The 57,671-nt window shown below is 68.0% G+C and carries 54 protein-coding genes (2 of these 54 running past the window's edge); 28 read left to right on the forward strand and 26 right to left on the reverse strand.

All coding sequences use genetic code 11. The annotated features are described in order from the left end of the window. The 6 genes from ACM9NP_RS05165 to ACM9NP_RS05190 all read right to left on the reverse strand — a co-directional run. Positions 1-78, reverse strand: the start of a protein-coding gene (locus tag ACM9NP_RS05165; protein WP_415645420.1) for a ferrochelatase. The gene continues 954 nt to the left of window position 1, outside the view; only the first 78 of its 1,032 coding nucleotides appear in the window; its start codon is at positions 76-78; the stop codon falls past the left edge of the window. A 56-nt stretch (positions 79-134) separates the two neighbouring features. After that, positions 135-917, reverse strand: a complete 783-nt coding sequence (gene fabI / locus ACM9NP_RS05170; protein WP_415645421.1) for an enoyl-ACP reductase FabI — start codon at positions 915-917, stop codon at positions 135-137. Between the two features lie 50 nt (positions 918-967). Next, positions 968-1,672 carry a beta-ketoacyl-ACP reductase gene (locus ACM9NP_RS05175; RefSeq protein ID WP_415645422.1) on the reverse strand — a complete coding sequence of 235 codons (705 nt, stop codon included), beginning with the start codon at positions 1,670-1,672 and terminating at the stop codon, positions 968-970. 95 nt (positions 1,673-1,767) lie between these two features. Beyond that, positions 1,768-2,718, reverse strand: coding sequence for a VWA domain-containing protein (locus tag ACM9NP_RS05180; protein ID WP_415645423.1), 951 nt, complete (start codon positions 2,716-2,718; stop codon positions 1,768-1,770). Continuing rightward, a complete protein-coding gene (locus ACM9NP_RS05185) occupies positions 2,715-3,695 on the reverse strand; it encodes a DUF58 domain-containing protein (RefSeq protein ID WP_415645424.1) in 981 nt (326 codons plus the stop codon). The genes ACM9NP_RS05180 and ACM9NP_RS05185 overlap by 4 nt, the downstream gene beginning before the upstream one ends. Positions 3,696-3,698: 3 nt before the next feature. Beyond that, a complete protein-coding gene (locus tag ACM9NP_RS05190) occupies positions 3,699-4,823 on the reverse strand; it encodes an AAA family ATPase (protein ID WP_415645425.1) in 1,125 nt (374 codons plus the stop codon). 1,030 nt (positions 4,824-5,853) lie between these two features. Between ACM9NP_RS05190 and ACM9NP_RS05195 the strand changes: the two genes are divergently transcribed. Genes ACM9NP_RS05195 through ACM9NP_RS05215 form a run of 5 tightly spaced genes read left to right on the forward strand, consistent with a single transcriptional unit; the run spans position 5,854 to position 9,656 of the window. Next, positions 5,854-6,048, forward strand: coding sequence for a hypothetical protein (locus ACM9NP_RS05195; RefSeq protein ID WP_415645426.1), 195 nt, complete (start codon positions 5,854-5,856; stop codon positions 6,046-6,048). Then, complete coding sequence (locus ACM9NP_RS05200) at positions 6,045-6,557, forward strand: PH domain-containing protein (protein WP_415645427.1); 513 nt, start codon at positions 6,045-6,047, stop codon at positions 6,555-6,557. Before ACM9NP_RS05195 ends, ACM9NP_RS05200 begins: the two co-directional genes overlap by 4 nt. Positions 6,558-6,562: 5 nt before the next feature. Next, the gene (locus ACM9NP_RS05205; RefSeq protein ID WP_415645492.1) at positions 6,563-8,035 is read left to right on the forward strand and encodes a PH domain-containing protein; all 1,473 of its coding nucleotides are present in this window, start codon (positions 6,563-6,565) and stop codon (positions 8,033-8,035) included. A 51-nt stretch (positions 8,036-8,086) separates the two neighbouring features. Next, the gene (locus tag ACM9NP_RS05210; RefSeq protein ID WP_415645428.1) at positions 8,087-8,932 is read left to right on the forward strand and encodes an alpha/beta hydrolase family protein; all 846 of its coding nucleotides are present in this window, start codon (positions 8,087-8,089) and stop codon (positions 8,930-8,932) included. A gap of 52 nt (positions 8,933-8,984) precedes the next feature. Further along, entirely contained in the window at positions 8,985-9,656 is a 672-nt protein-coding gene (locus tag ACM9NP_RS05215; protein WP_415645429.1) for a hypothetical protein, read from the forward strand. A 4-nt stretch (positions 9,657-9,660) separates the two neighbouring features. Here ACM9NP_RS05215 and ACM9NP_RS05220 read toward each other — a convergent pair whose 3' ends face one another. Next, positions 9,661-10,422, reverse strand: coding sequence for a class I SAM-dependent methyltransferase (locus ACM9NP_RS05220; RefSeq protein WP_415645430.1), 762 nt, complete (start codon positions 10,420-10,422; stop codon positions 9,661-9,663). Between the two features lie 79 nt (positions 10,423-10,501). Then, on the reverse strand, positions 10,502-13,684 hold the full coding sequence (locus ACM9NP_RS05225; protein WP_415645431.1) for an efflux RND transporter permease subunit: 3,183 nt from the start codon (positions 13,682-13,684) through the stop codon (positions 10,502-10,504). A 274-nt stretch (positions 13,685-13,958) separates the two neighbouring features. On the opposite strand from ACM9NP_RS05225, the gene ACM9NP_RS05230 reads away from it, so the two are divergent. The 3 genes from ACM9NP_RS05230 (at position 13,959) to ACM9NP_RS05240 (ending at position 17,864) form a co-directional block, all read left to right on the forward strand. Continuing rightward, positions 13,959-14,432 (forward strand): MarR family transcriptional regulator, encoded by a 474-nt coding sequence (locus ACM9NP_RS05230; protein ID WP_415645432.1) that lies wholly within the window; start codon positions 13,959-13,961, stop codon positions 14,430-14,432. Positions 14,433-14,524: 92 nt separating this feature from the next. Then, entirely contained in the window at positions 14,525-15,250 is a 726-nt protein-coding gene (locus ACM9NP_RS05235) for a TetR/AcrR family transcriptional regulator (RefSeq protein WP_415645433.1), read from the forward strand. Positions 15,251-15,299: 49 nt separating this feature from the next. Continuing rightward, positions 15,300-17,864 (forward strand): PEP/pyruvate-binding domain-containing protein, encoded by a 2,565-nt coding sequence (locus ACM9NP_RS05240; protein ID WP_415645434.1) that lies wholly within the window; start codon positions 15,300-15,302, stop codon positions 17,862-17,864. 153 nt (positions 17,865-18,017) lie between these two features. Here ACM9NP_RS05240 and ACM9NP_RS05245 read toward each other — a convergent pair whose 3' ends face one another. Continuing rightward, positions 18,018-18,836 carry an NAD(P)H-binding protein gene (locus tag ACM9NP_RS05245; protein WP_415645435.1) on the reverse strand — a complete coding sequence of 273 codons (819 nt, stop codon included), beginning with the start codon at positions 18,834-18,836 and terminating at the stop codon, positions 18,018-18,020. A gap of 318 nt (positions 18,837-19,154) precedes the next feature. Here ACM9NP_RS05245 and ACM9NP_RS05250 point away from each other — a divergent pair, with 318 nt between their 5' ends. The 4 genes from ACM9NP_RS05250 (at position 19,155) to ACM9NP_RS05265 (ending at position 24,004) form a co-directional block, all read left to right on the forward strand. Further along, positions 19,155-19,580, forward strand: coding sequence for a winged helix-turn-helix transcriptional regulator (locus ACM9NP_RS05250; protein ID WP_415645436.1), 426 nt, complete (start codon positions 19,155-19,157; stop codon positions 19,578-19,580). Between the two features lie 98 nt (positions 19,581-19,678). Beyond that, entirely contained in the window at positions 19,679-22,225 is a 2,547-nt protein-coding gene (locus tag ACM9NP_RS05255; RefSeq protein WP_415645437.1) for a PEP/pyruvate-binding domain-containing protein, read from the forward strand. Positions 22,226-22,458: 233 nt separating this feature from the next. Further along, positions 22,459-23,142 carry an alpha/beta fold hydrolase gene (locus tag ACM9NP_RS05260; protein WP_415645438.1) on the forward strand — a complete coding sequence of 228 codons (684 nt, stop codon included), beginning with the start codon at positions 22,459-22,461 and terminating at the stop codon, positions 23,140-23,142. Positions 23,143-23,185: 43 nt separating this feature from the next. Next, on the forward strand, positions 23,186-24,004 hold the full coding sequence (locus ACM9NP_RS05265; protein ID WP_415645439.1) for a hypothetical protein: 819 nt from the start codon (positions 23,186-23,188) through the stop codon (positions 24,002-24,004). Positions 24,005-24,008: 4 nt separating this feature from the next. Here the strand turns inward: ACM9NP_RS05265 and ACM9NP_RS05270 are convergent, their stop codons facing one another. From ACM9NP_RS05270 to ACM9NP_RS05280, 3 genes are read right to left on the reverse strand one after another with little or no spacing between them, the layout of a single operon-like run. Beyond that, on the reverse strand, positions 24,009-24,902 hold the full coding sequence (locus tag ACM9NP_RS05270) for a 1-aminocyclopropane-1-carboxylate deaminase/D-cysteine desulfhydrase (protein ID WP_415645440.1): 894 nt from the start codon (positions 24,900-24,902) through the stop codon (positions 24,009-24,011). 11 nt (positions 24,903-24,913) lie between these two features. Next, positions 24,914-25,348: a GNAT family N-acetyltransferase gene (locus ACM9NP_RS05275; protein WP_415645441.1), complete on the reverse strand. Its 435-nt coding sequence runs from the start codon at positions 25,346-25,348 to the stop codon at positions 24,914-24,916. Positions 25,349-25,389: 41 nt separating this feature from the next. After that, a complete protein-coding gene (locus ACM9NP_RS05280) occupies positions 25,390-28,131 on the reverse strand; it encodes a DEAD/DEAH box helicase (protein ID WP_415645442.1) in 2,742 nt (913 codons plus the stop codon). Between the two features lie 148 nt (positions 28,132-28,279). Between ACM9NP_RS05280 and ACM9NP_RS05285 the strand changes: the two genes are divergently transcribed. Further along, positions 28,280-29,023, forward strand: a complete 744-nt coding sequence (locus ACM9NP_RS05285; RefSeq protein ID WP_415645443.1) for an HAD family hydrolase — start codon at positions 28,280-28,282, stop codon at positions 29,021-29,023. Positions 29,024-29,065: 42 nt separating this feature from the next. On the opposite strand, the gene ACM9NP_RS05290 is transcribed toward ACM9NP_RS05285, so the two are convergent. Next, on the reverse strand, positions 29,066-29,458 hold the full coding sequence (locus ACM9NP_RS05290) for a YccF domain-containing protein (protein ID WP_415645444.1): 393 nt from the start codon (positions 29,456-29,458) through the stop codon (positions 29,066-29,068). A gap of 230 nt (positions 29,459-29,688) precedes the next feature. Next, positions 29,689-30,684, reverse strand: a complete 996-nt coding sequence (locus ACM9NP_RS05295) for an NAD-dependent epimerase/dehydratase family protein (RefSeq protein ID WP_415645445.1) — start codon at positions 30,682-30,684, stop codon at positions 29,689-29,691. A gap of 127 nt (positions 30,685-30,811) precedes the next feature. On the opposite strand from ACM9NP_RS05295, the gene ACM9NP_RS05300 reads away from it, so the two are divergent. Continuing rightward, positions 30,812-31,021 (forward strand): helix-turn-helix domain-containing protein, encoded by a 210-nt coding sequence (locus ACM9NP_RS05300; RefSeq protein WP_415645446.1) that lies wholly within the window; start codon positions 30,812-30,814, stop codon positions 31,019-31,021. Between the two features lies 1 nt (position 31,022). Continuing rightward, positions 31,023-31,544, forward strand: a complete 522-nt coding sequence (locus tag ACM9NP_RS05305; RefSeq protein WP_415645447.1) for a Clp protease N-terminal domain-containing protein — start codon at positions 31,023-31,025, stop codon at positions 31,542-31,544. A 2-nt stretch (positions 31,545-31,546) separates the two neighbouring features. Here the strand turns inward: ACM9NP_RS05305 and ACM9NP_RS05310 are convergent, their stop codons facing one another. Next, on the reverse strand, positions 31,547-32,206 hold the full coding sequence (locus ACM9NP_RS05310) for an HAD family hydrolase (protein ID WP_415645448.1): 660 nt from the start codon (positions 32,204-32,206) through the stop codon (positions 31,547-31,549). 612 nt (positions 32,207-32,818) lie between these two features. Between ACM9NP_RS05310 and ACM9NP_RS05315 the strand changes: the two genes are divergently transcribed. The 7 genes from ACM9NP_RS05315 to argS all read left to right on the forward strand — a co-directional run bounded on the left by ACM9NP_RS05315 (position 32,819) and on the right by argS (position 40,442). Then, a complete protein-coding gene (locus ACM9NP_RS05315) occupies positions 32,819-33,262 on the forward strand; it encodes an NUDIX hydrolase (RefSeq protein ID WP_415645449.1) in 444 nt (147 codons plus the stop codon). A gap of 126 nt (positions 33,263-33,388) precedes the next feature. Beyond that, positions 33,389-34,555, forward strand: coding sequence for an amidohydrolase (locus ACM9NP_RS05320; RefSeq protein ID WP_415645493.1), 1,167 nt, complete (start codon positions 33,389-33,391; stop codon positions 34,553-34,555). Positions 34,556-34,844: 289 nt separating this feature from the next. After that, entirely contained in the window at positions 34,845-35,042 is a 198-nt protein-coding gene (locus ACM9NP_RS05325) for a hypothetical protein (RefSeq protein WP_415645450.1), read from the forward strand. A gap of 18 nt (positions 35,043-35,060) precedes the next feature. Further along, the gene (locus tag ACM9NP_RS05330) at positions 35,061-35,192 is read left to right on the forward strand and encodes a hypothetical protein (protein WP_415645451.1); all 132 of its coding nucleotides are present in this window, start codon (positions 35,061-35,063) and stop codon (positions 35,190-35,192) included. Positions 35,193-35,227: 35 nt separating this feature from the next. Further along, positions 35,228-35,404 carry a hypothetical protein gene (locus ACM9NP_RS05335; RefSeq protein ID WP_415645452.1) on the forward strand — a complete coding sequence of 59 codons (177 nt, stop codon included), beginning with the start codon at positions 35,228-35,230 and terminating at the stop codon, positions 35,402-35,404. 220 nt (positions 35,405-35,624) lie between these two features. After that, a complete protein-coding gene (locus tag ACM9NP_RS05340) occupies positions 35,625-38,264 on the forward strand; it encodes a DUF7825 domain-containing protein (RefSeq protein ID WP_415645453.1) in 2,640 nt (879 codons plus the stop codon). A 417-nt stretch (positions 38,265-38,681) separates the two neighbouring features. Beyond that, positions 38,682-40,442, forward strand: coding sequence for an arginine--tRNA ligase (argS, locus tag ACM9NP_RS05345; RefSeq protein WP_415645454.1), 1,761 nt, complete (start codon positions 38,682-38,684; stop codon positions 40,440-40,442). Positions 40,443-40,625: 183 nt separating this feature from the next. On the opposite strand, the gene ACM9NP_RS05350 is transcribed toward argS, so the two are convergent. The 8 genes from ACM9NP_RS05350 to ACM9NP_RS05385 all read right to left on the reverse strand — a co-directional run bounded on the left by ACM9NP_RS05350 (position 40,626) and on the right by ACM9NP_RS05385 (position 51,470). Then, positions 40,626-41,879, reverse strand: a complete 1,254-nt coding sequence (locus ACM9NP_RS05350) for an alpha-hydroxy acid oxidase (protein WP_415645455.1) — start codon at positions 41,877-41,879, stop codon at positions 40,626-40,628. Continuing rightward, positions 41,876-43,333: a rhamnulokinase gene (locus ACM9NP_RS05355; RefSeq protein WP_415645456.1), complete on the reverse strand. Its 1,458-nt coding sequence runs from the start codon at positions 43,331-43,333 to the stop codon at positions 41,876-41,878. The genes ACM9NP_RS05350 and ACM9NP_RS05355 overlap by 4 nt, the downstream gene beginning before the upstream one ends. Before the next feature lie 28 nt (positions 43,334-43,361). Then, entirely contained in the window at positions 43,362-45,398 is a 2,037-nt protein-coding gene (locus ACM9NP_RS05360) for a bifunctional aldolase/short-chain dehydrogenase (RefSeq protein WP_415645457.1), read from the reverse strand. Positions 45,399-45,447: 49 nt separating this feature from the next. Continuing rightward, positions 45,448-46,611 carry an L-rhamnose isomerase gene (rhaI, locus tag ACM9NP_RS05365; protein ID WP_415645458.1) on the reverse strand — a complete coding sequence of 388 codons (1,164 nt, stop codon included), beginning with the start codon at positions 46,609-46,611 and terminating at the stop codon, positions 45,448-45,450. A gap of 158 nt (positions 46,612-46,769) precedes the next feature. Then, a complete protein-coding gene (rhaS, locus tag ACM9NP_RS05370; protein WP_415645459.1) occupies positions 46,770-47,804 on the reverse strand; it encodes a rhamnose ABC transporter substrate-binding protein in 1,035 nt (344 codons plus the stop codon). Between the two features lie 20 nt (positions 47,805-47,824). Then, the gene (locus ACM9NP_RS05375; RefSeq protein ID WP_415645460.1) at positions 47,825-48,883 is read right to left on the reverse strand and encodes an ABC transporter permease; all 1,059 of its coding nucleotides are present in this window, start codon (positions 48,881-48,883) and stop codon (positions 47,825-47,827) included. Next, positions 48,880-49,932: an ABC transporter permease gene (locus ACM9NP_RS05380; protein ID WP_415645461.1), complete on the reverse strand. Its 1,053-nt coding sequence runs from the start codon at positions 49,930-49,932 to the stop codon at positions 48,880-48,882. Before ACM9NP_RS05380 ends, ACM9NP_RS05375 begins: the two co-directional genes overlap by 4 nt. Beyond that, the gene (locus tag ACM9NP_RS05385) at positions 49,929-51,470 is read right to left on the reverse strand and encodes a sugar ABC transporter ATP-binding protein (protein WP_415645462.1); all 1,542 of its coding nucleotides are present in this window, start codon (positions 51,468-51,470) and stop codon (positions 49,929-49,931) included. Before ACM9NP_RS05385 ends, ACM9NP_RS05380 begins: the two co-directional genes overlap by 4 nt. Before the next feature lie 76 nt (positions 51,471-51,546). On the opposite strand from ACM9NP_RS05385, the gene ACM9NP_RS05390 reads away from it, so the two are divergent. After that, on the forward strand, positions 51,547-51,669 hold the full coding sequence (locus ACM9NP_RS05390; RefSeq protein ID WP_415645463.1) for a hypothetical protein: 123 nt from the start codon (positions 51,547-51,549) through the stop codon (positions 51,667-51,669). 71 nt (positions 51,670-51,740) lie between these two features. Further along, positions 51,741-52,754: a LacI family DNA-binding transcriptional regulator gene (locus tag ACM9NP_RS05395; RefSeq protein WP_415645464.1), complete on the forward strand. Its 1,014-nt coding sequence runs from the start codon at positions 51,741-51,743 to the stop codon at positions 52,752-52,754. 46 nt (positions 52,755-52,800) lie between these two features. Here ACM9NP_RS05395 and ACM9NP_RS05400 read toward each other — a convergent pair whose 3' ends face one another. Continuing rightward, entirely contained in the window at positions 52,801-53,172 is a 372-nt protein-coding gene (locus ACM9NP_RS05400) for a hypothetical protein (RefSeq protein ID WP_415645465.1), read from the reverse strand. A gap of 313 nt (positions 53,173-53,485) precedes the next feature. Here ACM9NP_RS05400 and ACM9NP_RS05405 point away from each other — a divergent pair, with 313 nt between their 5' ends. Next, on the forward strand, positions 53,486-54,115 hold the full coding sequence (locus ACM9NP_RS05405; protein WP_415645466.1) for an NUDIX domain-containing protein: 630 nt from the start codon (positions 53,486-53,488) through the stop codon (positions 54,113-54,115). 82 nt (positions 54,116-54,197) lie between these two features. Here the strand turns inward: ACM9NP_RS05405 and ACM9NP_RS05410 are convergent, their stop codons facing one another. Next, entirely contained in the window at positions 54,198-54,716 is a 519-nt protein-coding gene (locus ACM9NP_RS05410) for a hypothetical protein (protein WP_415645467.1), read from the reverse strand. 535 nt (positions 54,717-55,251) lie between these two features. Between ACM9NP_RS05410 and ACM9NP_RS05415 the strand changes: the two genes are divergently transcribed. From ACM9NP_RS05415 to ACM9NP_RS05425, 3 genes are all read left to right on the forward strand, one after another. Continuing rightward, positions 55,252-55,659: a DUF3224 domain-containing protein gene (locus tag ACM9NP_RS05415; RefSeq protein ID WP_415645468.1), complete on the forward strand. Its 408-nt coding sequence runs from the start codon at positions 55,252-55,254 to the stop codon at positions 55,657-55,659. Positions 55,660-55,995: 336 nt separating this feature from the next. Beyond that, positions 55,996-56,748 (forward strand): hypothetical protein, encoded by a 753-nt coding sequence (locus ACM9NP_RS05420; RefSeq protein WP_415645469.1) that lies wholly within the window; start codon positions 55,996-55,998, stop codon positions 56,746-56,748. 111 nt (positions 56,749-56,859) lie between these two features. After that, on the forward strand, positions 56,860-57,237 hold the full coding sequence (locus ACM9NP_RS05425; RefSeq protein WP_415645470.1) for a hypothetical protein: 378 nt from the start codon (positions 56,860-56,862) through the stop codon (positions 57,235-57,237). A 9-nt stretch (positions 57,238-57,246) separates the two neighbouring features. Here the strand turns inward: ACM9NP_RS05425 and ACM9NP_RS05430 are convergent, their stop codons facing one another. Next, on the reverse strand, positions 57,247-57,671 hold the 3' end of the coding sequence (locus tag ACM9NP_RS05430) for a peptidoglycan D,D-transpeptidase FtsI family protein (RefSeq protein ID WP_415645471.1). The gene runs 1,717 nt beyond the window's last position; only the last 425 of its 2,142 coding nucleotides appear in the window; its start codon lies off the right edge, out of view — the gene reads right to left on this strand; it ends in the stop codon at positions 57,247-57,249.

The raw sequence follows: 57,671 nt of genomic DNA on the forward strand, positions 1-57,671 counted from the left end.
GTTACGAAGAAACGGCAGCACGTCGGCGGGGCTTTCCGGGCCGCCGAACGATACAAGTAGCAATGCGTCGTAAGTCATTGATAGCGGAGTCCTGTAGTCGTGATCAGTCGTGTGGTGGCGGTCGTCGACGGCGGTCAATCGCGCGCCGGGCCCACTCCCACCGCGTGGAACCCGCCGTCAACATGAATTATTTCCCCTGACGTGGCGGGAAACCAGTCCGACAACAACATGCACGCGGCCTTCGCGACCGGTTCGGAGTTCGTGACGTCCCAGCCGAGCGGCGCCCGATCGGCCCAGGCGGCCTCGAACTGCTCGAAGCCCGGGATCGACTTGGCCGCCATCGTGCGCTGCGGGCCCGCGGCCACGAGGTTGACACGGATGCCCTTGGGACCGAGGTCACGGGCGAGGTAACGGGTGGCCGACTCGAGGCCCGCCTTCGCGACGCCCATCCAGTCGTAGACCGGCCAGGCCTGGGTCGCGTCGAAGTCCATGCCGACGACCGCGCCGCCGTTGCCCATCAACGGCAGGCACGCCGCGGCGAGCGACTTGAACGAGAAGGTGGAGACGTGCAGCGCCGTGCCGACGTCCTCCCAGGAGGCGGTCATGAAGCCGCCGCCGAGAGCGGCCGTCGGGGCGAAGGCGATCGAGTGCAGAACACCGTCGAGGGAGTCGACGTGCTCGCCGACCCGCTCGGCCAGCGACGCGAGTTGTTCCTCGTTCGTGACGTCGAGTTCGATGACGGGCGCGGGCTTGGGCAGCCGTCCGGCGATGCGGTTGACGAGCGACATCCGCCCGAACCCGGTCAGCACGACCTCCGCTCCCTGCTCCTGAGCGAGCTTCGCGACGCCGAACGCCAACGACTGGTCGGTGATCAGGCCGGTGATGAGCAGTTTCTTGCCCGCGAGCAAACCGGTCACGAGGACTCCTTGAAAATCGTCTATCTACTGAGGATCGGGGGTGTGGATCGTCAGTGGCCCATACCGAGGCCGCCGTCGACGGGAAGGACAGCGCCCGAGATGTAACCGGCCTCGTCCGACGCGAGGAAGCACACGGCGGCGGCGACCTCGGCGGGCTGAGCGAACCGGGAGGCCGGGATCGTCGTGGCGTACGAGTCACGCTGAGCCTGCGACAACTTCGCGGTCATGTCGGTCTCCACGAAACCGGGCGCGACGACGTTCGCGGTGATGTTGCGGCTGCCGAGCTCACGCGTGATCGAGCGCGCCATGCCGACGAGGCCGGCCTTGCTCGCGGCGTAGTTCGTCTGGCCCGCGTTGCCGTACAGGCCCGTCACGGAGGAGATGAACACGATCCGGCCGAACTTGGCCCGCAGCATCTTCGACGACGCCCGCTTGGCGCAACGCCAGGCGCCGGTGAGGTTCGTGTCGATGACGGAGGTGAACTGCTCCTCCTTCATCCGCAGGAGCAGGGTGTCATCGGTGATACCGGCGTTGGCGACGAGAATCTCCACCGGACCGAGTTCGTTCTCGACGGTGGTGAAGGCCGCGTCGACGTCCTCGGCGTTGGTGATGTCACAGCGGACACCGAACAGGTCCTCGGGGGCCCCGCTGCCGCGATGCGTCACGGCAACCCGGTCGCCCTGCTTGACGAACGCCTGGGCGATGGCCAGGCCGATCCCTCGATTGCCTCCGGTGACCAGCACGGTGCGAGACACGGCGCGAACTCCTTTTGGTGACACACGGTCAACGACGACTCAGATCGTACGCGCCGGGCCCGTTTACCGGCTGAGTGGCCCGGCCGCCGCTCTGATCAGGGAATACGCGAGGTCCAGGCCAGACTCAACAGCACCGCCCCGAACGCCAACAGCAGCGCTATGCCAATGAACCACTGGGCGACCTCCCGCGCGACGGTTCGATGCCCGATCGAGGAGCCCATGTCCGAGTAGACCTCCTTGAGTTCCTCGACGGAATCAGCCTCGTAGAAGTTGCCGTCGGTCGCCTCCGCGACCGCCTCCAGGGTGAGACGGTCGACAGGAACCGGGGTCACCTGTCCGTCGATCTCGACGACGCCCTCGTCGGTGCCGAAGGCGATCGTCGACACCGGAACGTTCGCGGCCGCGGCGGCCTCGGCACCGTCCTCGGGCAGGCGCCCGGCAGTGCGGTATCCGTCGGACAGCAGCAGGATGTGCGCGGGAGCGAGGCCCTCGGCACCGTCCGGCGGAACCGACTGGATCGCTTGCAGCGACGAGAAGATCGCCTCGCCGATCGCGGTCGACTCGTCCATCTCCAGACCCTGGATCGCGGACTTGACGAGCCCACGATCCTTTGTGGGGGAAGCGATGACGTTGGCGGACTTCGCGAAGGCGACGAGCCCGAGGTTGTACTGCGGTGGCAGCTCGTCGACGAAGGCGACGGCCGCCTCCTTCATCGCCTCGAAGCGCGACGGCGCGACGTCCTCGGCCTCCATCGAGATCGAGACGTCGACGGCAAGGATCAACGTCGCCCGCTCCGTCGGCTCACGGGTGTCCAACGACGGGCGCGCCATGCCCGTCGACAACACCACGAGCGCCGCGAGCAGGATCGAGGCGGGCAGGTGCTTGCGCCAGCCGGGCCCCTTCGCCGCGATCTTCGTCAGGAGCTCCACGTTGGAGAAGCGGACCGCGTAGGACTTGCGCCGTGTCTGCGACCAGACGTAGAAGCCGATCAACGCCAAGACCGGCAGGACGGCCAAGAGCCACCACGGCTCAAGGAAACGGATCAACGGGTTGTTCCTCTCGTACGTGCGTGGCGTTGGGCCGCGACGAAGCGAACGATGTCGCGCAGCCAGTCGGAATCGGTCGACAGGCGCAGGCGCTGGGCACCGGCGCGCCGCAGCCCGGACGCGATCGCGTCCCGCTGTGCGGCGGCGGCCTCGGCGTACCGAGCGCGGAACCCTGCATCGTGGGTCTGGATCTCTTGCACCACACCGGTCTCGGGATCCATCAGTTCCACTATCCCGACGTCGGGAAGCGACAGTTCACGCGGGTCGACGATCTCGATGGCGAGTACGTCGTGACGCACGGACAGTTTGCGGATCGGACGTTCCCACCCGTCGGTGGCGAGGAAGTCGGAGATGATGACCGCGAGACCGCGTCGTCGGGGCGGTCTGTGCAGGGTGTCGATGAGGGCCGACAGGTCCGTGCGACCCGGCGCCTCCTCGCGACGCCGACGGCGTCGACCTCCGACGGGCGCGAGCGTCGGCCGCATGGCGGCGACGTTGCGCAGCAGCATCTGAGCTCCCGAGTGACCGGGCGCGGCCGGGATGACCTTCGGGCTGCCGCCCGCGCCGATCACGGCGCCGATCCGGTTGCCGCCGCGCACCGTCAGGTGGGCCATGGCCGCCGTCGCGGCGATCGCCAGGTCGCGTTTGAGGCATTTCGCGGTGCCGAAGTCGAGACTCGCCGACAGGTCGACGGCCAACCACGTCTCCAGCTCGCGGTCGGCGATGGTGGTGCGCACGTGCGGGGTCGTGGTCCGCGCCGTCACCGGCCAGTCCATGCGACGGACGTCGTCGCCCGGGCGGTACTCGCGCGACTCCCCCGGCTCGGTGCCCGGTCCGGGAAGCAGGCCGAGGTAGTCGCCGTGCAGCAGGCCGTCGAGCTTGTTGTTGACGAGCAGTTGCAGCCGGTTCAGTTGTTCGACGGCGTTCTTTCCCTCGCCGGCGGCACCGCCGAGGGCTCGTAGCTCCGCATCGTTCACGCGCTACCGGCTTTCGGGAGCGGGCCAGCCCGTCGAGGCCGGGGCGGCCGCCTTCGGCGGATATCCGGCGCCGCCGGACACCGGCGCGACCGGGCTGCCGGCCGCGCTGCGGTGGGTGCGGGCGTCGGCGTCCTGACGCGGGGACACCGTCGGAGGCGGCACGGCGGCCATGATGCGATCGACGATGTCCTCGGCCGGAACGCCGTCGGCGAGCGCGTCATAAGAGAGGACGAGCCGGTGCCTGAGGATGTCGGGCGCGATGTCCTGGAGATCCTGAGGGAGCGCGTAGTCCCGTCCACGCAGGACGGCGAGGGCGCGGGTGGCCTTGATGAGGCCGAGCGACGCTCGCGGGCTCGCGCCGTACTGGACGAGACCGGCAACCTCGGACGCCCCGTACTCGGCGGGTTTGCGCGTGGCGAGGACGAGCCGGACGGCGTAGTCGACGAGCGCGTTGTGGATGAAGATGTTGTCGGCCTTCGCTTGCAGCCGCAGGATGTCGTCGGTCGTGAAGATCGGTTCCGGGCTGGGGGCGGAGACGCCCATCCGGTAGACGATCTCGCGTTCCTCGGCGTCGGTCGGATAGCCGACGACGATCTTCAGCAGGAAGCGGTCGCGCTGCGCTTCGGGCAGTGGGTAGACGCCTTCCTGCTCGATCGGGTTCTGCGTCGCCATCACGAGGAACGGGTCGGGGACCTTGTGAGTTTCCCCACCGATCGACACCTGGCGCTCGCTCATCACCTCGAGCATCGCCGACTGCACCTTGGCCGGCGCGCGGTTGATCTCGTCGGCGAGCAGGAAGTTGACGAAGACGGGACCGAGTTCGACGTCGAACTTCTCGCTGGACTGCCGGTAGATCCGGGTGCCGATGATGTCGGACGGAACCAGGTCGGGCGTGAACTGGACGCGCGAGAAGCTTCCACCGACGACGCGGGCGAGAGTCTCGACCGCGAGCGTCTTCGCGACACCCGGGACGCCTTCCAACAGGCAATGGCCACGCGACAGCAGCGCCACGAACATGCGCTCGATCATCCGGTCCTGACCAACGATGACCTTCTTGACCTCGAACAGCGCCTTTTCCAGGAGCTCGGCGTCCTGCGCTGGCGTGGGCTGCGGTTTCGCGCCTGTCATCTGGTGGCCTTTCGATGCGTGGCAGGTGTCTGGACGATCTTAAAGACTGTATTCAAACGCGGCGACGAACCGCCGCACACACGAGCGCCGCCGTCGACCCAGCCTAGAGGTTGGTCTGACGCCGCACGTCATGTGCGGTGACGGCGGGTCCAGCGTCACCGTTCCGCGCCTCCGAGTCGGTGGCGGCTTCACCGGAACCGATCGTCGGCCCGCACCCGCCGCAAGCGCGCCGCTCTCCTGCTCGCCGCCGGTGGCGTGGTCCGTTGACGGTCGACGGGGCGGTCGGCGCGGGTTTCGGTGGCGTTCCCGAGTCTCCGTGGCCGATCCGAGACGGCAAGACGAGCTCGAGAGCTCGTCCCGTTGCCTCAGGTCGTGTGAGGCGTGTGGCGGGGCGTCGCTCGGCGAGGCGGAGTAATTCGCGCGTACCGTTGTCGGCCAAGCCTTCTGGCGTGCCGAAGCACGGCGAAGGAGCTTCGACAACGCGGCCGATGTCCGTCGCGCTGGCTCGGTTGACCCTGAACACCGCGACGGCACCGGAGCGAACTGCCGGGCGACGCGACAACCTGTGCCCGAGCGATCGATGGTCCACGAGCGCGAATCGTGTGAACACTTTCATCGAGGTCGTCCACGACGGCACCGAGCGGCGGTGCGGTGGTGAATCCGGCGCGGGCGACGGTCGGGACGTCACGCTGCGCGGCGGCCGTACGTGTTCGCGTCCGCCGACCTGTAGAGGCAGGGCCGTGCGGCCGGGCTCTCGGAGGGGACGGGCGGCGGTGGCGGGAGTGGTTCGTCGCCGAGCCGCGGGCGTGCCTCTCCCTCGTCGAAGCGGCACGGGCGGGCACTCGCCACGACGACGGGGCGGGTCGCGATCGGTCCGGCTCCTGACGTTCGTTTGATCGCCGGCTCGAGCCCGGTCCGACGTCGGGCGATGCGCAGCGCACGGACGTCCGAGCACCGCGTCGAAGCGCGATGATGACGGCTCGGCCGGGCGCGTGAGGCGATCGGACCGGGAATGCGCGAGACTTGACGGGTGGACGGTGACGGATTGGTGTGCTCGGCACGCGGGTGTGGCGCGGCGGCGGTGTGGGCGTTGCGGTGGCGCAACCCGCGCATCCACGGCAGCGACCGGGTGAAGACGTGGCTGGCGTGCGACGAGCACCGCGAGCATCTGTACGAGTTCCTGACGACACGGGGTTTCCCGTGCGAGATCGAGCGGACGGAATGACGGCGATGACCCAGCAGGAACTCCTGTGGAACAACTGGCCGGGCGACGTGGCGTTCGTCGCGGTGTCGCCGACCTTGGCGCGGGCGAGACTGGTCGGGTTGGCGGCGTTGGGAATCCCGCTCCTGGTCATCGCCACCGTGCTGTCGGCCGTGTGGTGGGGGACGTCGTGGCCGTGGATCATCGGGGGCGCCGGCTCGGCCTTCCTGCTGCTGCGCGCGTTCGTCGTGGTGCGCGCGGTCCGCGCGTGGGGTTACGCCGAGCGCGACGACGATCTGGTGATCCGACACGGACTGTGGACGAAGCGCCTGTCCATTGTCCCTTATGGGCGCATGCAGTTCATCGACGTGAGCGCCAGCCCGTTCGAGCGGCTCTTCGGTCTGGCGTCGGTGTCGCTGCACACGGCGGCCGCGACGACGGACGCGTCGGTTCCGGGCCTGGAGCCCTCGACGGCGGCGAGCCTGCGGGATCGGCTGGCCGAACGCGCGCGCACCGAACGCGAGGGCCTGTGAGCGACATGGGCGAGGCCGGGCCCGCCGACGAATCCGCGCGGATCGACCCGCGTGAAACCACCGATGGTGCGGAAGAACCCGAGGCCGGGCCCTCGAAACCGATCGCGCAGCGCCTGCATCCGCTGTCGCCGGTTCTCAAGGGCGTCAAGGCGATGTGGGTCATCATCGCCGCGATCTCGTGGCAGGGTTTCGCTCGATTCGGGCTGTCCATCGGCGCGATGATCGTCATCATCGCGGCCGTCCTGGGTCTCGCGTGGTCGTGGATCTCTTGGTATTACACGGGTTTCGTCGTCGCGGACGGGCGGCTGCGGATCGCCGAGGGCGCCCTGTTCCGGCGGCATCGCACGATCCCGTTGGAGCGCCTGCAGTCGGTGGAGGTCGTCCAGCCGCTCCTTGCGCGGCCGTTCGGGCTGGCCGAGGTCCGCTGTGAGGTGGTCGGGGCCGCGAAGACGGAAGCGCCCCTCGCGTACCTGCCGCTCGAGGAGGCTCACGAGTTGCGCAGGCGGCTCATCGCGCTGTCGAAACACCCCGACGCGGTGGACGAGGAACCGAGCGCGGCGCCCGTCGACGTCAGTGGTGAGGATGCGAGCGGGACGCGCGCGGTGCTGACTCCGCTTCTGACGGAGCCCGACGGGCCGACCGGTTTCGACGCGGAACCGATCGTCACGGTCTCGCCGCGTCGACTGGTCGCCAGCAAGGTGCTGAGCCCCGAGGTGCTGTTCATTCCGATCGCGGTCGGCGCGACGGTCGGTTTCTTTGTGTGGCAACCCGACATGAGCTTCTTCGGCCTGGCCGGCCTCGTGACGGCGACCGCCGGGATCCTGCTTCGTCCGGTCCGGGCGGCCTTCGCCGATTACGGGTTCCGGCTCGGGGTCACGGACGCGGGGTTGCGAACGAGTCGCGGCCTGACGGAACGCCGCAACCACACCCTTCCCGTCGAACGGGTCACGGCCGTGACGGTGGCTCGGCCGTTCCTGTGGCGATCGCGGCGATGGCAGTTGGTGCGCGCGGCCAACGCCGGCGGCGTCGGTCCACAGTCGAGTTCGTCGACGGGCGCGACCCTGCTTCCGGTGGGCACGCCGAGCCAGGCCCGGCGCATCGCGCGACTGGCCCTGTCCGGAGCGGACCTGTTCGCCGTGCCGCCGATCCCGGCGCCGCGAGCCGCGCGGTGGCTGGCCCCGTTCGGCAAGCCGGGGCTCGGGGTCGCGCTCACCGACGAGCTGTTCGTCTCGTGCAAGGGCCGGATCACGCCGACGGTGACGGCGGTGCCGTACGCGCGGATTCAGTCGATCCGCGTCGTTCAGGGCCGGTTGCAACGCGTGCTCGGTTTGGCGACGGTTCGCCTCGACGTCGCGGGCGCCATGTTCACGCACACGAGCGCCGAGCACCGCACCGTCACCGAGGCGCTCCGCTTGGCCAGCGAACTGCGCGCACGCAACCGGTCGGCGGCCCGCGCCGAACACGAGCGCGCGCGGTGAGCCCGATCACGTGCCCGCCAGCGGCGATTACCCGCTAGTAACATTGGTGGGGTGACCGCATACGCCATGGAACAGCTCGACCACGACGGCCACCAGCTCGCCGTGCATCGATACCCCGCCGAGACCGGTTCCGCCATCGTCATGTTGCCGGCGATGGGTGTTCCCGCGCGGTATTACAAGCGGTTCGCCCCGCAGCTCGTCGACGCCGGTTTCGACGTCACGATCGCCGACCTGCGCGGCACCGGCGCGAGCGCGCCACTGCCGAGCCGGGGTGTCGACTACGGGTACGCCGAACTGATCGGCGACCTCGACGTCCTGTTGGAACACTTGGCCCCCCGGCTGGAGGGGAAGCGCGTGTCCCTGCTCGGACACAGCCTTGGCGGCCACATCGCGACCCTGTATCTGGCCGCGCTGCACCGTCGATCAACGCCACCGCCCGTCGACGTCGAGGCGTTGATGCTCGTGGCGTCGGGAATCCCCCACCACCGCCACTACGGCCTGGTCGGGCCATTCCTCTACGGCTACGCCGCCATGACGGTCGGACTGTCCACTCTCGTCGGCCACTGGCCCGGCCGGACCTTCGGGGGACGACAGTCGCACGGCATCATGCGAGACTGGGCCCACACCGTGCGCACCGGGTCGTTCGTCGACATCGGCGCGGACTCGGCGACGGACCTCGCGACGGTGGACGTGCCCGTCCTCGCCGTGACCGTCGACAACGACTCGTTCACGCCGCCGTCGACCGCCCGGCATCTGACCGATCGCCTGACCGCCGCCGCGGTCACGACATTCCACTACGGCAAAGACCAGACGGACGCCCCGCTCGACCACTTCAAATGGGCGCAGGACGGGCAGACCATCGCCAACCGGATCGCCGATTTCCTCAAGCGGGACTGAGCACCCGGCGCGTCCGGCTCGCGCCGACGGCACGTCGGTCTACGGTGGACCAATGACGGAGCACGAGGATCGACGACCCGAGCACGACGACCCGGACGAGGAACGCGACGAGGAGCACGACGAGGAACGCCATGAGGAACACCCCGCCGACAAGGCCGACAAGCGGGCCAAGGCGATCCGCGACGAGATCGTCGAGCAGGACGTTCCACAGCCGATGCCGGACGACGACAAGCCGGGCTACCCCGACCCCGATGATTACCCTCAGCACTCTTTATCCGACAATCAGCGATACGATGCGGCGATGGTCGGAGTGCAGACACCGAAGAACGATGCCGACGTCGCCGAGTTCCTCGCCGCCATCGACGACCACGCGCACCGTGTCGAAGCGATGAAACTGTGCGCGCTCATGATGGAGGCCACCGGCGTCGAACCCGCGATGTGGGGCGACGCGATCGTCGGCTTCGGCAGCCTCCAGTATCGATACCCGTCCGGTGATCTCAGCGAGACGATGGCCGTCGGGTTCTCACCAAGCGGCAGACGCCTGACGGTCTACATCACCGAGGGCTTCGAACGACACGCCAGGACGCTGGCGAAACTGGGTCCGCACACCACGACGGACGACTGCCTCTACATCAGGGGCTTGGACACTGTGGATCAACGCACGCTGCGGAGCCTCGTCAATCAGTCCTTCCATCACGTCAACGCGCAGACGGTCAACGCCTGAGGACTCAGTCGCCCCGACGGGCGGTCAACGTGTAGGTCGCGGGGAGGGTTCCGGCGGCAGGACCGAGCCCGTCGTACATGGCGGGAACGGGATCCTCTCGCAGACCCGTGATCGTCAAGCCCACGCCGAGGAGCGCCGTAACGATGTCGCCGATCGGCCATACGAAGGACACGAAGTCGCTCTCGGAGCGCCAGCCGAGTGGCGCGGTCGCCGGATTGTCCCGGTCGGCGGGCGTCCCGCGCTCGAAGTAGTCACCGGTCACCCGGACCCGCGCCTCCCCGTCGACGGCGAGCACCTCCCAGAGTGGATGATGCTCGTGGACGACGAGGCGCCCGCCGGGACGAAGCCGCTCGACGACGATTCGCGCCCACTCGGCGAGATCGGGCAGCCAGCACACCGCCCCCGCACTGAGGTGGACGACGTCGAAGACGCCGAGGTCGTCCGGCAGGTCGTACACGTCGGCGACGACGAAACTCGGTGCCCCCGCCAGGCGCTCCGCCTCATCACGGGCCAGTCCGATGGCGACGGCGCTGATGTCGACGCCGACCACCTCGGCACCGAGCCCGGTGAGCGAGAAGGACTCGTTTCCGGTGGCGCACATGAGATGCAGGACCCTCTTGCCGGTCAGGTCCCCCAGCGCCGCGCGCTCGGATTCGTCCAATGTCGATCCACCGTCGACGAAGAACGCGGCGGCCCGGGGACGTCGCTCGGCGGAGATCGCGTCCCATTGATGTCTATTGTGCTGCGTTATCGCTCGGATCGACATCGGCGCAGACTATGCCAACGGCGGTGAGACGGCCAGTCCATTACGGAAACGCGAGGGGCCCCGTTGACGGTGGTGCGCGTCAGTTCGCGGCGGCGGACACCGGTTCGCGCGGCGGGGCCGCGTCCTCGACGTCCTCCGACGAGTCCGCGATCAGCTCGGCGGTCTTCGGCTTCCGCCGGAACCGGGCCTTCGTGTTCTCCACGATCGTGTACAGCGTCGGCACCAGCAACAGCGTCAGCAAGGTCGACGACACCAGCCCACCGATCACGACGATCGCCAACGACTGGGCGATGAACCCGCCCGAGCCGGTGAAGCCGAGCGCCATCGGAACGAGGGCGCAGACCGTGGCGATCGCCGTCATGAGGATCGGCCGGAGCCGACGACGTCCACCGGCGATGACGGCTTCGCGAATGCCCATCCCCTGCTCGCGGTACTGGTTGATCAGGTCGATCAACACGATCGCGTTGGTGACGACGATGCCGATCAGCATGAGCAGACCGATCATCGCCGGAACACCGAGCGGGATGCCCGTGACCCGCAGCAGACCGATGGCACCGGTCGCCGCGAACGGGATCGACACGAGCAGGATCAGCGGCTGCACGAAGCTGCGGAACGTCGCGACCATGATCATGAAGACCAGCGCGATCGCGATCAGCATCGCCAGGCCGAGATCCGCGAAGGCCTCCTCCTGATCGGCGCTCGAACCGGCCAACACATAGGACGTGCCGTCCGGAAGATCGAGCTCGCTCAGACGATCGTTGATCGACTGGGTGATCGCGCCGAGGTCGGCGATGTCGGCGGCGGCCGTGATCGACGCCGAGCGCTCGCCGTCGATCCGGCTGATCTCGGTCGGTCCGTCGACGAGTTCGACCTCGGCGATGTCACCGACCTCGACGAGACCGGCGGCCGTCGGGACCGAGAGCTTCTCGATGTCCTTGACGGACGCGGGCTTGTCGTCGCCGGACGACAGGACGATCTGGCTCGGAGTCCCGTCGATGGCGATCTCGCCGAGCGGAGCGCCCCGGAACGCCTGAGCGATCAGACCGCCGAGCTGCGCCTCGGTGACACCGACGGCTGCGGCCTCTTCGCGGTCGACGGTGACCTCGACACGGGGGGCCGCCTCCTCGATGTTGCTCGTGACGTCGCGCAAGCCCTCGACGTCGCCCATCTCCGCCTCGACGAGCGCGGCGGCCTCGGCGAGCGAGTCGGCGTCGCCGCCTTGAACGATGACCTCGACGGCGCTGCCGCCCATCGCCTGGTTGGCGCCTTCCATGCCGACGGCTACCTCGCCGACATCCGTCAGGTCGGCCACGGCCTCGCGGATCGCCTTCTCGACGTCCGGAGTGGAGTGTCCTTCCTCGATGGTGATGCTGAAGCTCGCCTTGTTGGTGTTGCCGCCGAGCCCACCGAACATCGGGTTGCCCGAGCCGATGTTGACCTGGTAGGACTCGACACCGTCGGTGTCGGCGAGGATCTCCTCGACCTTCGCGGCGGCCGCGTCGGTCGTCTCCAGATCGGTGCCCAACGGCAGGGTCTGGTTGATCTGGCTGGTGTTCTGACCGGCCGAGTCGAGGAAGTTCGTCTTCAGCCCGGGGATGAGGGCGAAGGTGCCCACGAGAACGGCGATGCCGATGAGGACGGTGACGAACTTGAAGCGGGTCGCGAACCGGAGCACCGGCGTGTACATCCGTTGCAGCGGGCTGCGCAGTTCCTTCTCCTCGGCGGCCACGCGGATGCGCTCGCGCTCGGCGGCGTCACCGGTCGGCGCCTTCAGGAACCAGTAGGCCAGGACCGGGATGATCGTCAGCGACACCAGCAGCGAGGCGAGCAGCGCGACGGTCACGGTGATGGCGAAGGACGAGAACAGCTGACCGACCATTCCGGAGACGAACGCGATCGGCAGGAACACGCCGACCGTCGTGAGGGTCGACGCCGTGACGGCGCCGGCGACCTCGCGGACGCCCTCGATCACGGCGACCCGTTTCTCCTCGCCGTAACTCAGGTGTCGTTTGATGTTCTCCAGGACGACGATCGAGTCGTCCACGACACGTCCGATGGAGATGGTCAGGGCGCCGAGCGTCAGCATGTTGAGCGAGTAGTCGCCGGCCCAGAGCGCGATGAGCGCGATGACGACCGACATCGGGATCGACACGGCGGTCACGATGGTCGAACGCAGCGACAACAGGAACAGCATGATGACGATGACGGCGAAGATCAGGCCGAGCAGGCCCTCCGTCGTCAGGTCCTCGATGGACGACTCGATGTAGGGCGCCTGGTCGAACACGATCGTGATCGCCGCCCCGTCTCCGATGTCGGAGGCGAGTGAGTCGATGACGTCGCGGACCTCGTGCGAGATCGCGACGGCGTTGCCGTCGGCCGTCATCGTGATGGCGAGGCCGAGGCTCGGCTTGCCGTCGGTGCGGGTGACGCTCGTGATCTCCTCGGGCTCGAGTTCGATCGTCGCGACGTCACCGAGCCGAACGGGCTTCGGGGCCGCGGGAGCGCCGGGCGCGGGGGACGCCGCCGGGGTCAGGTACAGGTCCTCGAGGTCCTCCACGGAGGTGAGCTTGTCCCCGACCTGAACGCTGAGCGTCGAACCGTCCTCTGTCAACGTTCCCGCCGGAATGGCGACACCGTTGGCCTGCAGGACTTCCGGGATCTGCGCGGGGCTCACGCCGGCCTTCGCCATGTCCCCCGTGTCCGGCGTGATCGTGATCTGGTCGGCCACGGCGCCGGAGATGCTGACGTCCTTGACGTCCGCGATGCCCGACAGCTCGGGAACGACGTGCCGCTCGATCTGGTCGAGCAGGGTCGCCTGGTCCCCGTCACTGCTGACGGCCAGGGCCATCACGGGGATGTCGTCGGTGCTTCCCGCGATGACGCGCGGTTCGACGTCGGCGGGCAGGCTGCCCTTGACCCCGTTGATGGCCTTCTCGATGTCGGCGACCATCTCGTCCGAGTCGAGCTCGAAGTCGAAGGCGATGCGCACGTTCGACATGCTCTCAGCCGATGTCGAGGTGATCTCCTCCACACCTTCGACACCGCGGAGGCTGTTCTCGATCGGTTCGGTGACCTGCTGCTCGACGATCTCCGGGGACGCGCCCGGGTACGTCGCGACGACCGAGAGCATCGGCATCGTCAGGGATGGGAAGAGTTGCTGTTTGAGTTGGGGTATCGCGAACGCCCCAACACCGCCGAGTACCAGCGCAATCATGATGACGAGACTGCGATTGGCGAGGCTGAGCCTGGCCAGTCCGGTCATGGGGGTCCCCTTCGAATCGGGTTTGTGGAGAGAGGTCGGCACACTCGGGAGAGCGATGTGGACGGGCTCATCGGTGGACGATTCGAGCGCGTGTCCAGCGGACCGTCGGCGACGTTGCCGACCTCTGTCGAAGATTTATTCAGCGCGACGATAACATTTCACGTCAAGCGAAGTATTTCTCGTCTCAGGTTCGCCTCAGCCCGCCCCTTGGCGCCTCCGAACGAGCCAATCATGCCCACTACGCTGTATCGACGTGCCTATGAAGGGATGACTCGTGGCTCACAGCCTCAGCCGTGATGAGGTCATCGACGCCATCCTGAAGCGTCAGAACGACATCGGTCGTCGGCTCGCACACGACCGTTCGATGCCCCTGTTGGCGACGACGCTGACGATGCAGCAGCTCAAGCTACTCCTCCTGCTGTCCTTCCACGACGATCAGGCGGGCGCGGAGCTGGCGTCCCACCTTGGCGTCAAACTCGGCACGCTGACCGGCATAGTCGACCGACTCGTCCGTCGCGGCCTCGTCGCACGACGCGAGGACGAACGCGACCGCCGGGTTCGCCGGGTCGCGCTCACGGACGCGGGCCGACAGCTCATCAACGAGCTGAATGACGCGGGGACCAGCGCGTTCCGGGCGTTGCTCAACGAACTCGACACCCCGACGCTGTGCGCCTTCGGCAACATCATGTCCACACTGGTCGACGCCGCGGACCGACTCGGCTGGCTCGGACCGAAGCCCGCCGCCTGAGTCGGCGGATCGTCCACGACCCCAACGCATGGACGGCGGCCGATGCGCGTGCTATTAATAGACCGACGGTCGGTTTATGAATCGAGGTCGAGATGGCACGCACGGTCGACGAAGAGGCGCACACCCGCCGCAGAGAGGCGTTCCTCGACGCCGCCGAGGAGCTCATGCTCACTCAGGACTCGGAGGCGATCACGGTCGCGGAGCTGGTGAAGGCGACGGCGGCGTCCAAGGGCGCGTTCTACCACTACTTCGACTCCAAGGACGCCCTGATGGACGCCCTGCTGCATCGCATGCTGGACCGGATCGTCGCCGCGATCACGCCGATCGCCGACGAGGGGACCCTGACCGCTCCCGACAAGATCACCGCGCTCATCGAGGCGATCGCCGTCTGGAAGGGTCGCCACCGGCACCTCCTCGTGGCCGCGACGACGATCTGGCACGGCGCCGACAACGCGCACGCCCGATCACGGCTTCGCCGACGCACCGCCGACGAGGTGGGCGCCGTCATGGCGACGATCGTGGCCCAAGGCAACGCCGAGGGCAGCTTCGAGGCGGACGAACCGACCGTCGCCGGGCGATTGACCTATCTGGCGCTCCAGGAACTCAACGACGAAGTCCGCGATCGACTGTCGACGCGACGCCACGACCCGACCGCGCTCGACGGCGTGGTCGAACGCTTCGAGGCCTACTCGGCGACGATCAACCGCATGCTCGGCGCGCCTGTCGGCACGATTCGACTCGCCTCCCCGGACCAGCTGCGGCGCTGGTACGCGCAGGTGTTCGACCGTGGCGCGATCGATGACGACACCACCCAGTGAAACACTCCATACAGGATGCAACTTCCGTCCGCGTAGCGAAGGACACGACATGTCCGAATCGGAACACGAACCGCTCCTACTCCCCCTCGACTCCCCGGCCGAACTCTCCTCGGTCGGAGGGAAGGCCAAATCCCTCGGCACGCTGATCCGGGCGGGCCTGCCCACGCCCGGGGGTTTCGTCCTCACCACGGCCGCGTATCGACGTTTCGTCGAGGAGACCGGCATCGCCGAGCGCGTCGCCGCCATCCTGTCCGACATGGACGCCGCCGACGCGACCGACGCCGCCCGGGCGAGCGCCCGCATCCGGCCGCTCTTCGACGAGGCGACGCTGCCGGCCGACATCGAGGCCGCCATCCGGCGTGCCGTCGACGACCTCGGCGACATCGCGGTGGCCGTGCGGTCCTCGGCGACGGCGGAGGACCTGGACGAGGCCTCCTTCGCCGGCCAGATGGACTCCGTTCTGGACGTTCGCGGCACCGCCGCCGTGACGAAGGCCGTCCGCACCTGCTGGTCATCACTGTGGACGGATCGGGCGATCGCCTACCGTGCGGGACAGGGGGTCGACGGAGACGGCCTCGCGCTCGCCGTCGTCGTCCAGGAACTCGCCGACGCCCGCGCCGCCGGCGTGCTGTTCACGGCGGACCCGGTGACGGGCAGCCGTGCCCACACGATCGTCAACGCGGCCTGGGGTTTGGGCGAGTCGCTCGTGAGCGGCGAGGTGACGCCCGACGTCTACCGTGTCGACACGACGACGGGATCGACCCTCCACCATCGCATCGGAGACAAGTCCGTGGAGACCGTCCGCACCGACGCGGGCGCGCGGACGCGGCCGGTGCCGTCGCATCGTCGACGGGCGCGGGTGCTGACCGACGAGGAGTGCGCCGAGCTTGCTCGGTACGGCGCCGCGATCGAACGTCACTATGGACGACCGATGGACGTCGAGTGGGTGGCGACCGCCGACGGCGTCGCGATCGTCCAGGCCCGCCCCATCACGAGACTGCCGGACGATCTCGAGCAATGGAACGCCACATTGGATGGTGACTTCCTGTGGACGAGCACCAACCTCGGTGAGGCGATCCCGAGCGTGATGACGCCGATCACGTGGTCGATGGTGCGGATATTCATGTCCGAGGCGATGTCGATATCCCGGCTCGGGACGCACGAGGTGTCGGGCAACATCGGTGGTCGCTTCTACCTCAACCTGACGCTGACGGACTCGCTGACGACGGCACTCGGGCTCACCGAGATGGTCCGGGACGCGAACGACCGCGTGTTCGGGACACGTCCCGACGGGCTCCGACCCACTCGTCTGCCGGAATCCCGGATGAAGCAGATCAGGGCCGTGATCCCGATGCTGACCGGGTTCCTGCGGGTGCTCCGCCCGTATCTGCGAGCCTTCGAGGAGCGCGTCGCGGCGTTCCCGGGGCGCTGCGCCGAACTGTCGTCCGCGATCGCGGACGCGTCCACGCCGTCGGAACTGGCCGAGTTGTGGCCGTCGTGCGAGTCGCTGCTGCGCGACGGGTCGCGATTGCTCGCGGCCGGCGGACGGCGCGGCGGTGGGGCGCTCGCGACGAGCCCCAAGTGGTTGCTCCGCTTCGCCAGTGAATCCGATGTGGACGCGATGTTGACGACGAGCGGCGACGGCACGACCATCGCCAGCCTCGGTCCGCTGATCGGCTTGGACCGGCTCGCGCGCGGCGAGTTGAGCCCGGCCGAATACGCGACTCAATGGGGCCACCGGTGCGCCGATGAGTTCGAGGTGTCGGTGCCGCGTCCAGCAGAGGACCCGGCTTGGATCGAACGACGGCTCGCGGAGGCGTCCGACGGCCCGGACGCGACCTCCCTCCTGGCGGCCCAGGAGCGGCGACGCGCCGAGGCCCTCGACCGGTTCGCGACCGCGCATCCGCGCCTGGTCAAGCGGTTGCGGCGGCGGTTGGTCAAGGCTTCGAAGGCGACCAGTGGCCGTGAGGCGGGACGGTCCGAAGTGATCAGGGCCTTCGGGGTGCTGAGGAACTTCGTGTGCCGGGCCGGGAAGCTGACCGGGCAAGGCGACCAGGTGTTCTGGTTGCGGCTCAACGAACTCCGCGACCTGCTCGGCGGAAACGACTCGGGCCTGGCGGCGTTGCCCGCCCGTCGACGCGCGTACGAGCACTACACGGCGCTGCCCACGTACCCGACGTACATCCGGGGCAGGTTCTCGCCGGAGGACTGGGCGGCCGATCCCGGTCGCCGCCCCGACGTGTACGACGCGGACACCCCGCCGACGCCCCCGCCTTCCGGCGTCATCATCGGCAATCCCGGTTCGCCGGGTGTGGTGGAGGGCATCGCGCGGGTGATCCTCGACGTCGAGGACGGCCATCGGTTGCGTCCTGGAGACGTTCTCGTCACGACCGTCACGAACGTGGGTTGGACGCCGTTGTTCCCGCGTGCCGCGGCGATCGTGACGGACATCGGCGCGAACCTGTCGCACGCCGCGATCGTCGCGCGCGAACTCGGCGTCCCCGCCGTCGTCGGCTGCGGAACGGCGACGACGCGCATCCAGGACGGGGACAGGGTGCGGGTCGACGCGTCGAAAGGCACAGTCGTCGTGCTGGACGGCGCCGAGAAGGGTTGAGCGGCGATGGTTCCGGTGCCGTCTGCACGGCTGCCGTCGCGTCGGCGACAGATCGACGCCGACCGGTCCGTCATCGACGGTCCATGATGAACGAGTGGGTCGGACGGCCCCGTNGGGGGCCGTCCTCCCAGTCGTGGGCTGTTCCGATCCGCGCTATCCGGTCACATGATCCGGCCTCGTCGTCGCGGCGACCGACGCCGCCAACGCGACGCCGTCCACCGGTTCCCTTTCGAGAATGCCCACCAGGTCGGACGACGGTCGATCGAGGAAGCCGTGCCGGACGGCCGACGCGATCGACGCGATCATCGCGGGTTGGAACGGCTTGAGCCCGACACAGTGAAGCGACTCCCGGTATCGGTCCAGACCGATCACACGGTGTGGGACTCCCAGGCGCGCGGCGACGTCGGCGACGCTCACCGGCGGCCCGACCAGGTCGTGGGTCCGGAAGGCGTGTGCCGCCGGCGACTCGGCGACGATCGCCGCGGCCTCGGCCAGGTCCCCTCGGGCGGCCGCGCGGACGACGCCGTCACCGAAGGCGGAGACCAGGCCGTCGTCCTTCCACCCGAGCAGGCCGCCGAAGAGCTCGGCGTACAGCCCGTTCCGCAGGATCGTCCATTGAAGAGCACTGGTGGCGAGATGACGCTCGGTCGCGCGATGGGCCAACGCGAACGCGAGGTGGTCGCCCGCCCCGGTCACGCTCGTATAGATCAAATGCCGTACGCCGTCGCGCTCGGCGGCTCCGATCGCGGCCGCGTGCCGCGCGATCACGACGTCGTCCTCGGCCTCGCCGGCCGAGACGAGCACCAGAGTCGACACACCCGTGAAGTCGATCGTGTCCGGTCGATCGAAATCGACGCGGCGCGAGCCGTCTCGACCCGACCGACTGGAACCCTCGGCGGGGATTCCGCGACGGTGGAGGGCCGCGAGGACGGCGAAACCGAGTTGTCCGGTCGTCCCGGTCACCAAGATCATGGGGTGGTTCCCTTCGTAGTCCGCCCGCGCCGCACGCGATCGCGGGGCATGGTTGAGGTCGGTCGGCGGCCCGGACCACCGCGGCCGCGGTGGCACGGTCGGGCCGAGCACTAGGACGTATCGGGGAATCCGCTTCCCTGCCGAACGAGTCCCCGGTGGATGCGTTCGCGAGGCGGAGCGCCCGCACACGACACCGGTATGCGGGGAACACCGACAGCGAGGCGCCACATTGAGACCGCGCAGCGGGAGACGGGAATCCCAAGACGTTCTAAGCTCGATCGTCGCCACCGTGAGCGGCCCCCACAAGGAGGCAGTCTGATGTCACCGACGCACACCGAGGTAACCCCCGAGCTCTCCGCGCCGCTCGATCCCTGTGGTCGCGCGGATCACCCCGATTGCGGTATCCGAGACGTCCTCGACCGGATCGGCGACAAGTGGTCCGTCCTCGTCATCGTCGAGCTGGCCTCGGGGCGCAGGCGTTTTCGCGAGCTGCAACGTGCGATCGACGGGATCTCGCAACGCATGCTCACGTTGACCGTTCGTCGTCTCGAACGCGACGGGCTCGTCATCCGCACCGTGTATCCGACGGTTCCGGCGCGGGTCGACTATCGCCTGAGCGACACGGGAACGAGCCTGACGCACCTGGTGAAGGCGCTCGCCGACTGGTCCCTCGACCACCGCCCCGACATAACGCGATCACGGGCTCGCTATGACGAGGCGAACCCGGACCACGACATCCGTTGAGACGACCGCCCGACTCGCCGACGCGGACGTCCTCCGACGGCCCGAGCCGGAACCGCGAATGATCGACAACAGCATCACTTGTGAAAGGTAATGAGGACATGAACGCGACGAGTCCACTGTGCGTGCCCCTGGGCGACGCGCGCCCGTCTGCGGACCTTGGCGGAAAGGCGATGTCCCTGTCCCGCCTCACCCAGGCTGGACTACCGGTACCACCGGGTTTCTGCGTGGTCGCCGACGCCTACCGCGACCATGTGCGCGACAGCCCGGTCGCCGCGCGGATCGAGGAGTCCCTCGCCGGAGCCGACCTGTCGGACCCCGCCGTCGCGAGCCGGGTCGCCGCCGAGATCCGGGACGCGTTCGCCGAGAGCGCGCTCTCAGAGTCACTCGTGTCGGCCGTCGCGGAGGCGTACGACTCGCTCGGAAGGCCTGTCGTCGCGGTGCGGTCATCTGCCACCGCCGAGGATCTCGACGACGCGTCGTTCGCGGGGCAGATGGACACCGTCCTCGGTGTATCTGATGTGGATGGTGTCATCGCCGCCGTGCTGCGCTGCTGGGCATCACTGTGGACCGATCGGGCGCTGGTGTACCGCCAGCGCGCGGGCATCGAACACGGGGACGTCGCGATGGCCGTCGTCGTACAGGAACTCGTCGACGCCGAGGTGTCAGGGGTCGCGTTCACCGCCGACCCCATCACCGGGGCCACCGACTCGATCGTCATCAACGCGACCTGGGGACTCGGGGAAACGCTCGTCGGTGGCGAGGTGACCCCCGACACCTTCGTCGTCGACCGCGACAGCGAAACCGTGACCACCACGATCGGATCGAAGTCCGTCGAAACGGTCCGAGACGGCACCGGTACCCGTACCGCCAACGTGGACGACGAGCGCCGAGCCATGGCGACGCTCACCGACGATCAGGCCGCCGAACTCGCCCAGATGGCGTCCGATGTAGAGAAACTGTACGAGCGGCACATGGACATCGAATGGACGTGGAGGGACGGCTTCGCGCTCGTTCAGGCCCGGCCGATCACCGTGCGGGGCACCGAACGTGAGGTCTGGAACGACTCATTGACCGGCGACTTCCTCTGGACGGCGGGCAATCTCGGTGAAGCCGTGCCCACCGTCATGACACCGCTCACGTGGTCGTCCGTCAAGGAGACGGTGGAGATCGCCATGGGGATTCCAGAGGTCGGCGATTTCAAACTCACCGGGAACATCGGTGGGAGGCTGTACCTGAACTACACGCTGCTCCTCGACACGACGGCCGCGATCGGACTCGGCAGGCTCATGCGCACCATGAGCGCGCTCATCTTCGGCTCGATCCCGGAGGACGTGGTGGTTCCCCGGATTCCCCTGTCGCGATTGCGAATCGCGCGCGAGGCCGTCCCCGCCGGAATCGCGTTCCAGCGCGCCATCCTCCGATATCATCGGCGACTGCCGAAGTACCTGGAGGAGTTCCCCGAACGCTGCGAGAAGGCCCACCGCGCGATCGCGGCCGCATCCAACATGGATGACCTGGATCGCGTCTGGCGCGAGGTCTGCACACCGCTGCTCATCGACGCGCCGCACATACTCGCGGCCGGAGCGCGTGGCAACGGCCTGACCCTCGCCAAGTTCGAACCGTGGCTGCGCGAACACGCCGAACCGGCCGACGTCGGGATCTTGGCGAGTGGCGCGGCCGAGGACTCCGACGGCCTCGACAGTCTCGGACCCCTCCTCGGGCTGGCCCTTGTCGCGCGTGGCGATCTCGACCGGGAGACCTTCGCTCAGCAGTGGGGACACCGGTCACCCACCGAGATGGAGCTCTCGACGCCGCGGCCCGCCGAGGACCCGGACTGGATCGACGCCCGACTCGCGGGCCTGGAAGGCGGCATCGACCCGGTGGAACTGCTACGACGCCAGCGCGAACGTCGTATCGAGGCCCGGGAGCGCTTCGCGCGCAAGGGATCTCGCAAGCTGCGGCGGCTCGATCGGATCATGCGCAAGGCGACGAAGTCATTGCGTTCCCGCGAGCGGTCCCGCAGCGAGTCGGTGCGGGCGTTGTGGGTGCTTCGGGCGTTCGCGCTGCGCGTCGGTGAGATCACCGGCATCGGCGACGACGTGTTCTTCCTGTCGCGTGAGGAGATGGAGCGGCTCTTCGAAGGCGATCACGCCTCGCTCGACCGTGTCGGCACCCGTCGCGCCACCTACCGACACTACTGCGGGCTGCCGCCGTACCCGGCTCTCATCAACGGTGAGTTCAGCCCCGAACGGTGGGCCGCCGACCCTCTTCGACGGTCCGATCTGTACGACGCGCACGCCGTCGACCCGAGGCCCGAGGCCGACACCGTCACGGGCACGGCGGGAGCTGCGGGCGTCGTCGAGGGTGTCGCCCGCGTCATCATGGACGTGGATGACGCGGACACCCTCCAACCCGGGGAAATCCTCGTCACGAAGGCCACCAACGTCGGTTGGACGCCCGTGTTCCCGCGCGCGGCCGCCGTCGTCACGGACGTCGGAGCGATACTCTCGCACGCGGCGATCGTCGCACGGGAACTCGGCATCCCGGCGGTCGTCGGCTGCGGTTCGGCGACCGACCGGATCGCCACGGGAGATCGCGTCCGCGTGGACGGTGACACGGGAACGGTCGACATTCTCACGGATTGACGTCGGGAACGAACACCGTGCGCCACCGAAAATGCGGCACCACGTCGCACAGTGCTATCCGGAGCGGCGCCTACGAAGGGTGACGTCGTCTCGCCGGAATCGGCGTGGGCAGACCCTGCCAGGCGATACTGTGCCTCACCGGCCATGGATCCGGACGGACTCGGAGATAACAGGACAACCTCTAGGCGAATGGACGATTGTCCCGATACGACCGATTGGATATATGTAGGCGCATGGAGACGATAGTGTTCGTGCACGGTATCGGGTCGAGTGCCCGCGCATGGGAGCCGCAACTGACGGCCCTGCGAGACCGATACGACGTGCGCGCGACCGATCTGCCCGGCCACGGACATCGCGAGGAACTGTTCACTTTGGACAGAGCTGTCGACGACGTGTGCGAGGAGATCGGCGACGGAGCGCATCTGGTGGGAATCTCCGGTGGCGCGACGATCGCGATGCTCGTCGCGATGGCGGCCGGAGACCGAGTGAAGAGTCTGTTGTTGTCGGCGCCGGTGGCGCATACTCCCCCGTCGTTCGCGATCCAGCGCGCCGTCACGGCGGCACTGCCGTTGAGCGCGCTGGTCGGGATGCTGACACCGATGTACTCCGGCGGCGTCGCCGAGTACAAGTCGATGGCGGCGGAGGACGTGCGTCTGTGCGGGAAGGACAATCTGCGGCGGGCGTTCTCGCGCCTGGCGAAGACGGACCTTCGTCCACAGCTGACACAGATCGTCGCGCCGACGCTCGTCGTGTGCGGAGAGAAGGACCGGGGCAATCTCGCCTCGGCGCAGGAGGTCGCCGAGGGCATCCCCGACGCGACGCTGCGGTCCATCCCGGACGCCGGGCACATCTGGAATCTGAGCCAGCCGAAGGTGTTCACCGACACCGTCGTCGAACTGGTCGATGCGCGGAAGTGACGGGGCCGGCGACGTCCCCCTGATAGTCCACAATGACTCATGTATGAGTGGGCCACCCACGGCACTTCGACACAAGACACCCGAACGGCTGCCGCTGTCGGTTGTGGATCGATTCGACACTCGTCGCGACCCGCATCATCATGGCCGTTACCGTCTGTGGTTCCACCAGGTGTCACCGGCGCGCGAGAGCGGCAGCATCGAGCTCGCCGTCGTGGACCAGGCGGCACTGGATCATGCCGCCATCCTCGGACCGAATCAGGGAAACTGGCCCATCCACATCGGCCCCTCGTCGGACGTCGAGCGGATCGAGACGCTGCTCCTCGACCTGACCTCACCGTGTCACATCGACATGCGCCATCTGCATTTCGCGATCGCGACCCTCGCCCCCGCACTCGCCGACGCGCACTTCTTCGCGCACTCGACGGGCGACGGCCCCGACGACTGGGCCGATGAGATCCACATCAGACATGGTCAGGCCACAGTAGAGCGATGGCGGATCGACCTGGAGCACCCGGATCCGTTCACGGACCTGTGTGAACGTCTCCTCTCCGACCGCGACTACGACGTCGCCTTCCGTCGGTTCGTGTCCTTTCTGCACACCGAGCGGGTCCCCTACGCGACGGCGCGCAACGCCCTCTACCCGGAACCGTTCCACCCGAACGACGATAATGACGCGACGGTGGACACGAGCCGAGGAGACGCCGAACTCGCCGCCTACGCCGCCGAACTGCGCGCGCTGCCTGAACCACGACGCGCTGCGGCCATCGGTCACCTGCGGCGGGCCGTCGAGATCGACGCGGGGAATCGGCTCGCGGTGGACGTCCTCGACGCGTTGGAGTCACGGCGCCGCCGAGGCGCTTGAATCGTCAGGGCGCGGGAGGTCCGGTGAGGACGGCGACGACGCGGCGCGAGGACAGTTCGCCCCGCCTCGCCAACGCGTACACGCCGGAGAGCATCTTCGCGACGTAGGTCCATTCGAGACGGATGCCGTGATCACGGTGAAAGTCGTCGATGAACGCGTCGAGGGCTTCGTCGCGTCGCGCGTAGCCGCCATGATGGAAGCCGTACTCGATCCGCCAGTTCGCGGTGACCCGGCCGCGCTCCTCCCGTTGTAGCCGCGCGACCTCCTCGTCCAGGAAGCCGTCTCCGCGCAGCGCGCTGAAACCGATCGCGGCCTGCCCGGAGGACAGCCCCGCCGCGATTCCGGCGAGCGTGCCGCCCGTGCCGACGGGACACGCGACGACGTCGGCGTCGACCTGCGTCCGAAGCTCCTCGGCCAACTCCACACACCCGCGTACGGCGAGGTCGTTGCTTCCCCCTTCGGGGAGGAGCCTGAAGCGCCCGAACCGTTCGGAGAGCCCTGCGACGACGTCGGCGTCGGTCTTGCGGCGATACGTCGACCGATCCATATAGTGCAATCGCATGCCGTCTGCGACGGCCCGGGCGAGCGACCAGTTCAACGGCGTGTGCTCCTCGCCGCGGATGACACCGATGGTCTCGAAGCCGCACGCCCGTCCGGCCGCGGCCACGGCGCGGATGTGATGGGAATAGGCGCCGCCGAAGGTGAGCAGCGTCCGATCACCGTCGCGGGCCGCGGCGACGAGGTTGTGCCGCAGCTTTCGTCGCTTGTTGCCCGGAATGGAGCCGCCCATGAGGTCGTCACGCTTGAGCCAGAGCTCGACGCCGAGCGTCTCCAACTCGGAATCGAGAACCCGACACACCGGCGACGGGACCGTCGTCCGACATGGATCGTCCGACATGGATCAACCGATCACGGTGCCGGGGTGGGTGTGAAGTCCCACGCCAGCATGTTCGTGTCGTCGTCGTCGGGGCGCTCGGCTCCCGTGGCGCGGTAGGTCGCCAGCGCGGCGTCGTTCTCGCCTTCGGTGAGCACCCACATGCCGTAGCAGTCCCGGTCGCGCGCCAGCTCCGCGAGTGCTGTGACCAGGGCCCGACCGTAGCCCTTGCGGCGGTGCCCGTCGGAGACGCCGAGTTCGTAGAGGAACATCTCGGTTCCCTTGTCGGGGTGCACCATCTCGACGCCGGAGACGAAGCCGACGGGTGTGCCGTCGTCGTCGTAGGCGATGAGGAGGTGGTGCCCCTGCCTGCGGAGGAACTTGTCCGCCTCAGCGGCTTGGACGGGGCTGTCGAAGAGGGCTTCGGCGGCGATGATCCGCTGGACGTCGGTCGCGGGGCGAATCTCCACGAGAACCTCCTTGAGGGGTGAGAACTGTTGATGGTGTGGTGTCAGAGGTCGGCGACGATTCCGCGTCGAACGGCGGCGGCGGCCTCGGTCGCCGCGCGATGCAGGGGTTCGTCGACGTCCACGGACTCGGCGATCTGGCCCAGCAGGTCCACGACTTGCCGGGCCCAGCGCACGAAGTCGCCCGCGGGCATGAAGCCGTCGGGGCCGTCGCCCGCGGCGAGGACCTTCGCGAGCGGTTCACCGCGCGCCCACCGCAGCATCGGCCATACGAAGCCGAGGTCGGGCTCGGGAGTCAGGGACAGTCCGCGGGTGCGCTCGTCACGCGAGATCCGGTCGTACTGGCGCAGCGTCGCCGAGACCGCTTCGGCGACGGAACCGGTCGGCATCGTCGGCGCGATGTCGTAGTCGCGGCGGGATTCATAGAGGACGGTCGAGACGACGGCGGCGAGTTCGGCGGGCCGCAGGTCGTTCCACACGCGCTGGCTGACGCATTCGGCGACGAGCAGGTCGGCCTCCGACCAGATCCGCGCCAGTACGCGTCCGCCGTCGGTGACCTCGCCGCGTTCGAGGTAACCGTACCGTTCGAGGACTTCGCAGACACGGTCGAAGACGCGCGCCAGCGAACCGGAACGCTGGTTCACCTTCGCGGTGAGTCGTTCCATGTCGTCGATGAGGCGCTGACGCCGGTGCGCGACGCGGGCGTGCTCCCCGGCCTGAGGGCAGGCATGGCACGGGTGGTCGCGCAGCGCGGCCCGGAGCTCGGCGAGACGCGGGTCCTCGGCCGCCTTGCGCATGCGGCGAGGGGGCCGGTGTTCCGCGGTCGCGGCGGCCGCGCGCAGTACGGCGGCCATGTCGCGACGCTGGGCCGGGTTCTTGTGGTTGAAGTGCTTTGGAATCCGGATCCGGGCGAGCGCGTCGACGGCCGTCGGGAACGCGGCGGCGGCGAGACGCCCCGCCCACCGGGCCTCGGTGAGGACGAGTGGGCGAATCTCACCGACGCCGCCGCTGCGGTTCAGGCCGGGATCTAGGACGACGGCGAGCCCGGCCCGACGTCCGGCCGGGATGCGGATGACATCGCCGATCCGCAGCTTCGTCAGCGCGGTCTGGGCGTCGGTGCGCGCCGACTGCTTGCGTTGGCGGCTGGCGCTCTTCTCCAGGTCGGTGACGGCCAGGCGGAGTTTGAAGTACTCGTCGAAATCGCCGAGGTCGCAGGTGACGGCCTCCGTGAACTCGGCGACCGCGCGCTCCGCCACGGCGGCCTGCTCGGCGAGGCCGACGACCTTTCGGTCGGTCTGGAACTGGGCGAAGCTCAGGGAGAGCAGCTGGCGCGCCTTGGCCGCCCCGACGCTGTTGATGAGGTTGACGGCCATGTTGTACGACGGGGTGAAGCTGGAGTTGAGCGGATAGGTGCGGGTCGAGGCGAGACCGGCGACGTGTCGGGGGTCGATCTCGGGAGTCCACAGTGTTACCGCGTGGCCCTCGACGTCGATGCCACGGCGACCGGCGCGACCGGTCAGCTGGGTGTACTCGCCCGGCGTCAGGTCGACGTGCTCCTCGCCGTTGTATTTGGACAGTCGCTCGAGAACGACGGATCGCGCGGGCATGTTGATGCCGAGCGCCAGCGTCTCGGTCGCGAAGACGACCTTGACGAGCCCGGCTTCGAACAGCCGCTCCACGATCTCCTTAAAGACCGGCAGCATCCCGGCGTGGTGGGCCGCCACGCCGCGTTGCAGCCCGTCGAGCCACGGGTAGTAGCCGAGGGCGTTGAGGTCGGCGGCGGTGATCCGGGCGACGCGCTCCTCCACGATGCGGGTGATCTCGGCGACCTCGGACGGGGTCGAGAGACGGATCCCGGACGCGAGGCACTGAGCGACCGCGCTGTCGCAGGCCGCGCGACTGAAGATGAACACGATCGCGGGAAGCAGGCCCTCGGCGTCGAGTTTGGCGACAACGTCGCTGCGCAGCGGTGGGCGAATGCGCCGGACCCGTCCTCGCCGGTCGTAGCCGGCTCGGCGCTCAAGTTCGCGGATGTGCCGCAGGAGCTGCGGGTGGGCCTCGTGTCCGGCTGCCGCGCGGCTGTCCGCGAAAAGGTCGAACATGCGGCGCCCGACCATCATGTGCTGCCATAGCGGGACCGGTCGGTGTTCGGAGACGATGACCTCGGTCCGACCGCGCAGGGAGACGAGCCAGTCGGCGAACTCCTCGGCATTGGAGACCGTGGCCGACAACGACACGAGGGACACCGTCGACGGCAGGTGGATGATGACCTCCTCCCACACCGCGCCCCGGAAACGGTCGGCGAGATAGTGGACCTCGTCCATCACCACGTACCCCAAGCCATCCAGAGTGGATGATTGGGCGTAGAGCATGTTGCGCAGCACCTCGGTCGTCATCACCAGGACGTCGGCGCCGCTGTTGATCACGGTGTCGCCGGTGAGCAGACCGACGCGCGCGGTGCCGTGCCGTTCGACGAGGTCGCTGTACTTCTGGTTCGACAGGGCCTTGATCGGCGTCGTGTAGAAGCACTTCTTCCCGGAGGCGAGCGCGAGGTGCACCGCGAACTCGCCGACGACGGTCTTCCCGGCACCGGTCGGGGCGCAGACGAGGACTCCGCCACCCTCCTCGAGCGCCTCGCACGCGCGCAGCTGGAAGTCGTCCAGTCCGAACGGGTAGCCGCTCTCGAATTCGACGAGAGCCGGGAACGTGGACCGCCACTTGGACGCGGCGTACCGCTCGGCGGGGCTGTCGCCGGTGGGGTTGGGCGTGTCAGATCGGCGGCTCATTCGGCTAAGAGTAGTGCGCTCGGGCAGCCCGGCGGCGGGTGAAGGCGACGCGGCGGTCATCGGACCTGTCGGACCGTGCCGCGAATCGGCCACGCCGCGCCGGGGCCGGTGTGCAATGTCGTATTGCGCTGTCGGTATTGTCCCCAATGTGCGACCCGAGGACACGAACGACACCAGCGGCGAATCCACCGATCGGCCGATTCGGGCGGTCCTGTTCGACTTTCACGGCACGCTGGCTCAAGTCGAGCCGTTGCGGCTGTCCGTCGAATGGGCGGCGCACGTCTGCGGCGTGACGCTCGGCGAGTATCGGTCGACGGTCCTGGCCGACGCGCTGGGCGCGCTCGGTTGGGTCGGTTCGGGACAGCCCGCGAAGGTGCTGCCGTCGTTCGCCGCCGCGTGGGCCGATCGGGATCTGTCCGAGCAGTCGCACCAGGAGGCCTTCGTCGGCCTCGCCTCGGGGACCTCGGGCGCGTTCGAGGGTTTCGCGGACGCCATGTACGAACGCCTGTGCGCCCCCGAGACGTGGATCGCGTACGCCGACACCGTGCCGACCTTGCGAGCGCTGCGGGACCGCGGGGTTCCGCTGGCGCTGGTCAGCAACATCGGTTTCGATGTGCGACCGGTGCTGAAGCACCTGGAGATCGACGATCTCTTCGATCACACCATCCTGTCCTATGAGGTGGGTTGGGCGAAGCCGGAGCCCGCGATCTTCCTCGACGCGTGCATCAGGCTCGGAGTGGAGCCCGGCGATGCGCTCATGGTGGGCGATTCGATGGCCGACGCCGCCGCGATCGACCTCGGCATTCGTACGCTTCTCGTGCCGCACACCGAGCCGGGCGAGCGGGTCGGCATCGACGCGGTGACGCGGCTGGTGCACCGACCCCGCGCGTGACGAACGCCCGCACGCGGTGCGCACGGGCGTCGCGAAGGGATCTCAGCGGTCGATCCAGGGGCGGTCGGTCGAGACGATCTCGGCGCCGAGCGGGACCAGCGAAACCGGAATCATCTTGAAGTTGGCGATGCCCAACGGAATGCCGATGATCGTGACGCACTGGACGAAACCGGTGACGAGGTGACCGAGAGCCAGGTACCAGCCGCCGAAGACGATCCAGATGACGTTGCCGATCATGGACATCGCGCCGGCTCGCGGGTGGCGAACGATGGTGCGCCCGAACGGCCATAGGGCGAACGCCGCGATCCGGAACGACGCGATGCCGAACGGAATCGTGATGATGAAAATGCAGCAGATGATCCCGGCGATGACGTAGCCGAGGGCCAGCCAGATTCCCCCGAACAACAACCAGATGATGTTCAACAGTGTCTTCATGTCAGTGATTGTCGCCTATGCCCGCATACTCGGGGGCACCGCGAGGACGGCGCGGCCCGGATCGTCGTCCGTCTACTGTGTCTTGGTTGGGCAAAAGTCCCGCTTGGTTGGGCAAATTGCGAAAACGCGCCTGATTCCGACATTTGNCCAACCAAGCGAGCAATTTGCCCAACCAAGCGGCCGGGGTGGACCGACCACCGGAGCTCCGAACGCCGGGCTCCACACAAGACCTAGTCGTCGTTGCGAGCGTGCCAGGCGTCGAGCACCGAGGTCTCCTTCTCCGAGCTGATCCCCGCCTTCAAGACGGGCGGTTCGGCCGCGGCGGCTCGCCAGCGGTGCACCGTCTCCGCCAACGGCCGGTAGTTCATCCCGGCCGCCACGGCGGAGGACGTGTCCCTGGTGAGGAAGCCGTCGTACTCCGGCAGCGGCAGCCACAGGCCCAGCGATTCCTCCCCGGACCACGGGGCGATCCCGTGATCGACGAGAAACTGCTGCGCGACCCAGGTGAACTCCGGTTCGACGTCGAGAGCGGCAGCGATCTGGTCGAGGAAGTCCTTTCGGGTCATCGGCGGGCGGATTCCGTCGTGGACGCCGGACGTCTTCGCCTCCGCCGCGTCGAGGATCCATGTCGCCAGGTCGTCGACGTCGATGAACTGCACCTTCTCCTCAGGGCCACCCGGTGCCAACACCTCGCCGCCTTTGGCGATCCTGTGCGGCCAGTGTCCGAAGCGGTCGCCGACGTCCCCCGGCCCGATGATCAGTCCCGCCCGGATGACGAGCGCGCGGTCGGGAAGCCGGTCGAGCACGAGCTTCTCGCAGGCGACCTTGCTGCGCCCGTACAGCTCGATGTCGCCGTCGAAGCTCGTGGGATCAGTGGGTTCGAGTAGCGGCGCGGTCGCCGCTACCTGGCCCGGGGTGGCGTTGTCGGCGTATACGCTGCACGTCGACACGAAGGTCCAATGTGCAGCGTTGTCGGCGAGCGCGTCGAGGACCACGCCGACGTGCCCGGGCACCCGGGCGACGTCGACGACGGCGTCGAAACTCTCGCCGGCGAGCGGGGCGACACCCTCGGGTGTGGATCGATCGATGGGGACGAAATGGACGCCGGGCGGCGGTTCCCCGCTGACGCCGCGAGCGGCGACCGTGACATCCCAGCCTCGCTCGACGGCGAGGGCGGCCACGGCCTTGGACAGGAACACGGTTCCACCGAGTACGAGCAGTCTCATGGCTTCGACCTTGCCAGGTCCCGCGTCGTGCGCCCAGCGGTTTCGCGGTCAGCGGAGCCGTTGCGCTGAGAGCGATCAGACGTCAACCAAAGTTGACGAATGGCTCCTGTCAATGTAAGTTGACAGCATGAGCGACGCGACCCGACTCGCGGCCGGAGCCTCCGACGCCGATCCGGCGACCGGACTACGCTCCGTCGCCGCCCTGCGCCGGCTTGCCGAACAACTCGAAGCCGTTCAAGTCCGCAACGCCCGCAATCAAGGGTGGACGTGGCAGCAGATCGCCGACCAGCTCGGCGTCACCCGCCAGGCCGTCCACAAGAAACACGGAAGGACATGACATGCCACGATTCGACCGGGATGCCCGAGAGACCGTGCGCTCCGCGCGCACGGCGGCGATCCTCGACAACGCGCGGGCCGTCGACCCCGAACGACTGCTCTACGCGCTCTTCGAACGCGCCGACTCCCACGGCGCGACGCTCGCGGGCGACACGATCACCGTCGACGCACTGCGAACCGCCTTCGATCGCGCGAACCGGCGCGGCGGCATCAGCGATTCCGAGTCGGAGCTGCTGGCACGCATGGGCGTCGACGTCGCCACATTGACCGACCACGTCGAGCGCGAGTTCGGAGAAGGCGCGCTCGATCCGCGAGCGAAGGGCCGCAAGGGTTCGCCGGGATTCACCGACGACTTGCGACGCATCCTGTACGGAGCGCTGAACGAGGCGCGCGAGCTGCGATCGCGCCGCATCGGCGATGGTCACCTTCTGCTGTCCGCGTTGCGGCAGCCCGGAATCGCGGCCGACGTCCTCATCGAACTCGGGCTGTCCTATCTCGAGGTCCGGGCGCGCATGGCCGCGTGACGTCAGGCACCGTCGGCGCCGAGCATGAGATCGACGGCCTCGGCCACGTCGTCGACGGTGTGGTCGGGAACGGGATCGCCGTCGATCAGGAAGCGGCCGTGTCGGATCCAGACCGTCGTCAACCCCAGCGCGTTCCCACCGGCGATATCGGCGTCGAGGGAGTCACCGACCATCCACCCGCCACTGTCCAAATCCACCCCGATACGGGCCGCGCAGGCGGCGAAGATCGCAGGGGCCGGCTTGTTCGCGTCCTCCGCCTGCGAGATCGCCCAGCCGTCGACCAGGACGTCCAAACCCGTCAGTTCGATCTTCGCCGTCTGCTCGACGGTGATCCCGTTGGTCACTATGCCGATCCGCCAACCGTTGGCGCGCAGCCGTTTCAGCGCCGCCGTCGTCGACGGCGTGACCCGCACGTATCGGGGATAGGCGGCGCGAAAGCCCTGATACCACGACTCGACGTCGCCCCGGAGCGCGATGTGGTCGGCGATCTCGACGAAGAACTCGCGAACGAGCCGATAGTCCCCGCCGCGGATGTCGGCCACCTCGTGAATGGTGTCGGCGTCGACACCCAGACGTCGAGCCTCGTCGCCCCACCACTCCAGGAACGCCTCGGTGCGTCCCACCAGCGTGTCATCCAAATCGAACAGCGCGACCTCGACCATGGGGGCCAGCGTAGTGCGCCGCACCGGTGACGATCGACGGGAAGACCCGACCCTCGGCATGGCCGTCGATCGACCAAAGGAGACGGTTCCTCACCGAGGATCGAGAATCCATTGAGATCCCCTAGAGGGGCGTATCGCCACTGACATGCACACACGCCAACGGGAGCAGCACTATCAATCGTATGTCGCATGTCGCCAGAATGTTCACCCCTGCACTGAACACGATGCCGCGCCGCGCATATGACACGCATTTGTGGACGGAGTAGTACCGTGCGCTCAAACACGGATTTCGAGAAGTCCTGCTCAACCATCATCGGGGGGACGAATGGCCGCCGTTCCCCCCTGACCGACATGGTCATCGAAGAACAACCGTGCCAGATGCGCTGCTCGTACCGTCTGACCGAAGACCTCAACTCCTGATGGACGTCCCGGACGCGCGATCGCGGCTCGCAACGGACCGCCGCACCGACTGCCTCTGACGATTCTGGCGGTCGCGCGTTCTCACCCATCGGCTCCCTGGCACCCAGAATGGTGGAACCTGACCGGGACGAGCGATCGCGGTTTCGCCGAATCGGGGTGGCGGCCGGTGGCCGTACCGGGCATCATCGATCGATGACGAAGATCCGCACCCGCAAGGTGATTTGTTACATTGTGGACAATGATCGACTGCTTGTCATGCGACATCGAGACTTCTCGATGGAGGAGCTGGGACTCCAGGTCCCGGCGGGAACGATCGAGGCGGGCGAGGAACCCGCCGACGCGGCCCTTCGCGAGGCTCGTGAGGAGACCGGCCTCGACGGGCTCGTTCTCACCGCCGCGCTCGGCACCGCCGAGTACGACATCACGCCGCACCGCCCCGAAGTGCAGGAACGGCACTTCTTCGCGCTGGGCACGACGGTGCCGACACCCGAGCGCTGGTTCAGCGAGGAGACCGACGCGTACTACGGCGGGGGTCCGATTCGCCTCGAATGCCTGTGGATACCGGTGAGTCAGGGTCACATCGTCCAATCGGGGCAGGGAGCGCTCCTGCATCGTCTGTACCCTATAGACAGTTGACGTGACCCACATCGCACCCGGCTCCAGGTGTCGAAGTCGTCGCGCACATGGTGAGATGGACAACCCCACACGTCGCCGCCCCGTTTTCGACCTTGTGGCGGCGTGACGTCTAACGAGAGGCGATCGATCGTGACCAATAATTCCTTTGTCATCCAGGGTGGACGAATATTGCCGGTCGAGGGCGCCCCGATCGACAACGGCACGTTGGTGGTCCGTGATGGTGTCATCGACTCGATCGGTGGGCCGGAGACCCCTGTCCCCGCGGATCTTCCGACGATCGACGCGAGCGGACGGTGGATCGTTCCGGGCCTCATCGACGCGCACGTTCACCTCGGTGTGTACGAGGAGGGCGAAGGTTGGGCGGGGATGGACACCAACGAGCTCACGGATCCGGTGACCGCGCACGTCCGCGCGATCGACGCGATCAACCCGGCTGATCTGGGCTTCGCCGACGCGGTGGCGTCCGGGGTCCTTGCCGTCAACGTGAATCCCGGTTCCGGCAACCCGATCGGTGGTCAGACGGTCGCGATCAAGTGCGTGGGCCGCACGGTCGACGAGATGGCGATGGTCGCCCCGTCCGGGTTGAAGTCCGCGCTCGGGGAGAACCCGAAGCGCGTATACGGGGAGCAGAAGAAGACGCCGAGCACGCGACTCGGGACGGCCGCCGTCATTCGCGGCGCGTTCGTCGATGCCCAGAACTACCAGGCGAAGCGCGCCGCGGCCGACGACGGCAAGCCCGTCGACCGGGATTTGAAACTCGAGGCATTGTCGTCGGTGCTGAGGCGGGAGATCCCGTGGCGTCAGCACTGTCACCGCGCCGACGACATCGCGACCGCCTTGCGCATCGCCGACGAGTTCGGGTACCGGCTCGTCATCGATCACGGGACGGAGGCGCACCTGCTGGCAGACGTCCTGGCCGAGCGCCAGGTGCCCGTCATCATCGGCCCCTTGATGGTGTCCCGATCCAAAGTAGAGGTTCGGAACCGGTCGGTTGCCAACCCCGGCCTGCTCGCTCGGGCGGGGGTGACGATCGCGTTGACGACGGATCACCCGGTCGTGCCGATCGCGCACTTCATCCACCAAGCGGCGTTGGCGGTCAAGGAGGGGCTGGATCGGACGACCGCGATGGAGGCGATGACGATCAACCCGGCGCGGATCCTGGGTGTCGACGACCGCATCGGTTCGCTGCTGCCGGGTAAGGACGCGGACTTCTGCGTCTGGTCGGGAGACCCGCTCGACGTGCTCAGCCGCGTCGAGACGGCGTACATCGACGGCGTCGTCGTTCACGGCTGACGAGTGTGGTGGGTGAGCTCGTCGCTCACCCACCTTGCCAGTTCGGTGCCGCCCCGTTGGTCGCCGTCACCGGTGGCGACATCATCCCGCCGGAGGCCGTGGTGCCCTTCGTGTTGGACCGATCCGCGGCCCGGGACGCGTTGCGCGCGTGGAACGTCCTTGGCTCGCCCTGTAGGGGCTGAAGTCGGCGACCGAGGCCGACACCGCCAAGCGCACATATGTTCCTCATTGGACCTTTGATGTCCGGACGCGCTCCGACTGCGCCGGCGAACGCGGAACGCACCACCACGTGACGGAGACCTCCACCGAGAACGGCGAGACGAAGACACGTCAGGTCCAACGAACCCAGCGGAACAGCGTGTCCGGAACGGTGTCCCGCGACTTCGACGACATCCTGATCATCGCGAGTCGACACGTGACCCGCAAACGACTCGCCGAGCTGGAACCGCGGCATGCGAACAAGGCCACCCCGCGTCAACCGAGTTAACTGACCGGACACCACTCGTTGAGGTACGACACGGAGCCGGAGGCCGGGCTGGGGGATGCCAAGGAGGACATGGCCGGCGAGATCGTCCGGGACGCGCGGCGGGACATCGGCGGCAACGAACAGCGTATCCACACTGTAGACAGCCAGTAACGATCGACATCGACTACCAGCTTTTCCTCATTCCAGTGTGGATACCCACCTGCGTCTACCAGGGCAAGCCGTGGCAGATCCTCATCAACGGCGAGACCGGCGAGGTCCAGGGCGACCGTCCATTCAGCGCGTGGGAGATCGCGCTCGCGACAACCGGAGCCGTCGCGCTCATCGGCGCGATCGCCACCCTGATCGTCCTGAACCAGCAGTGACGAAGCGTCCCAAGACATAGCGACCCCGAAACGCCNCCCCNCGACCGGTCGGTCGCGGGGCGGCGTCGTCGACAATGTGCACCCGACCGGCCGCAACACGCGTCAAATGGCACATAGAACGGCTCCCACGTGCGTTAATACGACGATGACGGGTAGACGTTCGAGACTCGACGTCTCCCGTCCGGCCAGGACACGAGTCTCTGCTGTTTGAGGAAGCATCATGGAATGGCGGACCATCCGCAAGCTCATCGCATCGGCCAACGTAGACCAGCTTGTCGAGGCGCTGAGAAGCCTCGATGATGCCGGTAGGGCCGCGCTGGCGGCCGACATCCAGGGGTACTCCGCACAATGGAGTACCGAACTGGCGCTGAACACCTCACAGACCGGAGGATTGTGGGAGTTCCGGCGCCGCCGCAAGGCCGCCGCGCTTCGCCGTCAGTCGCTCGGGCTCTGGGTCGCGGGGGCCGCCTGCCTCACCGAACCCGCCGACGCGGCGTCGTGGCTCGCCCGCGACGACATCAACGACGACGAAAAACAGATCGCCCCGATCGTGGACGCGCTACTGGCGCGGGACCGTCAGTGGCGCGTCGACCTCGTCGGCCATCTCGATCCACTGTTGACGCAGCCGCGCTCGCCGCTGGCGTCGCTCACGCTGGAACTCGTCCGGCTCACCGGAATGGAGCCGCCGAGGTCGACGCGGTTCTTCGCCGTGTGGCAGGCCGGTTGCGGCGGAGTCGACTCCGACTCGGCGACGCTCGCCAAGGGCGTCGGCAAGGCCGAACTCCGCGACACCATGATCACGCTGTGGTTCGCCGAGCCGACGTTGGCGACGATGCTGACGGGTGCCTGGCCTCAGGCACTGGCGATCCTCACGGGCGACGGCACTCTCAACCGTCGACTGCTCATCGCCGAGGCCGTGGCGCGACTGCGGCACGGCGGTGACGAGGAGACCCTGCACGGGGTACTGCGACTGTGCCGCGCGATGGAACTCACCGACGAGGAGATCGGCGTTCACGTCGAGGATCTCGTCCAGTTGCTCGTCGGCTCGCCCACCACCGTCGTCGAGTTCGCCATCGACAAACTGTCCCGGTTGGACGCCACCGTCGGAGTGGACGACGCCATCGTCCTCGAATCCAGTCGGATAGTCCTCGGCCGGGCCGAGGCGGAACTCGGCGAAGCCCAGCTGACGTGGATCGACGCGGCCCTGGAGCGCCGCCGTGAAGGCAGCGCCGCATTGCTCGCGTGCGCAGCGCGCGCGCTGTCCCACGACGACGAGTCGGTGCGGCGGACGACCGTGGCACTGCTGTCGACCTACTCCGACCGCATCGACACCGAAGTCGACGCGGCCGTCACCGAGTACGCGTCCGAGCTGTCACCGCAGTTGCGTGCGTTGCTCCCGATCCGCGAAGCCGCCGACCGCGACCAGGCACGATTGTCCGCCGTCTCCGCCGCAGCGCAGGCCACGTCGGTGACGCCCGAGGCGCTCGCCCCGGCGATCACGACGGTCGCCGAGCTCGGCGAGCTGGTGTCCCGGGTCCTCGACAACGCGCGGGGCACCGTCGGCACGGGCGAGTGGCGGCCCATCGAATGGCGTGCGCTGGAGCAGGTCCTCGCCGCCACCGTGGAGTTCGCGCACCGTGAACCGGAGCAGCTCGCGAAGGAACTGTCGTCCATCATAGACGGCAAGAGGCGCGGCGACAGCCGTACACCACAGTGGAAGATCGTGTCGGCGGAGGAGAACCTCCGACTGCTCATCGCCGTCGCGGCGGGAACCGTCACCGACGCGGAGCTCGCGCCGATCGCCGACACCGGCACGTGGCGCGAGGCGGTCAAGGACGTCGCGGGTCCGCACCGGGTCCTCCTGCACCGTTTGCGCGACATCACGCTCGCCCTGTCTCGCCGTACCGTGCCGAGTCTCGTGAGCACGCCTACGGCGGCGACCGGTCTCATCGACGCCGCGACACTCGTGCGTCGACTGACCGAGGCCGCCGCCGCCGGATGGCAACCGCTGGAATCCGACCTTCAGCTGGCGCTGCTGCGGTTGCCCGCGCAACCTCAGCCGGAGCTCGCGCAGACCGCGCGAGGCATCGACTCACTCGCCTGCGCGCGGCTCGCCGCCGCGCTCGAGGCACCGGCACCGGCCGCGGGGGTGACGATCCCGCACGCGCGATCCGGCGCGGACGACCACGCCACCAACGATCCACAGGAGACCATCCGTGGGATGTTGGCGGGGCCGCCCGAGACCGGCGTCGACACGTCGAGCGAATGGGCCGAGACCTGGCCCAGCCTGTGGCCGACGAACCCGGAGGCGATCGCGGCGTGGTCACTGCCGCACATGATGAAGCTCGCCACCGGGTCCGGCAAGGGGGCCGCCGAACTCACCGGGCTCGGTGATTCCCGCCAGCCGCTGGGGCCCAACGCTCACCGCGTTCTCGCCCTCGGTCTGTCCGCATCGGACGCCGCCGATCGCGACCTGGCGGTCGCCGCGTTGATCCGTCTCACCGTTGACGACGCCGTCGACGCCGAAGCGCTCGGTCACGTCATGGCCGAACTCGTCGGAGAAGGCGTCGCGAAGCTGACTCGAGTCGTCCCGGCTCTGACCCAGGCATCCCAGGGCGGTGCGGCCGCGATCGTGTTCGGGATCGTCTCGCACGCGTTGCCTTCCCTGCTGCCCCAGCCCGACGAGAAGCCGGTCAATCGGCTCGCGGATCTCGTCGGTCTCGGCTGCGACACAGCGGAGGAGACGCACCCTCCGTACGCGATCCCGGAGCTGGCGGCCTTCGCCCAGCGCCGTGCCTCGTCCAAACTCGTCAAAGAGGCACGTCGGCTGCATTCCCTGCTGGAAAAGGCATCCGGCTGATGGACCGTACCGTCGCCCCGGATCGCGCGCGGCCGCCGTGTCGATCCACCGGGCGACCGGAACGTCCATAGTGAAGATCCACGATCCGGGGGTGGGGCGTCCCACACGCCTCACCCCCGTCGTGCTCGACCCGGACGCCCACAGGTCCGCCTCTCACCGCAGGCCCACCCCGCCGATCTGCCTGGGCCGGCCGAACGCCCGCTCGCCGTCCGCCCCGACGAGGGACGAATCACCCTCCTCGTCGAAACGCGGTGCCGGACATCACGCACGACGGGCGGCGCCGGACACGCCGACGGCACCGCCTTCGACCGGTGGTTCAAACTCGACAACACCTCCTTCTCCGTCAGCCGCTCGCGTCGAGGCGACACGTATGCTGGCACGCGTCAATCCATTTCCGACACACGAAGGACTACACCCGTGACCGCGCAGTCGCTGCCCACGCTCACCGACCGGATCGAGGCGATCATGGCCGCCGCGATCCGACGAGCCGTCCCCGAGGCCGGGCAGGTCGACGCACTGGTGCGACGCAGCGATCACGCCGACTACCAGTCGAATGCCGCGCTGCCGCTGGCGAAGCGGCTCGGCCAGAAGCCCCGCGACCTCGCGACCTCCGCCCTCGAACATCTCGATCGACGCGATCTGATCGCCGACGCCGTCGTGTCCGGGCCCGGCTTCGTGAACCTCCGACTCACCGACGCGGCCATCTGGGGGCAGGTCGCCGTGCGGCTCGCCGACTCACGTCTCGGCATCGGTCAGCCCGAGGCGGGATCGATCACCCCGATCGACTACTCCGCCCCGAACGTGGCGAAGCAGATGCACGTCGGGCACCTCCGCACCACCGTCATCGGAGACACGCTCGCGCGCCTGCTCGAATTCCTTGGTGCGCGCGTGATCCGCCAGAACCACCTCGGCGACTGGGGCACCCAGTTCGGCATGCTCATCCAGTACCTCGACGAGCACCCCGACGCGGAGTGGCACCGGGCCGGGGACGACGTCACCGACAACATCATCGCCCTGGACGAGCTGTACCGCCGGTCGCGAACGCAGTTCAACGAGGACGAGGCGTTCGCGGACCGCGCGCGGGCGCGGGTCGTCGCGCTGCAATCGGGCGACGCCGCCACGCTGCGGGCCTGGCGGGACCTTGTCCGCGTGTCGATGGCCGCGTTCAACGCGATCTACGACCGGCTCGGGGTGGACCTGACCGACGCCGACATCGCGGGCGAGTCGTTCTACAACGACCAACTGGACAATGTGGTCCAAGAGTTGGTGGACGCGGGTATCGCCGTCGAGTCCGAGGGCGCGCTGTGCGTGTTCTTCGACGAGTTCACCGGCCCCGACGACAACCCGGTGCCCCTGATCATCCGCAAGAGCGATGGCGGATACGGCTACGCCACAACCGATCTGGCGACGATCCGGCACCGCATCCGGGACTTGAGGGCGACCCGAGTGCTGTACGTCGTCGACGCGCGACAGTCCATGCACTTCCAGATGATCTTCGCGACGGCGCGGCGCGCGGGCTGGCTGACCGCCGACGTCGAGGTCGTCCACACCGCCTTCGGCACGATCCTCGGCCCGGACGGTCGGCCCTTCAAGACGCGGTCGGGTGGAACGGTGCCCTTGACGCAACTTCTCGACGAGGCCGTCGCGGCCGCGCGCGCCGTCGTCGCGGAGAAGAACCCCGACCTGCCTCCAGCCGATCTGGACTCCATCGCGGAGGCGGCGGGAATCGGCGCCGTCAAGTACGCCGACCTATCGACGGCGCGGACGACCGACTACCGCTTCGACCCGGCGAAGATGGTGGCGCTCACCGGGAACACCGGTGTCTACCTCCAGTACGCGCACACCCGCACCGCGTCGATCCTGCGCAAAGCACAGGGGATGGCGCCCGCCGTCGACCCGGCCGTCACGATGACGGAATCGGAGCGCGCCCTCGCGCTCCACCTGGACGCGTACGGGCACGCGCTCACCGAGACGGCGGAACTCTACGAACCGCACCGGCTCGCGACATACCTGTACAACCTGGCGAAGCTGTTCAGCGCGTTCTATGAGAACAGTCCGATCCTGACGGCGCCCACGCCGACCCACCGTCACAACCGTCTGGCGCTGACGGCGCTCACCCAACAGACCCTCTACAACGGTCTGTCGCTGCTCGGCATCACGCCCCTGGATCGCATGTGACGGCATCGTTCTGATTCGGTGACGGCCGCGTTCTCTTCGGGTTCGCGGCCGTCATGGTTCGCCGGTTCCCATGGTGGAGCCGACGGCTACGCGCCGACTCGTGGACCAAACCGGACCGAGGATCGCACACCCTCGGGAGACCGGTCTCCCGTAAGGATCGCGCGCTGAGGACCCGGCCGTCGTTCACGACATCGAACCCGGGTCGTTCGTCAGCGGAACCAGGCGACGCAGTTGTGTGACGTGCGAAGGTTCGAGCTCCTCAAGGGAACTCACACCGAGCAGACGCATGGTGCGCAACACCTCCTCGGCGAGGATCTCGATCGCCTTGTCGACGCCCGCTCGGCCGCCCGCCATCAAGCCGTACAGATACGCGCGTCCGACCAGGGTGAACCTCGCTCCGAGCGCGACCGCCGCGACGATGTCAGCGCCGGACATGATGCCGGTGTCGAGATGCACCTCGACGTCACGGCCGATCTCGCGGGCCACCCTCGGAAGCAGGTGGAACGGCACGGGCGCGCGGTCGAGCTGGCGTCCGCCGTGATTGGACAGGATGACGCCGTCGACGCCCATGGCGGCGAGTCGTCTGGCGTCGTCGAGGTTCTGCACCCCTTTGACGACGAGCTTCCCCGGCCACTGTTCCTTGATCCAGCGCAGGTCCTCGAAATCGACGCTGGGGTCGAACATCGTGTCGATGAGCGCGGCGACGGTGCCGGACCAGCGATCGAGCGAGGCGAAGGCGAGCGGCTCGGTCGTCAGCAGGTTGAACCACCACGCCGGTCGCGGAATCGCGTTGAGGACGGTCGACAGCGTCAGTTGCGGTGGGATCGAGAAGCCGTTGCGCTTGTCGCGCAGCCTGGCTCCCGCGACGGGCACGTCCACCGTCACCAGGAGCGTGTCGTAACCGGCCGTCGCCGCGCGGTCGACGAGCGCCATGGACCGGTCGCGGTCCTTCCACATGTACAGCTGGAACCAGTTGCGGCCGTGCGGGTTCGCCGCCCGGACGTCCTCGATCGAGGTGGTGCCCATGGTGGACAGCGAGAACGGGATGCCCGCGGCGCCCGCCGCCGACGCTCCGGCGATCTCCCCCTCGGTCTGCATGAGGCGCGTGAAGCCGGTCGGCGCGATCCCGAAGGGAAGCGAGACGGGTGCGCCGAGAACGTCCCAGCTCGTGGAGACGGTGGAGACGTCTCGCAGGATCGACGGGTTGAACTCGATGTCGGTGAACGCCTGGCGGGCTCGGGCGAGGCTGAGTTCGGCCTCCGCCGCGCCGTCGGTGTAATCGAAGGCGGCCTTCGGCGTGCGGCGTCGGGCGATCTCGCGGAGGTCCGCGATGGTGCAGGCCGCGCCGAGTCGCCGCTTCGTCCCGTTGAGCTGCGGGCGCTTGAACCGGATCAGGGGCCTCAGATCGCGGGGCCGTGGCACTCGGCGCTGAGTCATGGGAGTCTTCCTTCCGGTTGATGAGAGGCGGCACGGACGGCGGCGGTGCGGGGTCGCGGTTGGTACCGTACCGGCTGGACGGAGGCGGCGACGACGGCTCGCAGCGACTCGAGCGAACCGGACACGGCTCCGAGCGCGCGTGCCTGGACGAGGACGTTGCCGATGGCGGTGGCTTCGACGGGTCCGGCGAGGACGGGTAGTCCGGTGCGATCGGCGGTCAGCTGGCACATGAGCCGGTTCCGGGAACCACCGCCGACGATGTGAACGGTGCGGATGTCACGCCCGGACAAGGTGGCCGCCTGCCTCAGCGAGATCGCGTACGCCTCCGCGAGTGACTCCATGATGGATCGAACGGTCTCGGCGGGGCCGTCGGGTGGCCGTATCCCGCGTTCGACACACCAGTCGCGGATGCGGCCCGCCATGTCGCCGGGCGGGATGAAACGCGGATCCTCGGTGTCGAAGAGGACGACGCGCGCGGGGTCGACGGCGGACGCCGCGTCCAGCATCGACTCCAGGTCGAGGCTCCGTCCGGCGTCGTTCCAGGCGCGCAATGCCTCGGTCAACAACCACAGTCCGGAGACGTTGCGCAGGAAGCGGATCCGTCCGTCTACGCCTCGCTCATTGGTGAAGTTCGCCTCGCGACTGGCGTCGGTGACGATGGGGGCGTCGAGTTCGAGGCCGACGAGGGACCAGGTCCCACTGGAGATGTAGGCGAAGTCGTCGTCGGTGGCGGGCACCGCGACGACGGCGGACGCGGTGTCGTGGGACCCGACGGCGACGAGTTCGACGCCGTCCGGCAAGCCGAGCTCGGGCCGGATCGGGCCGATCGTGGTGCCGGGTTCGATCAGCCCCGGCAGGATGTCGACCGGAATGGACAGTCGCCGGAGGAGCTCCTCATTCCATTCTCCATCATCGATGCGGAGCAGTCCGGTGGTCGATGCGTTGGTCCGTTCGGCCGCCATCCTCCCGGTCAGCCAGTAGCCCAGCACGTCGGGGATCAACAGCAGTCGATCCGCGAACGGCAGCAGCGCGTCTCGTTCGGCGACGAGCTGGTAGACCGTCGTGAACGGCAGATATTGGAGTCCGTTGGCGCGGTATAGCTCCGCGAAGGCGACGGTCCGGTGGGTCTCGTCCGCGGCTGGGGCGTTGCGAGCGTCCCGATAGTGGTACGGCGTGCCCAGCACGCGCCCGGCGCGCAGCAGCGCGTAGTCGACGGCCCATGAGTCGACGCCGACGCTCCGCAGTTCCGGCGCCCGACGGGCAGCAGCCCGAAGGCCGTCGACGACGGAACCGAACAGACCCAGGATGTTCCAATGAAGACCGTCCATCGTACTCACCGGAGTGTTGGCGAAGCGGGTCACCGGTTCCAGCTCGACCCGTCGCGCGTCGACGTGCCCGAGGATGACCCGGCCGCTGCTCGCGCCCAGGTCGACGGCGGCGACCGTCCGTGTCATGTCCGAGCTCCCGATCCGTCGCGCCCGCTCATCGCAGGAACGCCGCCGCGACCCCGGCGTCGACCGGGATGTGCAGGCCGGTCGTGTGGCTCAACGCATCGCCGGTCAACACCGAGACGGCGTTCGCGACGTGCTCGGGCAGCACCTCACGCTTCAGCAGGGTCCGCCGCGCGTAGAACGCGCCCAGTTCCTCCTCCGGCACGCCGTAGACGGCGGCCCGCTGAGCTCCCCAGCCACCCGCGAAGATGCCCGAGCCGCGCACGACCCCGTCCGGGTTGACGCCGTTGACGCGGACGCCGTGCCCACCGAGTTCCGCCGCGAGCAGCCGAACCTGGTGCGCTTGGTCGGCCTTGGCCGCCGAGTAGGCGATGTTGTCGGGGCCGGCGAACACGGAGTTCTTCGACGAGATGTACACAATGTCACCACCGAGTCCCTGTTCGATGAGGACGGCGGCCGCCGCGCGCGACATCCGGAACGAGCCCTTGGCCATGACGTCGTGTTGGACGTCCCAGTCGGCGTCCGTGGTCTCCAGGAGAGGCTTCGAAATGGACAGACCGGCGTTGTTGACGACGAGGTCGAGACCGCCGAAGGCCAACAGCGCCGCGTCGACGGCGGCTCGGACGTCGTCGGGCTTCGTCACGTCCGCGGCCACGCCGATCGCGACATCGGACGTTCCCAGCTCGGCCGCCGCCGCCCGCGCCTTCTCGGCGTCGAGATCCGCGATGACGACGCACGCCCCGTCGGCCGCGAGCCTCGTCGCGATGGCCTTGCCGATTCCCGACGCGGCACCGGTCACGAGCGCGACGCGGGTCGCGTGCGACTTCGGCGCGGGCATCCGTCGCAGCTTCGCCTCCTCCAGTTCCCAGTACTCGATGCGGAACTTCTCGCTCTCGTCGATCGGCTGGTATCGGGACAGGGCTTCGGATCCCCGCATCACGTTGATCGCGTTGACGTAGAACTCCCCCGCCACGCGTGCCGTCTGGGCGTCCTTGCCGTAGCTGAACATGCCCACGCCGGGCACCAGCACGACCAGGGGGTCGGCGCCGCGCATGGCCGGCGAGTCGGGGGACGCGTACCGCTCGTAGTAGGCGCGATAGTCGGCCCGGTACTCCTCGTGGAGTTCGAGCAACCGCCGCTTCGCCTCGTCGAGGGAGGCGGTGCCCGGCAGGTCGAGAACGAGCGGACGCACCTTCGTTCGCAGGAAGTGGTCCGGGCAGCTCGTGCCGAGCGCCGCGAGGCGCGGATGCTCGCCACCGGTGAGGAAGTCGAGGACGACAGGGGTGTCCGTGAAGTGCCCGACCTGGGGCTTGTCGGTGGAGACGATCCGACGGAGGAGCGGCGCGAGCGCGGCGGCGCGGGCACGGCGCTCGTCCTCGGGCAGCGGTTCGTAGCCGGGCAGCGGGGCGCCGAACGGCTCGGGTCGGCCGTGTTCGTCGATATAGGCCGCGGCCGTGTCAATGATCCAGCGGGAGTTGCGTTCGCATTCCTCACTGGACTCTCCCCAGGCGGTGATGCCGTGACCGCCGAGGATCGTGCCGATCGCGTCCGGGTGCCGTTCTTTGATGGCCGCGATGTCAAGGCCGAGTTGGAATCCAGGGCGACGCCAGGGCACCCACACGACCGCGCCGCCGAAGATCTTCTCAGTCAGTTCGGCACCGTCGGCGGCGGTCGCGATGGCGATGCCGGAGTCCGGGTGAAGGTGGTCGACGTGCGGGGCGTCCACGAGGCCGTGCATCGCGGTGTCGATCGACGGGGTGGCACCACCCTTCCCGTGGAGGGTGTAGTCGAAGGCCGCGACCATCTCGTCCTCGCGGTCGATGCCGGGATACACGCCGGTGAGGGCGCGGAGCCGATCGAGCCGCAGGACCGCCAGGCCCTTCTCCGTCAGGGTCCCCAGGTCGCCGCCGGACCCCTTGACCCACAACAGTTCGACGTCGCCGCCGGTGACCGGGTCGGTGTCGACGCCCTTCGCGGAGGTGTTGCCGCCCGCGTAGTTGGTGTTCCGCGGGTCGGCGCCGAGCCGGTTGCTGCGCGCGATGAGCTCGGCGGCTGCCTCGTGTGTCATCTTCTTCTTCCTCGTGTCCCTCGTGTGCGGTGTTCGGTACGTCTAGGGTTCAGGCGCCCCAACCGGCCTGTCGTCCGCCGACTCGATCGGTGGCGATCCGGTCCAGGTAACCGGACGCGGCGAAGGCGGCCATCGGGTCACCGGGCAGCCCTCGGTTCTCCCGCCAAGCGGCGAGATCGGCGCGGACGTCGGTGTAGAAGGCGTCCATGAAGACGGCGCTGGCGGCGAGCACGTCACCGGAGTCCTGAGCGGCGCGCAGGGCGTCCCGGTCGAGGAGCAGCGCCCGCGCGGTCATCTCCTGGACGTTGAGGACGCTACGGATCTGGCCGGGGATCTTCGCCTCGATGTTGTGGCACTGGTCGAGCATGAACGCGACGTCGGGGTTGCCGTAGCCGCCGCCGTTGACTACTTCGACCAGGATCCTGAAGAGCTGGAACGGATCGGCGGCGCCGACGATTAGGTCGTCGTCGGCGTAGAACCGCGAGTTGAAGTCGAACGAGCCGAGTCGTCCGAGCCGCAGCAGTTGCGCCACGATGAACTCGATGTTGGTGCCGGGCGCGTGATGTCCGGTGTCCAGACAGACCATGGCCCGGTCGCCGAGCGCCGAGACGTGCGCGAACGAGGTTCCCCAGTCGGGCACGTCGGTGTGGTAGAACGCGGGCTCGAAGAGCTTGTACTCCAGGACGAGCCGCTGGTCGGGCCCGAGGCGGTCGTAGATGGCGCGCAGGGATTCGGCGAGGAGGTCCTGCCGTCTGCGGATGTCGCCCTGGCCGGGGTAGTTGGTGCCGTCGGCGAGCCAGATCTTGAGGTCGCGGGCGCCGATCTCGGAGAGGATGTCGATGCACGCGTAGTGGTGGTCGATGGCGCGTCGCCGAATCACGGGATCGGTGTGGGTGAGGCTGCCGAACTTGTACTCGTCGTCCTGGAAGGTGTTGGAGTTGACGGTGCCGAGCGCGATGCCGTGGTCGTGCGCGGTCCGACTCAACAGCGAGTAGTCGTCGACGGTGTCCCAGGGAATGTGGATGGCGACGGTGGGAGCGAGCCCGGTGTACTCGTGGACTGTGGCGGCGTCGCGGACTTTCTCGAAGGGGGTGCGGGGTGTTCCCGGGGTCCCGAACACCTTAAAACGGGTTCCGGAGTTTCCGAACGCCCACGACGGCAACTCGATGGCTTGCCGTTCGAGGAGGCCGGTGATGTCGGCGAATCGTGCCATGGGTGGTCCACCTGATTCCGGTGTCGTGGGGAGTGAGGTCGGTGGGGACGGGGGCGGCGAGTCGCCCCCGTCCACATTAGATTCCCTGTCGCCGCGGCTGATCGGATCCGGCGTCAGAACGCCATCGGACCTCGCGCGCCGAGTTGACGAGAAACGCGCTAGAAGTCGAAGTCGCCGATGTTGTCGGCGTCGAAGACGAACGGGTCGCCCAGCGTGATGACGCCGTCGGGTCCGACGGTGAACTCGGTGACGTCGCTGCTGAGGCCCTTCGCGGTGAAGGTGTCGCCCTCGGCGCCGGTGATGTCCTCGTCGAGAAGTGCCTTGGCGGTGTAGGACGCGAGGATGCCGAGGTCCTCGGGGTTCCACAGCGCGAACGCCGTCACGGTGCCATCGGTAACGTATTCGCGCATGTCGTTGGGCGTGCCGAGACCGGTCAGCGCCACCTTGCCCTTGAAGTCCGACGTGGACAGGTAACGTGCGGCGGCGGCGATGCCGACGGTGGTCGGGGAGACGATCCCGGCCAAGTCGGGGTGGCTCGACAGCAGCGCCTCGGTCTTGTCGTACGAGGTCTGGTCGTCATCGTCGCCGTAGACGACGTCGACGAGTTCCATGTCGGGATAGTCGGAGGCGAGGTAGGCCTCCATCTCCTCGATCCACGCGTTCTGATTGGTGGCGTTCGCGGTCGCCGAGAGGATCGCGATCTCGCCCTTGCCGCCGACCTGTTCGGCGATGAGGTCGATCTGTTTCTTGGCGATCAGTTCCGGGGAGGACGCCGACACGTAGACGTCGCGGCACTCGGGGTCGACGTCGGAGTCGAAGGTGACGACCTTGATGCCCGCCTCGCGGGCCTCGTCGAGGGCGTCGCAGAGGGCGCTGGTGTCGTTGGCGGACAACACGATCGCGCCGACGCTCTGCTGGGTGAGGGTGTTGATGTAGGTGACTTGGCCGTCGGCGGTCGCCTCGGCGGGGCCGACCTCCTTGAAGGTGCCGCCGAAGTCCTCGATCGCCTTCTGCGCGGCGGCGTCGGAGGCCTCGAAGTACGGGTTGCCGAGATTCTTGGGGAGGAAGGCGATGTCGTAGCCGCCGTCTCCGGCGGGGTCGTCGGTGCCGCAACCGGTGGCCGCGACCGTGAGCGCCATGGCCAGGCCTGCGAGCGCGGCGACGCGCCGTCCTCGCGTGAGGGTAAACGTCATTGTTCGTGCCTTTCGATGAATCAATCTGATGCGAGCCCGAGTCGGCTGCCTCGTCGTCGGATACGGGCGATTCGTCTCCGGATTCCGGTGACGATTCGCGGGAAGATCACGGACACGACGAGCAGGCCGCCCGTCGCGATGTTGATCGCGTCGGCGGAGACGTCCGCCAACCGCAGTGCACTATGGAGCGACCCGATGACCAGGACGCCCGCGATGACGCCGGGGATCGCGCCCCGACCGCCGAAAATGGACACTCCGCCGACGAGCACGGCGGCGACCACCGACAGTTCGAGTCCCTGGGCGTTGTCGCCGCGAGCGGAGTCGTAGCGCAGGGTCCAGTAGATACCGACGAGTCCCGAGACCAGGCCGGTCGCGACGAACAGCCAGAACTTGACGGCGTGGACGTCGATGCCGGAGAAGTGGGACGCCTCGGCGTTGAGCCCTGAGGCGTAAGCCGAACGCCCGAACGGAGTGAAGTGCAGCAACACGCCGAAGACGACGGCGAGTACGACGAACACGACGAGGATCTGCGGGATGGCGGTGCCCGGGCCGAACAGCCGATCGGTGACGAGATCCTTGTATTCGCCCGGGAAACCGGTGACGGCCCCGGTGCCGAGCAGGCCGACGGCGATGCCCCGGAACAGCGCGAGCGTCCCGACTGTGACCGCCAACGACGGGAGGCCGACGGTGGTGACGAGGAAGCCGTTGAGGGCGCCGCCGATCAGCCCGACGCCGATCGCGACGAGCGCGGCGAGCGGAATCGACCAGCCGGCCTGGTAGAGCACGCCGACGAGGACGCTCGACAACCCGACCATGCTCGCGACGGACAGGTCGATCTCGCCGGTGACGACGACCAGCGTCATCGGCAGGGCGAGGAGCAGAATCGGCAGGACGTCGAGGATCAGGTAGTAGACGGTGTTCGGCCTGCCGAAGTTGGGGACGATCGCGGTGGCGACGAGCCAGACGACGATCAACAGGCCGATCACGGCGGCGTCGCGTCCGAAGAGGATCGTCTTGGTCCTGGCGAGGATCGATGGCGCCGTCGGGGTGACGCGGACGGGTTCGGCGGTGGTGGTCACGGCTTGGACCCCTTCGCTTGAATGACGGCGTCGGTGGAGATGTGGGCGTGGGCGGATCGCAGTCGACGGGCCTGCCTGGACGCGATGACCCGGTCGAGCACGATGGCGCCGATGATGAGCGCCCCGACGACGGCCTGTTGCCAGAACTCGCCGATTCCGAGCGTCGGCAACGCGCGGTCGATTGTGGTCAGGAGGATCGCGCCGAGGGCCGCGCCGAAGACGGTGCCGACACCGCCGACGATCGCGACCCCACCGATGACGGCCGCGGCGACGGCTTCGAGTTCCAGGCCGGACCCGGCGGTCGAGCTGACGGTGGCGTATCGGGCCGCGAACAGGACCCCGGCCAGGCCGGCGAGCGTTCCCGATGCCACGAAACCGAAGAAGACCCGCCGGGACACCTTCAGGCCGTAGAGCACGGCCGCGTCGGCGTCGGAACCGACGGCGTACATCTCGCGTCCGGACCGGCGATAGCCCAGGACATAGGCGACGACCAGGAGAACGACCACCGCGATGAGGAACAGCACCGGTACACCGAGGACGGTGGCGGTACCGAGCCGGGTGAATCCGCGCGGCAGGTCGGCGGCGTTGACGCGATCCCCACCGGCCCAAGCGATGTTGGCGCCCCGGAACGCGTACAGGGTGCCCAGCGTGATGACGAGCGACGGAACCCGGGCGACGCTGACGAGGACGCCGTTGATGGTGCCGAGCGCCGTCCCCAGCCCGATGCCGAGGAGGACCACCAGCCAGATCGGCGCGTCCGGCCAATCGGTGAACATCCGTCCGGTCGCGTACGCGGTGAGCCCGAGGACGGCGCTGACCGACAGGTCGATGTTCTTGGTGATGATGACGATGCCCTGGGCGACGGCGAGCAACATCAGCAGTGACGGGGTGAGCAGGAGGTTGCGGAAGCCGTCTGCACCGGTGGCGAAGCTCGGGCTGATCAGGGTGGTGACGGCGACCAGAACGATGACGGCCAGGGCGACGCCGGTCTCCCGTCTACGTAGGACAATCCCCCACCAGCCGCGCCGCGCGGGGCTCAGGGTGGTCATACGGTCTCCTCCATGCGGGTCGCCGCCGTCATGACGGTCTCGCTGGTGGCCTCGTCGCGGCGGAGTTCGCGGGTCACGCGGCCTTCGCTCATGACGTAGACGCGGTCGCTCATGCCGAGTACCTCCGGCAGTTCACTTGAGATCATCAGGATCGCCAGTCCCTCTTGGGCGAGCTGGTCGAGAAGTCGATGCACCTCGGTCTTGGTGCCGACGTCGATTCCCCGAGTGGGCTCGTCGATGATGAGCAGGCGGGGCTTGGTCGCCATCCATTTGGCTATGACGGCCTTCTGCTGGTTGCCGCCCGACAGGGTGCCCGCCTCGACGTCGAGGTCGCGGGCCTTGATCTGAAGCGTGCGCGACCACCGCGCCGCGAGCGCGTCCTCACGGTGGCGGGCGATGAGGCCCCACGCGGCGAGCCGCCGCCGCAGAACGAGCGCGATGTTGCGACCGACGGACAGGTCGACGAGCAGTCCTTGTCGACGTCGATCCTCTGGTACGAAGGCGATCCCCGCCTTGATCGCCGCGCGAGGGTCGCCGCCCCGCAATCGGGAGCCGCCGACGATGACGGTTCCGGAGTCGTATTGGTCGACGCCGAACACGGCGCGGGCGACCTCGCTGCGGCCCGCGCCGACGAGACCCGCCATGCCGACGATCTCTCCCGCCCGAACGGTGATCGACACGTCCTCGAAGACACCGTGCCGGTTGAGACCGTCGACGTCGAGCACGACCTCTCCGGGTGTGATCCCCTCGGTCTTGGGGAACAACGTCTCGACCGACCGGCCGACCATGCGGGTGACGATCTCGGCGGCGGTGACGTCGACCGTCTCATGCGTCGACACGTACGAGCCGTCCCGCATGACGGTGATCCGGTCGCACAGGTCGAAGATCTCGTCGAAGCGGTGCGAGATGAAGACGAGTCCCCGGCCCTCGTCGCGGAGGGCACGGGCGATCGTGAACAGCCGGTCGACCTCGACGCCGCTGAGCGCGGCGGTCGGTTCGTCCATGATCAACAGTTTCGCGTCGAGGGAGATCGCCTTGGCGATCTCGATGATCTGCTGGTCGGCGATCGACAGCCCGAGAGCCGGGCGGTCGGGATCGATGGTGACGCCGAGCCGCCGGAACAGCGCCGACGTCCGCTCGCGCATCGCCGACCGGTCGAGCCCGCCCCATCGGGTCGTGGGTTGGCGGCCCATGAAGATGTTCTCCATGACGCTCAAGTCGGGGAACAGGGTCGGTTCCTGGTAGATGACGGCGATGCCCGCGTCCTTCGAGCGCGCGGTCGAGTCGAAGTCGACGTCCTCGCCGTCGAGTCGGAACTCGCCGCGATCGCGCTGGTACAGACCGGCGATGATCTTGACCAGCGTCGACTTTCCGGCGCCGTTCTCACCGACGAGCGCGTGGATCGAGCCCCTGTAGACGGTCAGTTCCGCCGAGGCGAGCGCGACGACCGCGCCGAAGGCCTTCGACACGTCACGCAACTGGAGCAGTGGGGTGCCGCCTGGTTCCGGGGGCTGAGCACCGGTAGTCTTCATCGCCATCGACGAACAGTCTCCATATTGGAAATGAATCGTTTTAACGTTGCCGTTTCGAGCACGTTACGTCAGCGTTGGGGCGATGTCAACAACACGTATCCCGAATCTGGCCGATCAGGCCGCATTCTTCTGCTGCAACGCTGATTTCGACATCCCCGCGCCCAACACCGTGGCGACCGGGGGCGATCTGTCCGTCGTTGGCTAGCATGAGTGAATCGTTGAAATCAGGACGTCGAAATCGACGGCACGACGATGACTCGGGAGAAGGGGACGATCGTGGGAGCGGTGAGCGTCAAGGACGTCGCGGCGTTGGCGGGGGTGTCGATCGGCACCGTGTCGAATGTGCTGAACCGGCCCGAACGCGTCGCGGCGGCGACGGTGGCGCGCGTCCACGATGCCATAGACAAGCTCGGATACGTCCGCAACGACGCCGCGCGTCAGCTCCGGGCAGGACACAGCCGCAGCATCGGGCTCGTCGTCCTGGACGTCGGCAACCCGTTCTTCGGCGAGCTCGTTCGCGGTGCGGAGGACGCCGCCGTCGCCTCGGGCTTCACGGTCCTCGTCACCGACAGCCGCGACGACCCGACCCGCGAGGCCACCCAGGTCGAGCTCTTCGAGGAGCAGCGGGTCAGGGGGTTGCTGCTGTCCCCCATCGCCGAAGCGTGGTCCTCCGTAGAACGTCTGCGCGCCAGGGGAATTCCCGTCGTGCTCGTCGACCGCGCGCTCGCCGACGCCAGCATCTCCAGCGTGTCCGTGGACGACGTCTACGGCGGAGAACTCGCCGTCGGGCATCTCATCGAGCGGGGCCGCGAGCGGATCGCCTTCGTCGGCGGCCCGATGACGACCCGCCAGGTCACCGACCGGCTCGAAGGGGCCCGCAAGGCCATATCACAGCACAGGGGAGTGAGTTTCGACGTCATCGAGACCTCCGACCAGTCTGTGCTCGCCGGCCGACACGCGGGCGAACGCATCGTCGCGATGGATCCGGCGGACCGGCCCGACGCCGTCTTCGCCGCGAACGACCTTCTCGCGTTCGGCATCCTTCAGGGCCTGATCCTGTCGGCGGGCGTGCGCGTTCCCGACGAGATCATGCTCGTCGGCTACGACGACATCGACTTCGCCCAAGCCGCGATCGTTCCGTTGTCGTCGGTTCGGCAACCCGCCCGCCTGATCGGGGAGACGGGCATTCAGCTCCTGCTCGCCGAGGCGGAGGGGGCGCCGGGTTTCGCGCCGAAGCAGGTGGTGTACCAGCCGACCCTCATCGAGCGAGCGTCCACCGGCGGGCCGTGACGCCCGCGGCGATCGATCTCTTTGGACGAGGACTGTGCGCTGGACGTCAACGCCCGGTGAAGGGGTGCGCATCGGCCCCGCGCGCGGGCGGTGGGACCTCCGCGCGGTTGATCAACGCGACGAAGTTGTTGTAGACCATGCGTTCCGGCTTCTCCTGGTACCCCGTCCACGCCGCATTGACCACGGCCGACAGGTGCACCCTCGTCAGTTGGGGTCCGAGCTCCTCCAACCACAGCACCACGAACAGAACCTCCGGGCCGTCCGGCGAGGCCGCACTCGCGCGGTACATGCCGGGCAGCTCGGACACCAGGCCGTCCGGAAAGCTGGAGACCAGGGCCGGCGCCGCCATCGGCCAGATCGCCGCGATCGGGCGGTGAATGTCCTGAACGAGCATGGTGAACTCAGCCTCCACTGTCATCCCGTTGACTCCGAACGCCGCGACTCCCGTTCGGCGCGGCGAACCTTCGACGGTACCGACCACTGTCAACGATCGACTGACGCTTCCCGTGCGGAGAAAGGGAACGACGAGGTCAAGTCCTGCCGAGCACGGATCGGACGGCATGATCCGAACGCTCGACCATGGCCCCAGATCCGCGCGGACGCCGACAGGAGCGGACCGAGGAGGACCGCGTCGCCGTCGACACCGGTCGCTCCACCGGTCGACGGATGCACGAGGAGGCGGGCCCACGGTCGCCCAAGGACTGGGTACAGGACGCTGCGAAGATGGCCCGATGACGACGCCCTCCTCGCCCGATCGCACGGGCCTGCTCCTCCTGCTCGACGCGATCACTCCGTGGGACGATCAAGAGGCGGCCGACCTCGCCGATGCTCGACAGTGGATCGATTCGGGCGCGGCGCTGTATCGGACTCGCCCACCGGCGGAGCCGCCGAAGCACCTCGTCGCGTACTTCGTCCTCGTCGACGGGGCCTCGGGCGCACTCCTACTCGGCGCACACCGCAAGGCCGGTCTGTGGTTGCCGACGGGCGGACACATCGAGCCGGGCGAAGCCCCGTGGGAGACCGTGGAACGCGAATGTCGGGAGGAGCTGAGAATGGACGCGGCTCCCCATCAGGCAATCGGCCGATCGCCTCTGTTCCTGACGGTCACATCAACCCGTGGCACCGGGACTCACACCGACGTCTCGCTGTGGTTCGTCCTGGCCGGGGACATGACGGCGCGGCTCGACTACGACACCCGTGAGTTCGACGACATGCGCTGGCTGTCGCCGTCGACCGTCCTCGACACGCCGATCGACACCCTCGATCCGCACGCGCACCGCTTCACCCGAAAGCTCCTCGCCGCCCTGAACAAGGCCGCGAGCGGCGGTGACGCGCACCGCCAGGCGCCACCGCCGACGTGATCGACCCCCAGTCCACCGCGTCGCGGGACGCCAAGTGCCCACGAGCCGGTCGCGTTGCCGGACAAGGGTAGGAAGGGCTTCGCTATCTCTTCCTTCCCCAGGGTTCGGGCAGGCGCCAATCCGATCGTGCCGACAGATCGGCGAGGGCCAGTTGCCGTCGACACGCCTCCCGAACGACGCTCCGCAGCTCCACCTCGCATCGGCTCGATTCAAGGAACTCCCACTCGCTGTCGAAGTACGCGAGCTCCGCCATCGGTTGCCCCTCCAGATCGGAACGGTACTCAAAGAACAAGTCCGTCATGAGCCGACAGGCGTCGAGCTCCGTCCGCGTCTCGGCCAGCACTTCTTCCGCCGTCCACCGTAGAACCTGCGCCAGCGCGGTCCGTACGTCGGGCAGTGGATGACCGGTGTCGGCGAGCGCCTCCGGAAGAAGGTCGTTCAGCTCTCTCGTATCGGTGTCATCGCAGCCGGCCAGGGTCCGCAGAGCGTCGCCGTCATGGCCCTCGACTAGCCAGTCGGCGGCCCACCAACCGGCCCGGTTGATGTTCACCATTCCGAGACTGACCAGAACGGCCGCTCGGTACGGGCTGGGGGTCTCCACTGTGTCCTCCTGACAGGACGAAGCTATGAGCCACCAATGCTCGACGACGGTCCTCATCATGTCCCGCCGTTCTGCGCCGTTCAAGCGCGTATCCACGCCACGCTGGACGGTGGCCCGTGACAAGGTGATCGCGTTCGCGTCCGGACTGGTCGGCCGCTTTCGGATCAACGGCGCGCCCCACGGCATAGTAAAGCCGGGCCCAAAGGGTAGAGGCAGTTCCGTTGCAGCGCAGACGGAGCCCTTCAGCCGGTTGGTCACCGACTCACGGCTTGGTGGGGCGACGTACGTGCCGAAACCGCTCTGTCGTGCCAGTAATGAAGACCCACCAAGCCGCAAAGGACGCTCTCCACGCGGTCGTTGACGTGGCCCGGCTCCCCGGCTTGGTGGGTCTTCCTTCCTGCCGGTGGTTCATGTTCCAGTTCCGCACGTCGCCCCACCATGGCGTCGCGGCGATCTACGCGGTTTTGAACCGACACACTCGACCGACTCGGCAACGACGCTTCCAGTCGGCGATCCAGTGACTAAGGTGGACCTTATGCGCGTTGAGGGGACATTCACGACACACGATTTCGCACCCGCCGAGATCGCTCCGGCGTTCGAGGTGGACACGGCGGTGCCCGTCGGTGTGGCGAGGATGGCGAAGCGCTACGACGGCGGGATCTCCGGCCGCTCGGCGACGATCTTCACCTCCGCCTTCGACCCCGCCACGGGGATCGGCGCCTACCTGGCCATGGAGTCGTTCACCGGCTCCATCGACGGCGCGGAGGGGACCTTCCTGTTCACGCACTCCGCGTCGACGACGGGAACGGACCTCTTCGACAGGTCGTTCGCCATCGTCCCGGGTGGTGGAACCGGTGCGCTCCAAGGCATCAAGGGATCCGGCGATATCGTCGTCGGTGCCTCCGGCATCCACCGCATCCACATCGACTACACGCTGGACTGACTCCGGGCCGGGACGGGTCGCGAGAACGGGGCGCCAACGAAGTCCGTCACCGCCTCGAACGGTTCCGGTTCGCCGTGGCTCCATGAAGGTCCGTTCACACGTCATCGAAGCGCGACCATGCCGTCGCGACATCCCCAAAGCTCCATCGAGCCCTCCCGGATCCCGGCCGAATACACGCGGCGTGAAACGCCCACAGAAAACCGAAACGCGGCGAGCAAGTCCACAAACGAAGAGCGAGATGTCAACGGCCCGTGCGCAACTCGCCATCGCTGCCGGGCCGAACTGTCAGGCATCGCGGCTATCGTCGATCGGCCGACACCCGATCGAAAGAGGGCCATGACCGATCTTTACGCAATCTCCGTCGATTCTGTTGAGGACGCGACGGTCACGGGGCGAGTCCACCTGATCAACCCCGACGCCGTCATGATCTGCCCCGACGCGACGCTGCCCGTCGAGTTGCTCACCGATGCCTGGTGGCTGCTCAGCATGGGCTACCTGACCGACGCGGAACCCGAGGGACGCGAATGGTATCCGGGGTCGAGAGCCCAGGTCCGGGCACTCGCCGGCGGCATGCGAGGCGCGGCCACGTTCTGCCGACTCCACGACTACCTCCTGGGCGAAACGGTCCGCGTCACGTCCGACGGCTACGTGCTCACGAAGGACGGGAAGCAGGTCGTCGAACCGCGCAGGAAGTCGGCGGACGTTCACGAACTCAGTTGGGGCAGCGGTTCCGACGAGACGTCCGACTACGTGACCACCGTTCGGCGTCCCGATCTGTTTCGGAACGAGGTGGCCTCGATCGTGCGGGCACACGAGCTTGGACCGCTGCTCCAGGTTCCGAGCTGGAGTGACGTTGCGGAGGCCGACTTCGCCCGTGCCCCTTTCGAACCCGACGACGAGCGCGAGGACATGCGACAGTGGCACGACCCGGTCGATCTCGATTACGGCCCGGCGTGGGACTACATGTCCGAGCTTCCACTGCATCGACGGCCGTACGCGATGTGGACGGTCACCATGGCCGACGCGAGCTACGTCGAGCATGTCGCGATCGGCATGCGCTGGCGGACCGCGCACACCGGCTGGGTGTGACGCCGCCGCACCGGCCTTGGATCCGGTCGAGCCCACCAGGCCACCGCGACCACAACGGACATATCGAACACCGTATATTTACTGCCGGGGAACAAACACGAAGGGACGAATGTGTCCAAGCACGACGAACCGACATCCTCCATAGCCGTCGAAGCTCTCGATGCCGACTCCGACACCGACACCGCGAACACCGGCCCGTCACAACGCGGCTTCCGAGGAATCGTCGTCGCGTTGTGCTGTCTCGCCGCGGGGCTCGCCGGACTCGCCGTCGCGCACGTCAACGCCTTGAAGGACCTGGAAGACCTACGACAGAGGACCGAGGAGCTCACCGGTCGGCTCGATGTCACCGCTGACGCCGAGGACGCGCTCCCCGACGGCCCCGAGACTTACCCGCAACCGACCTGCGAATCGCTCGACATCGACGTCGCGGAGTCGCCCACACAGTTCATCTACGTCAACGAGGACGGCATCGCTTGTCTGGTCGGTTGAGGCAACCCGTCAGCCGTACACCTCGAACTTCGCCGGTTCCTCCTGCGACGGGGGAACACGGAAGTGCCCCAGGGTGACCTGCATGATGTCGCGGAACGCCGTCCCCGTCACGGTTCCGCCGCCACCACCGGGGGTGTAGGCGAAAACGGCGACGGTGTACTTCGGCTTGTCGGCGGGCGCGAACCCGACGAAGGAAGCGACCTCGCCGGGCGCGTACTCGCCGTCACGAACGAGCTGACCGGTTCCGGTCTTGCCCGCGACGAGATAGCCCGGCAGTTCGGCGATCGTGCCGGTGCCGTCGGGCACCGTGATCGGCGCCTGCAACAGGTGCTGGAGGTCGCGCGCCGTCGAAGCGGAGAACAGGCGGTGCTTGTCGGGATCGCCGACCGACGTCTTCCTCCCGTCCGGGGCGACCCGGCACTCCACGAGGCTCG

It is taken from the genome of Stackebrandtia soli, from assembly GCF_965137155.1.
Taxonomy (GTDB): domain Bacteria; phylum Actinomycetota; class Actinomycetes; order Mycobacteriales; family Micromonosporaceae; genus Stackebrandtia; species Stackebrandtia soli.

Bases quoted from the DNA above. Each gene is read 5' to 3' on its own strand.
- ACM9NP_RS05290 (WP_415645444.1), bottom strand. From the start codon at position 29,458: ATGAAGACACTGTTGAACATCATCTGGTTGTTGTTCGGGGGAATCTGG.
- ACM9NP_RS05380 (WP_415645461.1), bottom strand. From the start codon at position 49,932: ATGACCACCCTGAGCCCCGCGCGGCGCGGCTGGTGGGGGATTGTCCTA.
- rhaS (WP_415645459.1), bottom strand. From the start codon at position 47,804: ATGACGTTTACCCTCACGCGAGGACGGCGCGTCGCCGCGCTCGCAGGC.
- ACM9NP_RS05190 (WP_415645425.1), bottom strand. From the start codon at position 4,823: ATGACAGGCGCGAAACCGCAGCCCACGCCAGCGCAGGACGCCGAGCTC.
- ACM9NP_RS05225 (WP_415645431.1), bottom strand. From the start codon at position 13,684: ATGACCGGACTGGCCAGGCTCAGCCTCGCCAATCGCAGTCTCGTCATC.
- ACM9NP_RS05280 (WP_415645442.1), bottom strand. From the start codon at position 28,131: ATGAGCCGCCGATCTGACACGCCCAACCCCACCGGCGACAGCCCCGCC.
- ACM9NP_RS05415 (WP_415645468.1), top strand. From the start codon at position 55,252: ATGCGCGTTGAGGGGACATTCACGACACACGATTTCGCACCCGCCGAG.
- ACM9NP_RS05355 (WP_415645456.1), bottom strand. From the start codon at position 43,333: ATGACACGGACGGTCGCCGCCGTCGACCTGGGCGCGAGCAGCGGCCGG.
- ACM9NP_RS05405 (WP_415645466.1), top strand. From the start codon at position 53,486: ATGACGACGCCCTCCTCGCCCGATCGCACGGGCCTGCTCCTCCTGCTC.
- ACM9NP_RS05420 (WP_415645469.1), top strand. From the start codon at position 55,996: ATGACCGATCTTTACGCAATCTCCGTCGATTCTGTTGAGGACGCGACG.
- ACM9NP_RS05255 (WP_415645437.1), top strand. From the start codon at position 19,679: ATGAACGCGACGAGTCCACTGTGCGTGCCCCTGGGCGACGCGCGCCCG.
- ACM9NP_RS05300 (WP_415645446.1), top strand. From the start codon at position 30,812: ATGAGCGACGCGACCCGACTCGCGGCCGGAGCCTCCGACGCCGATCCG.
- ACM9NP_RS05200 (WP_415645427.1), top strand. From the start codon at position 6,045: ATGACGGCGATGACCCAGCAGGAACTCCTGTGGAACAACTGGCCGGGC.
- ACM9NP_RS05360 (WP_415645457.1), bottom strand. From the start codon at position 45,398: ATGACACACGAGGCAGCCGCCGAGCTCATCGCGCGCAGCAACCGGCTC.
- ACM9NP_RS05340 (WP_415645453.1), top strand. From the start codon at position 35,625: ATGGAATGGCGGACCATCCGCAAGCTCATCGCATCGGCCAACGTAGAC.
- ACM9NP_RS05265 (WP_415645439.1), top strand. From the start codon at position 23,186: ATGAGTGGGCCACCCACGGCACTTCGACACAAGACACCCGAACGGCTG.
- rhaI (WP_415645458.1), bottom strand. From the start codon at position 46,611: ATGGCACGATTCGCCGACATCACCGGCCTCCTCGAACGGCAAGCCATC.
- ACM9NP_RS05315 (WP_415645449.1), top strand. From the start codon at position 32,819: ATGACGAAGATCCGCACCCGCAAGGTGATTTGTTACATTGTGGACAAT.
- ACM9NP_RS05385 (WP_415645462.1), bottom strand. From the start codon at position 51,470: ATGGCGATGAAGACTACCGGTGCTCAGCCCCCGGAACCAGGCGGCACC.
- ACM9NP_RS05205 (WP_415645492.1), top strand. From the start codon at position 6,563: ATGGGCGAGGCCGGGCCCGCCGACGAATCCGCGCGGATCGACCCGCGT.
- ACM9NP_RS05305 (WP_415645447.1), top strand. From the start codon at position 31,023: ATGCCACGATTCGACCGGGATGCCCGAGAGACCGTGCGCTCCGCGCGC.
- ACM9NP_RS05260 (WP_415645438.1), top strand. From the start codon at position 22,459: ATGGAGACGATAGTGTTCGTGCACGGTATCGGGTCGAGTGCCCGCGCA.
- ACM9NP_RS05250 (WP_415645436.1), top strand. From the start codon at position 19,155: ATGTCACCGACGCACACCGAGGTAACCCCCGAGCTCTCCGCGCCGCTC.
- ACM9NP_RS05350 (WP_415645455.1), bottom strand. From the start codon at position 41,879: ATGACTCAGCGCCGAGTGCCACGGCCCCGCGATCTGAGGCCCCTGATC.
- ACM9NP_RS05270 (WP_415645440.1), bottom strand. From the start codon at position 24,902: ATGTCGGACGATCCATGTCGGACGACGGTCCCGTCGCCGGTGTGTCGG.
- ACM9NP_RS05245 (WP_415645435.1), bottom strand. From the start codon at position 18,836: ATGATCTTGGTGACCGGGACGACCGGACAACTCGGTTTCGCCGTCCTC.
- ACM9NP_RS05240 (WP_415645434.1), top strand. From the start codon at position 15,300: ATGTCCGAATCGGAACACGAACCGCTCCTACTCCCCCTCGACTCCCCG.
- ACM9NP_RS05220 (WP_415645430.1), bottom strand. From the start codon at position 10,422: ATGTCGATCCGAGCGATAACGCAGCACAATAGACATCAATGGGACGCG.
- ACM9NP_RS05295 (WP_415645445.1), bottom strand. From the start codon at position 30,684: ATGAGACTGCTCGTACTCGGTGGAACCGTGTTCCTGTCCAAGGCCGTG.
- ACM9NP_RS05235 (WP_415645433.1), top strand. From the start codon at position 14,525: ATGGCACGCACGGTCGACGAAGAGGCGCACACCCGCCGCAGAGAGGCG.
- ACM9NP_RS05310 (WP_415645448.1), bottom strand. From the start codon at position 32,206: ATGGTCGAGGTCGCGCTGTTCGATTTGGATGACACGCTGGTGGGACGC.
- ACM9NP_RS05215 (WP_415645429.1), top strand. From the start codon at position 8,985: ATGACGGAGCACGAGGATCGACGACCCGAGCACGACGACCCGGACGAG.
- ACM9NP_RS05390 (WP_415645463.1), top strand. From the start codon at position 51,547: ATGTCAACAACACGTATCCCGAATCTGGCCGATCAGGCCGCATTCTTC.
- ACM9NP_RS05400 (WP_415645465.1), bottom strand. From the start codon at position 53,172: ATGACAGTGGAGGCTGAGTTCACCATGCTCGTTCAGGACATTCACCGC.